51 protein-coding genes (2 of these 51 cut by a window edge) are annotated in these 57,671 nt (G+C 33.8%); 25 read left to right on the forward strand and 26 right to left on the reverse strand.

What is annotated here, in order from left to right:
- The 8 genes from C1S72_RS08680 to C1S72_RS08715 form a co-directional block, all read left to right on the forward strand.
- Positions 1-490: the 3' portion of a tetratricopeptide repeat protein gene (locus tag C1S72_RS08680; RefSeq protein WP_104735217.1), read on the forward strand. It extends 356 nt beyond the left edge of the window; 490 of the gene's 846 nt are visible here — the last part of the coding sequence; its start codon lies beyond the left edge, outside the window; its stop codon occupies positions 488-490.
- Positions 491-536: 46 nt separating this feature from the next.
- Entirely contained in the window at positions 537-2,306 is a 1,770-nt protein-coding gene (locus C1S72_RS08685; protein WP_104735218.1) for a BatD family protein, read from the forward strand.
- A gap of 5 nt (positions 2,307-2,311) precedes the next feature.
- Positions 2,312-3,070 carry a tetratricopeptide repeat protein gene (locus C1S72_RS08690; protein WP_104735219.1) on the forward strand — a complete coding sequence of 253 codons (759 nt, stop codon included), beginning with the start codon at positions 2,312-2,314 and terminating at the stop codon, positions 3,068-3,070.
- A gap of 59 nt (positions 3,071-3,129) precedes the next feature.
- The gene (locus tag C1S72_RS08695) at positions 3,130-3,417 is read left to right on the forward strand and encodes a hypothetical protein (protein ID WP_104735220.1); all 288 of its coding nucleotides are present in this window, start codon (positions 3,130-3,132) and stop codon (positions 3,415-3,417) included.
- An 84-nt stretch (positions 3,418-3,501) separates the two neighbouring features.
- Positions 3,502-5,088, forward strand: coding sequence for a SulP family inorganic anion transporter (locus C1S72_RS08700; protein WP_104735221.1), 1,587 nt, complete (start codon positions 3,502-3,504; stop codon positions 5,086-5,088).
- A gap of 4 nt (positions 5,089-5,092) precedes the next feature.
- Positions 5,093-5,899 (forward strand): universal stress protein, encoded by an 807-nt coding sequence (locus C1S72_RS08705; RefSeq protein ID WP_104735222.1) that lies wholly within the window; start codon positions 5,093-5,095, stop codon positions 5,897-5,899.
- A gap of 95 nt (positions 5,900-5,994) precedes the next feature.
- Entirely contained in the window at positions 5,995-7,866 is a 1,872-nt protein-coding gene (locus tag C1S72_RS08710) for a SulP family inorganic anion transporter (protein ID WP_104735223.1), read from the forward strand.
- An 11-nt stretch (positions 7,867-7,877) separates the two neighbouring features.
- Positions 7,878-8,513 carry a carbonic anhydrase family protein gene (locus C1S72_RS08715; RefSeq protein ID WP_104735224.1) on the forward strand — a complete coding sequence of 212 codons (636 nt, stop codon included), beginning with the start codon at positions 7,878-7,880 and terminating at the stop codon, positions 8,511-8,513.
- A gap of 49 nt (positions 8,514-8,562) precedes the next feature.
- Here C1S72_RS08715 and C1S72_RS08720 read toward each other — a convergent pair whose 3' ends face one another.
- On the reverse strand, positions 8,563-9,084 hold the full coding sequence (locus tag C1S72_RS08720) for a CvpA family protein (protein WP_104735225.1): 522 nt from the start codon (positions 9,082-9,084) through the stop codon (positions 8,563-8,565).
- Positions 9,085-9,157: 73 nt separating this feature from the next.
- Here C1S72_RS08720 and C1S72_RS08725 point away from each other — a divergent pair, with 73 nt between their 5' ends.
- The 3 genes from C1S72_RS08725 (at position 9,158) to C1S72_RS08735 (ending at position 11,008) form a co-directional block, all read left to right on the forward strand.
- On the forward strand, positions 9,158-9,514 hold the full coding sequence (locus tag C1S72_RS08725; protein WP_104735226.1) for a hypothetical protein: 357 nt from the start codon (positions 9,158-9,160) through the stop codon (positions 9,512-9,514).
- Between the two features lie 72 nt (positions 9,515-9,586).
- On the forward strand, positions 9,587-10,606 hold the full coding sequence (gene pheS, locus C1S72_RS08730; protein ID WP_104735227.1) for a phenylalanine--tRNA ligase subunit alpha: 1,020 nt from the start codon (positions 9,587-9,589) through the stop codon (positions 10,604-10,606).
- A gap of 6 nt (positions 10,607-10,612) precedes the next feature.
- Positions 10,613-11,008: a hypothetical protein gene (locus C1S72_RS08735; protein ID WP_104735228.1), complete on the forward strand. Its 396-nt coding sequence runs from the start codon at positions 10,613-10,615 to the stop codon at positions 11,006-11,008.
- A 41-nt stretch (positions 11,009-11,049) separates the two neighbouring features.
- Here C1S72_RS08735 and C1S72_RS08740 read toward each other — a convergent pair whose 3' ends face one another.
- Positions 11,050-11,715 carry a hypothetical protein gene (locus tag C1S72_RS08740; RefSeq protein ID WP_104735229.1) on the reverse strand — a complete coding sequence of 222 codons (666 nt, stop codon included), beginning with the start codon at positions 11,713-11,715 and terminating at the stop codon, positions 11,050-11,052.
- Between the two features lie 10 nt (positions 11,716-11,725).
- Positions 11,726-12,727: an NAD(P)H-dependent glycerol-3-phosphate dehydrogenase gene (locus C1S72_RS08745; protein WP_104735230.1), complete on the reverse strand. Its 1,002-nt coding sequence runs from the start codon at positions 12,725-12,727 to the stop codon at positions 11,726-11,728.
- A gap of 133 nt (positions 12,728-12,860) precedes the next feature.
- On the opposite strand from C1S72_RS08745, the gene C1S72_RS08750 reads away from it, so the two are divergent.
- The gene (locus C1S72_RS08750) at positions 12,861-13,802 is read left to right on the forward strand and encodes a nicotinic acid mononucleotide adenyltransferase (protein ID WP_104735231.1); all 942 of its coding nucleotides are present in this window, start codon (positions 12,861-12,863) and stop codon (positions 13,800-13,802) included.
- Between the two features lie 245 nt (positions 13,803-14,047).
- A complete protein-coding gene (gene lysM / locus C1S72_RS08755; RefSeq protein ID WP_104735232.1) occupies positions 14,048-14,548 on the forward strand; it encodes a peptidoglycan-binding protein LysM in 501 nt (166 codons plus the stop codon).
- Positions 14,549-14,594: 46 nt separating this feature from the next.
- Here lysM and nadD read toward each other — a convergent pair whose 3' ends face one another.
- Genes nadD through C1S72_RS08770 form a run of 3 tightly spaced genes read right to left on the reverse strand, consistent with a single transcriptional unit; the run spans position 14,595 to position 16,611 of the window.
- The gene (nadD, locus tag C1S72_RS08760; RefSeq protein WP_104735233.1) at positions 14,595-15,173 is read right to left on the reverse strand and encodes a nicotinate (nicotinamide) nucleotide adenylyltransferase; all 579 of its coding nucleotides are present in this window, start codon (positions 15,171-15,173) and stop codon (positions 14,595-14,597) included.
- A gap of 5 nt (positions 15,174-15,178) precedes the next feature.
- Entirely contained in the window at positions 15,179-15,751 is a 573-nt protein-coding gene (gene gmk / locus C1S72_RS08765) for a guanylate kinase (RefSeq protein ID WP_104735234.1), read from the reverse strand.
- A 2-nt stretch (positions 15,752-15,753) separates the two neighbouring features.
- Positions 15,754-16,611, reverse strand: coding sequence for a YicC/YloC family endoribonuclease (locus C1S72_RS08770; RefSeq protein ID WP_104735235.1), 858 nt, complete (start codon positions 16,609-16,611; stop codon positions 15,754-15,756).
- 114 nt (positions 16,612-16,725) lie between these two features.
- Here C1S72_RS08770 and C1S72_RS08775 point away from each other — a divergent pair, with 114 nt between their 5' ends.
- On the forward strand, positions 16,726-17,205 hold the full coding sequence (locus C1S72_RS08775; protein WP_104735236.1) for an acyl-CoA thioesterase: 480 nt from the start codon (positions 16,726-16,728) through the stop codon (positions 17,203-17,205).
- On the opposite strand, the gene C1S72_RS08780 is transcribed toward C1S72_RS08775, so the two are convergent.
- Both C1S72_RS08780 and C1S72_RS08785 read right to left on the reverse strand, forming a co-directional pair.
- Positions 17,194-18,090, reverse strand: a complete 897-nt coding sequence (locus C1S72_RS08780) for a DMT family transporter (RefSeq protein ID WP_104735237.1) — start codon at positions 18,088-18,090, stop codon at positions 17,194-17,196. The two genes, C1S72_RS08775 and C1S72_RS08780, sit on opposite strands and share 12 nt — an antisense overlap.
- Positions 18,080-18,436 carry an arsenate reductase family protein gene (locus C1S72_RS08785; protein ID WP_104735238.1) on the reverse strand — a complete coding sequence of 119 codons (357 nt, stop codon included), beginning with the start codon at positions 18,434-18,436 and terminating at the stop codon, positions 18,080-18,082. The genes C1S72_RS08780 and C1S72_RS08785 overlap by 11 nt, the downstream gene beginning before the upstream one ends.
- Before the next feature lie 71 nt (positions 18,437-18,507).
- Between C1S72_RS08785 and C1S72_RS08790 the strand changes: the two genes are divergently transcribed.
- Positions 18,508-18,963, forward strand: a complete 456-nt coding sequence (locus tag C1S72_RS08790) for a DinB family protein (RefSeq protein ID WP_104735239.1) — start codon at positions 18,508-18,510, stop codon at positions 18,961-18,963.
- Here the strand turns inward: C1S72_RS08790 and C1S72_RS08795 are convergent, their stop codons facing one another.
- Positions 18,964-19,647, reverse strand: a complete 684-nt coding sequence (locus C1S72_RS08795) for a DUF3298 and DUF4163 domain-containing protein (RefSeq protein WP_230401604.1) — start codon at positions 19,645-19,647, stop codon at positions 18,964-18,966.
- A 129-nt stretch (positions 19,648-19,776) separates the two neighbouring features.
- Here C1S72_RS08795 and C1S72_RS08800 point away from each other — a divergent pair, with 129 nt between their 5' ends.
- Positions 19,777-20,916 carry a cystathionine gamma-synthase gene (locus tag C1S72_RS08800; protein ID WP_104735241.1) on the forward strand — a complete coding sequence of 380 codons (1,140 nt, stop codon included), beginning with the start codon at positions 19,777-19,779 and terminating at the stop codon, positions 20,914-20,916.
- Between the two features lie 69 nt (positions 20,917-20,985).
- Here C1S72_RS08800 and C1S72_RS08805 read toward each other — a convergent pair whose 3' ends face one another.
- The gene (locus C1S72_RS08805) at positions 20,986-21,771 is read right to left on the reverse strand and encodes a THC0290_0291 family protein (protein WP_104735242.1); all 786 of its coding nucleotides are present in this window, start codon (positions 21,769-21,771) and stop codon (positions 20,986-20,988) included.
- A 227-nt stretch (positions 21,772-21,998) separates the two neighbouring features.
- Here C1S72_RS08805 and gdhA point away from each other — a divergent pair, with 227 nt between their 5' ends.
- From gdhA to C1S72_RS08825, 4 genes are all read left to right on the forward strand, one after another.
- The gene (gene gdhA, locus C1S72_RS08810) at positions 21,999-23,342 is read left to right on the forward strand and encodes an NADP-specific glutamate dehydrogenase (RefSeq protein WP_104735243.1); all 1,344 of its coding nucleotides are present in this window, start codon (positions 21,999-22,001) and stop codon (positions 23,340-23,342) included.
- A 116-nt stretch (positions 23,343-23,458) separates the two neighbouring features.
- A complete protein-coding gene (gene porZ / locus C1S72_RS08815) occupies positions 23,459-25,810 on the forward strand; it encodes a type IX secretion system anionic LPS delivery protein PorZ (RefSeq protein WP_104735244.1) in 2,352 nt (783 codons plus the stop codon).
- Positions 25,810-26,526 carry a DNA repair protein RecO gene (gene recO / locus C1S72_RS08820; RefSeq protein ID WP_104735245.1) on the forward strand — a complete coding sequence of 239 codons (717 nt, stop codon included), beginning with the start codon at positions 25,810-25,812 and terminating at the stop codon, positions 26,524-26,526. The genes porZ and recO overlap by 1 nt, the downstream gene beginning before the upstream one ends.
- A gap of 22 nt (positions 26,527-26,548) precedes the next feature.
- Entirely contained in the window at positions 26,549-28,957 is a 2,409-nt protein-coding gene (locus tag C1S72_RS08825) for a TonB-dependent receptor plug domain-containing protein (protein ID WP_104735839.1), read from the forward strand.
- Positions 28,958-29,007: 50 nt separating this feature from the next.
- Here the strand turns inward: C1S72_RS08825 and C1S72_RS08830 are convergent, their stop codons facing one another.
- Positions 29,008-34,098: an InlB B-repeat-containing protein gene (locus tag C1S72_RS08830; RefSeq protein ID WP_104735246.1), complete on the reverse strand. Its 5,091-nt coding sequence runs from the start codon at positions 34,096-34,098 to the stop codon at positions 29,008-29,010.
- Positions 34,099-34,214: 116 nt separating this feature from the next.
- Between C1S72_RS08830 and C1S72_RS08835 the strand changes: the two genes are divergently transcribed.
- Complete coding sequence (locus tag C1S72_RS08835) at positions 34,215-34,688, forward strand: regulatory protein RecX (RefSeq protein ID WP_104735247.1); 474 nt, start codon at positions 34,215-34,217, stop codon at positions 34,686-34,688.
- Between the two features lie 120 nt (positions 34,689-34,808).
- Here C1S72_RS08835 and C1S72_RS08840 read toward each other — a convergent pair whose 3' ends face one another.
- The 6 genes from C1S72_RS08840 to C1S72_RS08865 form a co-directional block, all read right to left on the reverse strand.
- Positions 34,809-35,339: a DUF6646 family protein gene (locus C1S72_RS08840; RefSeq protein WP_104735248.1), complete on the reverse strand. Its 531-nt coding sequence runs from the start codon at positions 35,337-35,339 to the stop codon at positions 34,809-34,811.
- A gap of 28 nt (positions 35,340-35,367) precedes the next feature.
- Positions 35,368-36,231 (reverse strand): cupin-like domain-containing protein, encoded by an 864-nt coding sequence (locus C1S72_RS08845; RefSeq protein WP_104735249.1) that lies wholly within the window; start codon positions 36,229-36,231, stop codon positions 35,368-35,370.
- A gap of 75 nt (positions 36,232-36,306) precedes the next feature.
- The gene (bioB, locus tag C1S72_RS08850) at positions 36,307-37,401 is read right to left on the reverse strand and encodes a biotin synthase BioB (protein ID WP_104735250.1); all 1,095 of its coding nucleotides are present in this window, start codon (positions 37,399-37,401) and stop codon (positions 36,307-36,309) included.
- 59 nt (positions 37,402-37,460) lie between these two features.
- Positions 37,461-38,882 carry a flotillin family protein gene (locus tag C1S72_RS08855; protein ID WP_230401605.1) on the reverse strand — a complete coding sequence of 474 codons (1,422 nt, stop codon included), beginning with the start codon at positions 38,880-38,882 and terminating at the stop codon, positions 37,461-37,463.
- 5 nt (positions 38,883-38,887) lie between these two features.
- Positions 38,888-39,463, reverse strand: coding sequence for a hypothetical protein (locus C1S72_RS08860; RefSeq protein WP_104735251.1), 576 nt, complete (start codon positions 39,461-39,463; stop codon positions 38,888-38,890).
- A gap of 58 nt (positions 39,464-39,521) precedes the next feature.
- On the reverse strand, positions 39,522-40,661 hold the full coding sequence (locus tag C1S72_RS08865; RefSeq protein WP_104735252.1) for a beta-ketoacyl synthase N-terminal-like domain-containing protein: 1,140 nt from the start codon (positions 40,659-40,661) through the stop codon (positions 39,522-39,524).
- Between the two features lie 87 nt (positions 40,662-40,748).
- On the opposite strand from C1S72_RS08865, the gene C1S72_RS08870 reads away from it, so the two are divergent.
- Positions 40,749-41,180 (forward strand): cytochrome c oxidase assembly factor Coa1 family protein, encoded by a 432-nt coding sequence (locus tag C1S72_RS08870; RefSeq protein WP_104735253.1) that lies wholly within the window; start codon positions 40,749-40,751, stop codon positions 41,178-41,180.
- Here the strand turns inward: C1S72_RS08870 and bioA are convergent.
- The 7 genes from bioA to C1S72_RS08905 are packed head-to-tail and all read right to left on the reverse strand — an operon-like array spanning position 41,166 to position 49,624.
- On the reverse strand, positions 41,166-42,431 hold the full coding sequence (gene bioA, locus C1S72_RS08875; protein WP_104735254.1) for an adenosylmethionine--8-amino-7-oxononanoate transaminase: 1,266 nt from the start codon (positions 42,429-42,431) through the stop codon (positions 41,166-41,168). The two genes, C1S72_RS08870 and bioA, sit on opposite strands and share 15 nt — an antisense overlap.
- Positions 42,428-43,045, reverse strand: a complete 618-nt coding sequence (gene bioD / locus C1S72_RS08880) for a dethiobiotin synthase (protein ID WP_104735255.1) — start codon at positions 43,043-43,045, stop codon at positions 42,428-42,430. The genes bioA and bioD overlap by 4 nt, the downstream gene beginning before the upstream one ends.
- Positions 43,042-43,455 (reverse strand): putative signal transducing protein, encoded by a 414-nt coding sequence (locus C1S72_RS08885; RefSeq protein ID WP_104735256.1) that lies wholly within the window; start codon positions 43,453-43,455, stop codon positions 43,042-43,044. The genes bioD and C1S72_RS08885 overlap by 4 nt, the downstream gene beginning before the upstream one ends.
- On the reverse strand, positions 43,452-44,609 hold the full coding sequence (locus tag C1S72_RS08890; RefSeq protein ID WP_104735257.1) for an aminotransferase class I/II-fold pyridoxal phosphate-dependent enzyme: 1,158 nt from the start codon (positions 44,607-44,609) through the stop codon (positions 43,452-43,454). Before C1S72_RS08890 ends, C1S72_RS08885 begins: the two co-directional genes overlap by 4 nt.
- Before the next feature lie 41 nt (positions 44,610-44,650).
- Entirely contained in the window at positions 44,651-45,382 is a 732-nt protein-coding gene (locus C1S72_RS08895; RefSeq protein ID WP_104735258.1) for an SOS response-associated peptidase, read from the reverse strand.
- Positions 45,383-45,402: 20 nt separating this feature from the next.
- A complete protein-coding gene (dinB, locus tag C1S72_RS08900) occupies positions 45,403-46,620 on the reverse strand; it encodes a DNA polymerase IV (RefSeq protein WP_104735259.1) in 1,218 nt (405 codons plus the stop codon).
- Positions 46,610-49,624 (reverse strand): DNA polymerase III subunit alpha, encoded by a 3,015-nt coding sequence (locus C1S72_RS08905; RefSeq protein WP_104735260.1) that lies wholly within the window; start codon positions 49,622-49,624, stop codon positions 46,610-46,612. The genes dinB and C1S72_RS08905 overlap by 11 nt, the downstream gene beginning before the upstream one ends.
- Positions 49,625-49,699: 75 nt before the next feature.
- On the opposite strand from C1S72_RS08905, the gene C1S72_RS08910 reads away from it, so the two are divergent.
- The 3 genes from C1S72_RS08910 to C1S72_RS08920 are packed head-to-tail and all read left to right on the forward strand — an operon-like array spanning position 49,700 to position 52,667.
- Positions 49,700-50,467, forward strand: a complete 768-nt coding sequence (locus C1S72_RS08910) for an XRE family transcriptional regulator (RefSeq protein ID WP_104735261.1) — start codon at positions 49,700-49,702, stop codon at positions 50,465-50,467.
- A gap of 48 nt (positions 50,468-50,515) precedes the next feature.
- Positions 50,516-50,959, forward strand: a complete 444-nt coding sequence (locus C1S72_RS08915; protein ID WP_104735262.1) for a LexA family protein — start codon at positions 50,516-50,518, stop codon at positions 50,957-50,959.
- Positions 50,960-51,008: 49 nt separating this feature from the next.
- A complete protein-coding gene (locus C1S72_RS08920; RefSeq protein WP_104735263.1) occupies positions 51,009-52,667 on the forward strand; it encodes an MFS transporter in 1,659 nt (552 codons plus the stop codon).
- Between the two features lie 38 nt (positions 52,668-52,705).
- Here the strand turns inward: C1S72_RS08920 and C1S72_RS08925 are convergent, their stop codons facing one another.
- Together C1S72_RS08925 and C1S72_RS08930 are read right to left on the reverse strand one after the other, a co-directional pair.
- Positions 52,706-57,499 (reverse strand): VPS10 domain-containing protein, encoded by a 4,794-nt coding sequence (locus C1S72_RS08925; protein WP_162919949.1) that lies wholly within the window; start codon positions 57,497-57,499, stop codon positions 52,706-52,708.
- Between the two features lie 111 nt (positions 57,500-57,610).
- On the reverse strand, positions 57,611-57,671 hold the final stretch of the coding sequence (locus C1S72_RS08930) for a F0F1 ATP synthase subunit epsilon (protein ID WP_104735841.1). It continues 218 nt past the right edge of the window; only the last 61 of its 279 coding nucleotides appear in the window; its start codon lies beyond the right edge, outside the window; it ends in the stop codon at positions 57,611-57,613.

Consider the following 57,671-nt stretch of genomic DNA (forward strand, 5'->3'; position numbering starts at 1 on the left):
TAAAGAAGCCGTTGAAGCTTTTAAAAATGCATTAAGAAATAATCCTACTGACGAAGAAACACGTTATAATTTTGCCCTTGCAAAACAATGTGCTGAAGATCAGCAAGACCAACAAGATCAAGAGGACGAAAAGAAAGATCAGAACGATCAAAACGACGAGAATAAGGATCAAGACGATAAAAACGAAGACCAAAAGGAAAACGAAGACGAAAACAAAGAAGATCAGAAGGATAAAGGCGATCAAGACAAGAAAGAAGGTGATGATGAAAAAGATGATGAAGGCGATCCTAAAGACGAGAAAGATAAAGACGGAAATCAAGAAAATAAAGACCAAGACCAGAAAAAGCCTCAACCAAAACCAGGACAATTGTCGCCTCAACAAATTAAGAACTTATTGGAGGCTATGAATAACCAAGAAGAGAAGGTTCAAGAAAAGATAAATGCTGAAAAAACAAAAGGTGCTAAAGTAAGATCTGAAAAAGATTGGTAAACCCATTCATTTTAGGTAATGTTTAAGTTCATTTTGATTTAGAATTATGAAACTATTAAAACAATTTCAAATACTTATGTTATTACTTGCCGCAACTGTGGTAAGTGCACAAGTAACGTTTGAAGCCAAGGTTAGCAAAAAGAAACTAGGTATAAACGAACGCTTACGTGTTGATTTCGAAATGAATCAGGATGGTGATAATTTTAATCCTCCAGATTTTGCCAATTTTATGGTAGTTGGTGGACCAAATCAAGCAGTAAGTAATTCATGGATAAACGGAAAACGTTCGTATTCCAAAACATACAGTTATTTTTTGGCACCCAAACGTCAAGGAACCTTTACCATTAATCAAGCCACTATTGAAATTGATGGTGAAATATACAAAACGACACCTGTTCAAATAATGGTTACATCGGCTGTTGAAACACCAAAAGATGGTAATAATGCCGACTATATCGCTTCTGAAAATATTCATTTGGTTGCCGAAGTCTCTAAAACCAACCCGTATTTAAACGAAGCCATAACAGTGGTTTATAAGCTATACGTTTCGCCAAATACAGGTGTTAGTAATTGGCGTGAAATTGACAATCCCAAATACAGTGATTTTTGGAGTCAAAATATAGATATCAAAGGACTAAAAGTTCTAAACGGAACCTATAAAGGCGAAGATTACCGATATGTTGTTTTAAGAAAAACAGTTCTATACCCACAAAAAACGGGAGAATTGGAAATAGAACCTTTAAGTTTAGATATAACTGTTGATGTTCCAACCAATAGACGAGATATTTTTGGAACACGACTTATGAATCAGGTTCATAAAACGGTTTCAGCTGGAAAACGAACTATAAACGTCAAGCCATTACCTGAACGTGGAAAACCTTCTGATTTTACAGGTGCTGTTGGCGATTTTAATTTTAAGGTCACAACATCAAAATATGAGCTTAACGCTTCAGAATCGTTACAAGCAAAAGTTGAGGTTTCAGGAACTGGAAACTTAAAACTTTTTGAATTGCCAAAATTAAATTTACCTAGTTCTTTAGAGGTTTACGAACCTGAGCATGCTGAAAATGTGAGAACAAATTTAGATGGTATGTCTGGATCTATATCTGATAGTTACACGGTTGTACCGCAGTACAGAGGTAAATATCCAATACCGAGTATCTCGTTTTCTTATTTTGATTTAAGGTCTCAATCATATAAAACCATCAATTCTAATGAAATGGTTATTGATGTTTTAGAAGGACCAACAACCAATAGCGCTCAAGATATTACTTCGGTAAATGGTAATAAGCAACGTGTAGTTTTAAACGACAATCAGTTCGCTTTTGTAAAAACTAATACCAAATTTACTTCTATTAAACCAACACATTTCTTTAAATCAATAGCTTTTTGGTCGGCTATGATATTACCGTTTTTAGCCATTCCACTGGTACTTGTATTTAAACAGCAAAAGGAAAAAAGACAAGCAGATGTCTTTGGAAATAAAATAAGAAAAGCTGATAAACTAGCTAAAAAGTATTTAGGTGAAGCCAAGAAAGTATTGGGCAATAAAGAAGCCTTTTACATCGCTTTGGAAAAGGCCTTACACAACTATCTCAAAGCGAAATTACATATTGAGACTAGCGAATTTACAAAAGAAAAAATATCGAATTTATTAAATGATAGAGGTGTAGATGACCATACAATAAAAGACTTTATCGCCATTTTAGAACATTGTGAATTAGCTAGGTACACACCAATTGATCAAGTAGAAATGCAAAAGGATTATGATTTAGCGGCCAAAACAATAACAGTTATAGATAAAGAAATCAGATAGTGGTTATGAAACAAGTTTTATATATAGCAGTTTTTCTTTTAAGTGGTTTAGGCTTTTCTCAAAACATGACGTTATTTGAGCAAGGTAATGCATTATATAACGATGGGAAGTATGAGGATGCCATTAACAAATACCAAGCTATTTTAGAGACGGAAGTACATTCTGCTGAATTATATTTTAATTTAGGTAATGCGCATTATAAGCTAAACAATATTGCTCCTAGCATTTATTATTATGAAAAGGCATTACAATTAAAACCAAATGATACTGAAATAATAAACAACCTGAACTTTGCAAAAAACATGACTTTAGATGCCATAGATGTTATTCCTGAAGTAGGTATGTCTAAAGTTTTGAATAACGTTTCAAGTGCCTTAAGTTTTGATATGTGGGCTATTCTTTCAGTATGTTTTGTGATCTTGGCTGTTGCTATGTTTATGAATTATATCATGTCGGAAGGCACAAAAACAAAGCGCTTTTCATTTAGTTTAGCGTTTGCTTCCTTATTTCTTATGGCGGGCTCTTTAGTTTCAGCTTTTCATAAGTATAATCTAGACAAATTAGACAATCCAGCCATAGTTTTTGCACAAGAAACTAAAGTGAAAAGTGAGCCTAACTTGCGCAGTGAAGAAGCGTTTAGACTTCATGAAGGGACAAAAGTACAAGTGTTAGATACAGTTGAGAACTGGAAAAAAATTAAACTAACAGATGGTAAAATGGGTTGGATATTGGCTGAAGACATCAAATTGTTAAATAGGTTTTAAAGATTATTTAACAAAATAACCAAGTTGAAGTATTATATTTGTTATTTCAGATTTACTTTATGGGTAAGAAAACTATTGCAATTTTATTCTCTGTTTTGTTTTTGGCGTTTATCACAGCGCCAACTATTATTATAGCAGTTGACAATTCAGTTGATGTATCTATTTTCTATAGTGTTACCGAAGAAGAAAACGAAAATTTAAAATTACCTTTTCCTGATAATAGTTTTAAAGGAATAGAAAACTTATCATTTAAAGACTCAAAAGAAAATTTAGGATATTATTTTAAAAATTATCCTAAACCTCACCTTAATTTAATTTCTCCCCCTCCTGAACGAATCATTTTATAATTCAGGATTTCATGGGCTTTGCCCAAAACTAAATTTTAATTTAAATCAATCTTTATTGAAGGTTGATCAAAACTTTGTTATAAAATGTTTAAATATATTAAGAATGACTTACCAGCGAGTATAGTCGTATTTTTTGTTGCCCTACCGTTGTGTTTAGGGATTGCTCTTGCTAGTGGAGCACCATTGTTTTCAGGATTAATAGCTGGTATTGTAGGTGGTATTGTAGTGGGAAGTTTAAGTGGATCTAAAATTGGTGTTAGTGGTCCAGCAGCAGGATTGGCTGCAATTGTTTTGACAGCCATTGGTACGTTAGGTGGTTATGAAAACTTTTTAGTAGCGGTTGTTTTAGGAGGTATTATCCAACTAATTTTTGGGATACTAAAAGCAGGTATTATTGGTTACTATTTTCCATCGTCAGTAATAAAAGGTATGCTAACAGGTATCGGAATAATAATTATTCTAAAACAAATACCTCACTTTTTTGGCTATGATGCCGACCCAGAAGGTGATTTTGCTTTTTTTCAGGTTGATGGTGAAACAACATTCTCTGAAATTATTAATGCCATAAATCATATTACACCTGGTTCAGCACTTATAGGAATAATTGGTTTAGCAATACTTTTACTTTGGGACAAAGTCCTTTCCAAAAAAGGGAAATTTTTTAAATTAGTACAGGGTCCTTTGGTAGCCGTTATTGTCGGAATAATTTTCTTTGTAATCACACAATCCAATGAATTTTTAAGAATAGAACAATCCCATTTAGTTAGTGTACCAGTTCCAGAAGGTATAGATTCATTTATTGGGCAATTTAGTTTCCCAAACTTTGCAGTTATTGCTAATCCAGAAGTATGGATAGTAGCCTTTACAATTGCTCTGGTAGCCAGTTTAGAAACGCTATTATGTGTTGAAGCAACTGATAAACTTGATCCTCATAAAAATGTAACACCAACTAACAGAGAGTTGCTGGCTCAAGGAACTGGGAATATTATTTCAGGACTTATTGGTGGTTTGCCTATTACTCAAGTAATTGTTAGAAGTTCTGCTAATATTCAATCTGGTGGGCGTACAAAAGCATCTGCTATTATTCACGGTTTCTTTTTACTAATTTCAATAATACTAATTCCAAGATTGCTAAACATGATTCCATTATCAGTGTTGGCAGCAGTTTTATTTATTGTCGGATTTAAGTTAGCCAAACCGGCTTTGTTTAAACAAATGTATGATTTAGGATGGAAGCAGTTTATTCCTTTTACAGTGACTGTTGTGGGTATTGTTTTTACAGATTTATTGGTTGGAATTGGACTTGGTTTAGCCGTAGGAATAGTAGTTATTTTGATTAAAAGTTATCAAAACTCACACTTCTTACATATTGAAGATAAAAGTAACGGGAAACATAAGATAAAAATGACACTTGCTGAAGAAGTGACATTCTTTAATAAAGGAGCTATTTTAAAGGAGTTAGATAGTTTGCCTATGGATACGTATTTAGAACTTGATGTGAGAAAGACGAGGTATTTAGATAATGACATTATTGAAATACTTGATGACTTTGCATTTAAGACTAAAGAAAGAAATATTGATATTCAATTAGTTTCTGAAAGGGGAGTTGTGGAAAACCCTGAAAGCTTTATTGAGTTTTTTAGTTTAAGGCCTAAAACTTCTAAAAACTAAAGTCATGAAACAAAATAAATATAAAATTTTAGTGCTATCCGATTTAAAAGAAACGACCGATCAGGTATTAAAAAGTACAGCCGGTTTAGCCGAGATAGTAGGTGGTGATATAACACTATTTCATGTCAAGAAACCTATTGATGTTATTGAACGAGAGAGTCAGTTGTCGGCTTTTAGAACAATTAACGAAAAAAACCTAAAAATTAAAAAAAGAATAGAACGTCATGCTAATCATTTACTGAAAGAGCATAACAAACAAATAGGTTATAAATACACATTTGGTAATGTTAAGAATGAAATAGAAGAATTCATTAAAGCAAATAAACCAGATATCATTGTTTTAGGTAAAAGAAACGCAAAATCGATTAGTTTAATAGGTGATAACATTACCGATTTTGTGTTAAAAACACATAAAGGAATCGTTATGATAGTTGGTAATGAGAATACAATTGAACCAAATCAAGAATTATCAATAGCAGCGCTTGATGGCAAAATACCTGTTAACATAAGATTTGCGAAAGAGCTACTGGATTGCACAACAAGTCCATTAAAATCATTCAAGTTTGTAAATAAAGGGAATGACTTGACAGAAACCGTTTTATCGCCAAATTTAAAAACTGAAGAGTATGTTTTTGAACGCAACGAAAATACCGTTCAGAATTTTTCAAACTATTTGTTGAAAAAGAAAATAAACTTACTGTTAATTGATGGTGATTATAAAAACGAAAAACAAAAAGAAGGTTTAAATCAATCTGACATTAAGAGTTTTATTAAAAAAACTAATGTATCTCTTTTGATATCTAATAATTAAGAACAAAAAGTATGCGAATTTATTTTAGTCTAATATGCTTGGCTTTTTAGATTTATGACAATAAAAAACTGTAAATTAGGGCAAGACGAAAAACTATGAAAAATTTATTTTCAAATTTAAGAGGTGATGCATTTGGAGGAATTACCGCTGGTATTGTTGCCTTGCCTCTTGCTCTAGCTTTCGGAGTATCTTCCGGTTTAGGACCAGATGCTGGGCTTTATGGCGCTATATTTATTAGTTTTTTCGCAGCACTTTTTGGAGGAACAAATACGCAAATATCTGGCCCAACGGCACCAATGACAGCTGTTAGTATGGTTGTTATTGCTGGAATTATTGCTACAAATGATGGTGATGTAGAAAAAGCGCTTCCTGCAATCTTAACGGTTTTCCTCTTGGCTGGACTTATGCAAATAGGACTTGGTGCCATTGGACTTGGTAAGTATATAAGATACATTCCATACCCAGTGGTTTCTGGGTTTATGACAGCCATAGGTGTTATTATACTTTTAACTCAAGTACTACCATCATTAGGATATTATCCAAAGGAAGATATGGAGTTTGTGCAGCAATTCAAACCTCAAGCCGAAGAGTTAATTTTAGAAAATATTTTGCGTGAAGAAGCAGGTGAAGGTATTTTGGTGCTTGAAGATTTTGAAGAAACAATAGACCGTGCACAACTCATTTCTGAAGAAGATATTTTAAGAGAATCACAAACTTTAGCAGCAAAGGAAGCGTCTGGAGCATTAGGTGCTCTAAAGGTTGTTCCTAGAGCATTACAAAACATTAGCTGGTTAGAACTATTATTGGCTTTAGGAACTATTATTATAATTTATGGTTTTAAACGAATAACAAAAGCAGTTCCAAGTACTTTAGTAGCGCTAGTTGTTATGTCGGGTATTGCTATGGGATTTTCATTAGATTATAGACCTATTGAACAAATTCCAGATGGTTTGCCCATTCCGAATTTGGATATTATTACCAGTTTTAAACTAAAATCTATCACACCTTATATATTTACAGCTCTTACTTTAGCTCTTTTAGGCGCCATAGATTCGCTTTTAACTAGTGTTGTGGCAGATAATATGACTAAAACCAAACATAAACCTAATAAGGAATTAGTAGGACAGGGTATTGGGAATTCTGTAGCCGCACTTTTTGGTGGTATCCCTGGAGCTGGAGCAACCATAAGAACAGTTGTGAATATTAATTCTGGAGGAAAAACAAAATTATCAGGAATGATAGCTGGTATATTGTTGTTAGGTATTCTATTAATTCCTGGATTACCAAATCTTGCCTCAAATATACCAGCTGCAGTTCTAGCAGGTATTTTAATTACCGTTGGTATTGGTGTAATGGATTATAGAGGGTTAAAGGCTATTCCAAGTTTGCCAAAAGACATCAAATTTGGACCTATCAAATTTAGTTCAGAAGTAGTGATTATGCTTGTTGTTTTAGTATTGTCAACATTCTGGAATTTGGTTTATGCAGTTGGAATTGGTTTGGTATTTGCCTCACTTATGTTTATGAAAAAAATAGGTGATTTAACGGCAGAACGCTCTGATGTAAAATCATTAAAAGAAGAAGCATGGGCAGACGAATCAGAATTTCCAGAGAATCTCAAAGAAGAAGTATTTATAAAACACTTAAAAGGACCACTGTTTTTTGGCTCTACTAGTGATTTTCAAGCTTTGGCAGCTCAAATTCCAGATACGGCCAAAACGGTTATTTTAAGATTAGATCGCATGCAATATATGGATCAATCCGGATTATATGCTATGGAGGATATGCTTCAGGATTTAAACAAAAAACAAATACAAGTTTTATTTGTAGGCTTATTAAAACAGCCGCGTTATATGATGGAGCGTATTGATATAATTCCAGATTTAATTCCACAAGAACACATATTCAAAAAGTTTAAAAACTGCTTGAATTGGATAAAAGAAAATGTAAAAGACACAATTAATTAAAAACAAAAAATATGGCACATATTTCAAATGCAATTGACAAAAAAGCACAAGATGTACTAACACCTAGTGGTGTTTTAAAAGATTTATTAGACGGTAATAACCGATTTGTTTCAAACAATTTAAATTCAGCAGATAATCAAGCTTTAGTATCTCAAACTACTAGTGGGCAATTTCCAAAAGCCGTTATATTATCGTGTATAGATTCCAGAGTTCCTGTAGAGATCGTTTTTGATCAAGTAATTGGAGATGTTTTTGTAGCACGAGTAGCTGGAAATTTTGAAAACATTGATATTTTAGGAAGTATGGAATATTCCTGTAAAGTAGCAGGAAGTAAACTAGTGTTAGTTTTAGGACATGAGAGTTGCGGAGCTGTAAAAGCTGCTTGCGATGGTGTAGAATTGGGCAACATTACTGCTATGTTAGATAATATTATGCCTGCTGTTCATAAATCATCAGAAGAAGTGGAAGGTGAAGCGAATTCTTCAAATAAAGATTTTGTTGCAGCAACGGTTGCAAATAATGTACGTTTAACTATGGATCGCATACGTGAAAAATCACCAATTTTAAAAGAAATGGAAGAACAGGGTGATATTAAAATAGTCGGTGGTGTTTATATGCTTTCAACAGGAAAAGTAGAAATGCTTTAAATAATTTCAATTTCAAATATGAAAGAAGTCACTTTTTTAGTGGCTTTTTTTATTCTGTATGAGTTTCAGAATCTTCTTTTTCAGTCATTTCAGCTTTAATAATAGTTGGGAATAACATAGGAGCCAGAGATTTTACAGATTCATAAAGGACAGAATCTTGGGTATGTTCTTCATCAACAAAGGTGATGGTATTGTTCATTTTATCAAAAATGATAAGTAATATACTTAAAATCAAACCTATTTTTAATAAACCAAAAACACCACCTAGTAATTTATTTAGAAAACCCAATGCAGCAAAATCGGCTAATTTTGTTAGAGCTTTTCCAGCTAGAGCAATAACCAATACTATAATTATAAAAGTAATAGCAAAAGCGGTAATATTTATGGTTTTCTCACTCCAATCTACATGTTCTATCAATAAATCGGCTACGTAGTAACTAAAATGAATAGCACCGTAAATTCCTGCGATAAGTGCAACTAACGAAGCCACTTCAACAAAAAACCCTTTGAAAAAGCCTCGAATAAGTCCGAATCCTAATAAAGCAACTAAAACGATATCTATAATAGCCATATGTTGAAGATTTTCAGCAAATATAAAGTATTGCTATCTATCTACTTTGTAACTTTGTTTTTTTAAAATTATTATGTCAAGAGACGAAGAATTAAAACAACGTTGGGAGTTGGTAGTTGAAAAATTATCCAAGCAATTTGCTGATGGAGACACGCTTGATCTTGATGCTATAATTTATTTAATAGGTGTTCAAGAACTCGGACAATTTGATAGAAAATTCAAAAAAGACCATAAGCTAGACCTCATGCATATTGCTATTTGCAGACTTCTAGAGCCTTATGGCTATTATGAATTTGATTATTTTGATGAGGATAAATGGCCACATTATAAAGTAAAGGAACAATTGCCAAATCTGAAGGCAGGTGAACAAAGTGTGCTTATGAAAGAGGCTATTGTAAACTATTTTCTTGAAGCCGAGTTTATTAATTAAGTTACTTGTATTGCTGAACTTGTTTCAGCTTCTCACAAAAAACACTAAATTTGCAGCCCTTATTAGGATATCATGATAGATAAATTAAAAGAATTAATTGCTGAAGCCGAAGCATTTAGTGCGCAATCTAAAGAAGAGGTTGAGGCATTTCGTATAAAATATTTAGGTAAAAAAGGATTACTTAATGATTATTTTAAGGAATTCAAAAATGTAGCTAATGATCAAAAAAAGGAATTTGGTCTAGTTATTAATACCCTAAAAAAAACAGCAGAAGATAAAGTAAATGCCTTAAAGGAAGAATTAGAAAGCAAGGAAGAAGTCAAAGGTATTTATGGTGACTTATCTAGACCTGGTGAGCCCATTGAAATTGGTGCTAGACATCCAATTTCGATAGTTAAAAATCAGATTATTGATATCTTTTCACGTATTGGATTTAATGTCAGTGAGGGTCCAGAAATTGAAGATGATTGGCATAATTTCACAGCATTGAACTTGCCAGAATATCATCCAGCACGTGATATGCAGGATACGTTTTTTATTCAAACAAACCCTGATATTCTGTTGCGTACACATACCAGTTCGGTACAAGTGCGTTATATGGAAAATAACAAACCACCTATTCGTACTATTTCTCCTGGCCGCGTGTATAGAAACGAAGCTATTTCAGCACGTTCGCACTGTTTTTTCCATCAAGTAGAAGGTTTGTACATAGATAAAGACGTAAGTTTTGCAGACCTAAAACAAACACTTCAATATTTTACTACCGAAATGTTTGGCAAGAGTAAAATTCGTTTGCGACCATCGTATTTCCCATTTACAGAGCCAAGTGCAGAAGTAGATGTGTATTGGGGATTAGAAACTGAAACCGATTACCGCATTACAAAGGGAACAGGTTGGTTAGAAATTATGGGTTGCGGAATGGTAGACCCTAATGTGTTAGAGAACTGTGGAATAGATTCTAAAACCTATTCTGGTTTTGCTTTTGGTATGGGTATTGACCGTATTGCCATGCTATTGCATCAAATAGGAGACATACGATTGTTAAGTGAGAATGATGTGCGTTTTTTAGAGCAGTTTAAGTCGGCACTTTAATACGTAATGAAAAAAGATATCCAAATTCCAGTTGTTAAAGACGTTTATGTGGCTGTAGTAAACGAGTTTAACAAAGAGCATCGTACGCAAGACTGGAATGCCTATATTATTAATAACAAAGATGTAGATTTAGATACCGTTTTAATAGTAACAAAAGGTTATAGCCAAGATAAAATTACGCCTGTTATGCGTCACACTATTAAAATGTTACCAGCACGCAGCTATGCTAAAATAGAATACTTACAAGAAGATGTTTTAAGACTTAACAACGAGTTTAAAGTCACTTTTTTTGACGGGAATACCATGTTTGATAAAACGTATCTTTTTAGAAAAAACACCATTAATAAAAAGGCTCTTCAAACCTTACCATTAATGCAGGAAAAAGGTGTTTTGGTGAAGTAGTTGTTTCGTTTATTTTTTTGAGAAAGTCAAATGGGTTAATGTTAATGATTACAACCATTTGATATTATAATCTTTTTGTCTATTTTATGGAAAGATTGTAATATTTCAGAGGCATGAGGTTGATCAAATAAATCAACTAGGAGCAGTTGATTATAAATACCATTAGGCATTTTTTTATGTTGAGTCCATCTATTAAAGTCATGAAAATCTTCGTATACAGGTAAGTGAAAAACAGAATTCTTGTTTGTAATAAAATATTTAGTTACTAATCCTATTCTCTTTTTAGGGTTAGTAGGTTTATTTTTTAGTTCCATTTTAAAAATAAAGTAAGCTTCATTATTAATTAAAGTGTCTTTATGAGTTTCAATTACTATATCTTTAATTTTATATTTTTTAATGTTAGTAACAACACTTTCACAATCAATATTGATAAATTCAGCTTTGTAAAAGTCAGATTTTAGGAGTTTAACATTAGCATAAGCTTTATCATGATGTTTAAATATAAGGTCAAAATGTAGGCTATCAGACTCTTTTATAATTGCCAAATAGCTGTTGTCTTTAGAATTAGTCAGGTAATATTTTGCTCTTGCAACATTTTCTTTGTGAAACGTAAATTCATATTCTAGTAAGTAGTCAAAACTATATTCACGTTTCTGCGAATATGAAAATAGACTTATAAAAACAATAAGGATGGAAAAACATTTCATGAAGTATATTTTAATCTAATTTATCCGTCAGCTTTTTGAATACCTTTTTAGCATCTTTCCCTTCATATAAAATGCTGTAAACCGCATTAATAATAGGAAGTCGTGTTTTCTTTTTGTTTTTCTCATTAAGCAAATGTGCACTTTTTGTAGCGTAGTAACCTTCGGCAACCATGTTCATTTCCATCATGGCACTTTTTACGGTATAGCCTTTACCAATCATGTTTCCAAACATACGGTTTCTGGAAAACACCGAGTAACCCGTTACCAATAAATCTCCCAGGTAAGCCGAATTGTTAATGTTACGTTTCATTTTATGCATTTTCTTTATAAAACGCTTCATTTCACGAATGGCATTACTCATTAGCACACTCTGAAAGTTGTCGCCATAGCCTAAACCATGAGCAATTCCTGCCGCAATAGCATAGATGTTTTTTAGCATGACGGCATATTCAGTACCAATAATGTCATCGCTTATTTTGGTTTTTATGTAGTCACTAGATAAGGCATCAGCAATGGCTTGTGCTTTTTCGGCATCAGCACAAGAAATGGTTAAATACGATAAACGTTCTAAAGCCACCTCTTCAGCATGACAAGGTCCAGCTATTACTGCAATATTTTCGAAAGGAATATTATAAATATCATGAAAGTGCTCACCCACTAATAAACCAGATTCAGGAATAATGCCTTTTACAGCCGAAACTATAATTTTATCGCTAATATCTGCTGTAAGCTTTTCTAGCTCTCCATGCATAAAAGCTGACGGAATAACAAAAATCAGTACATCGGCATAGTTTGCCATTTCGTTGATATCGTTACTTAATTTAAGTTGATTAACTTTAAATTCAACCGAACTCAAATAACTTGGGTTATGGTACTCTTTTAAAATGTGCTCTTTGGTATAAACACTTCGCATATACCAACCCACTTCCTCTAAATTTTCCGATAACATTTTTACAATAGCTGTTGCCCAACTACCTGCTCCAAACACCGCGTACTTTAAAGGTTTGTCCATAAACTGTAATTTGTTTTTACAAATCAAAAGTACATAAAAAAAGCCGCTTTAAAAACTCTTGTTCAATAGAAGCGTTTTGATTTTGGCACGTGTTTTGAAACTCTTAAAACAATATCTTTAAAATGAAAGCCTTATGAAGACATTAAAACTATTTTTAGTATTTGCAGTATCGGCAACGCTATTTACGTCTTGTTATACTGAAGAGATAATTGTTGATGGATACAATCCAGAACCAGCACCTTCAATTTCATTGAATCAGTTATTAAACTCATATGAGTTGTGGTATGTAGATATAAATGAAACCATAGGTTATGGTGAAACGCCGTTTTTACAAATAGCGTTTACAGTGTCGTTTAGAAACGGAAACTTATTCGCCAATAACAATTTAGTTGGAATAGGAAGCCAAGGAAATGGATATGGTATTCAGGTAGGAAGCTATGATGCCTATAATATGATTCTAGATGTGTATCATGTTATTGATGGTTACCAAACCTTTGATGTGTATCAAATAAACAATAATACCATTGAATTGTATAACCCAAATAATGATACATCTTATTTTTTAAGAGGCTATCAACGTGCCAATTTTGATTACGATTTTGTGTTTTATGATAACATTCATTATTTCTTACAAGAATATGAAGCTTGGGAAAAAACATATACAAGCCCAACAGGTACTATAAACGAATTTGATAATGAAAACTACTTACAGTTTTTAGCTGGCGGGAATGATTCAGAATTTAGAAGTTCACAAGATGTGAACGTTGGAAACCCAAATAATATATATTGGGATTACACAGGAATTTATGGCGTGAGTAATATTCCAGGTAATATGTATTTGAAAACCTTGACTTTGGATTATGATTATTTTGGAAATGAACATTTTGAATTAAGTGTTCTTAATGATGCCAGAATAGAACTGTATCACATAGCCTCTGGTACCATTTATGAATTTACAGGACGCGGCTATATACAATATTTAAGAAATGCCGAGGGTAAGCAATCAAGTAAGGCTAAAAAACGAAAGTTTAAGTCAGAACGTAAAGAAAACCCTCGTGAAAGTAATCGTGTATAATTTTTTTAAAGTAGTATGTGACCTTTTGTAAAGAATGGTGTCAAAATACATACAAGATTAAATTCAAATAAAGGTTGAAAACAAACTATTGTTTAGATTAAGATTTTTGGTTGGTAGGAACTGTCTGCGAAATTAGTAACAGGCAGTTTCTTTTTTTTTGAGTTAAACTAATTAGTTTTTGCAATAGGATTTAAACAAGAATTTTTTGAACTTTACCAATATTAACATAAAACATATAAACAATCATGGGATTATTTTCATTTATTAAAGATGCAGGAGCCAAAATTTTTGGAATAGGAAAAACATCGGCTGAAGAAGCTGCCGAAGCAGCAGCAGATGCCGCTGAAGCAAAAAGGAAAAGAGAAGAAGCTGCAGCAGGCAGGCTTGAAGAAACCATAAGCGATTTACAATTACAAGTTGAAAATTTAGACATCCATATTTCTGGTGATTTAGCAACTGTAAAGGGTATGGCCTATGACCAAGCTACAAAAGAAAAGGTGGTTTTGGTTGTTGGTAATTCTAATGGCATAGCAACAGTTGATGACCAAATGACGGTTGAACATAAGGAGCCTGAAGCACAATTTCATACTGTAGTGAGTGGAGATACTTTGGGGAAAATTGCCAAAAATTATTATGGTAATGCTATGAAATACCCAGTAATTTTTGAGGCTAATAAACCTATGCTTAAAGATCCAGATTTAATTTATCCAGGTCAGGTTTTGCGAATTCCAGCACTTGATAAATAAAAGCGTTGAATACAAAAAAAAGCCAACTTTCTTAAGTTGGCTTTTTTTATTTGTAAAAATTCATCTCATCCACATATTCCCAAACATGCTCAGGTAGCATGGGTCTGATATTTTGACCTGCTTTTATAGCTTTTCTAATAAATGTAGATGATAATTGAATAATTGGTGCCTGTACGTGATGTATTCTTTCATGTTGATCAAATTGTGTTTCAATTTTTCCATCTGAAATTCTCGGATAGACATAAATATCATGATTATCAAGAATGAGTTGATAGTTTTTCCACTTATGAAAACTCTTTAAATTATCCTCTCCCATAATTAGTGAAAAAGTTTTATCAAGATATTTTTCTTGTAGATAGGCCAATGTATTTATAGTGTAATTTGGTTGCGGTAGATTAAATTCAATATCACTAGGATATAAATTGGTATAATCTTTTGTAGCACGATAAACCATTTCTAAACGCTGGTAATTATCCAAGAGGGATTGCTTCTTTTTAAAAGGACTTTGTGGCGTGACAACCAACCATATCTGGTCTAAATCACTATTTTCAGCCAGATGGTTTGCAATAATTAAATGACCAACATGAATAGGATTAAATGTTCCAAAGTATAAACCAACCTTCATAAACACTAACTATTTATAAATTCAGATACAAGCGTTTCGGCTTCTTTGAGTGCTTTTTCTAAATTATCATTTTCAATAACAACGTCAAATAAAGGAGCTGTTGCCAATTCAGCAGAGGCTTTGGCAATACGCATGTTTATTTTGTCCTCGCTTTCGGTTTTACGCTTTTTAAGCCTGATTTTTAATTCATCAATACTAGGAGGCTTTACAAAAACAGCCAAAGTTTGTTCCGGGAATTTGCGCTTTATACGTAATCCGCCAGACACGTCAATATCAAAAATCACGTGTTTACCAAGAGACCAAATGCGCTCAACTTCAGTTTTTAAAGTACCGTAAAAATTATCACGATACACTTCTTCCCACTCTAAAAACTCATCGTTTTTTATTTTATTTTTAAATTCTTTAGCTGATAAAAAATAGTAGTCTTTAGCATGAATTTCTTCACCACGTTTTTCACGGGATGTGGCTGAAATTGAAAATTCCAGATTTAAGGCATCAATTTCCAATAAATGCCTAACTATGGTTGTTTTTCCAGATCCTGAAGGTGCTGAGAATACGATGAGTTTTCCTTTATTCATACTTACAAAACATTCAATAACTGTTCCTTAATTTTTTCAAGCTCATCCTTCATTTGAACAACTAATTTTTGCATAGGTGCATAGTTGCTTTTAGATCCAATAGTATTTATTTCCCTACCAATTTCTTGGCCTATAAAACCTAGTTTTTTTCCATTAGAATCCGCAGAATCCAAGGATTTTATAAAGTACTCTAAATGATTTTTAAGGCGGACTTTTTCTTCAGTAATATCAAATTTTTCAATGTAAAACACTAATTCTTGTTCAAAGCGGTTTTCATCAACTTTTTCTTTAAGCTCTTCAACCCCTTTCCTTAAGCGCTCACGAACACCTTCAATACGTTCAGGATCCATAGCGATAACTTGCTCTAATAAATCATCAATATTTTGAATACGATTTCGGAAATCATTTTCAAGCACTTTACCTTCATCCAAGCGGTATTTTTCAATACGTTGTAATGCGGCTTCAATTTCATTCAAGATAGCTTTCCATTCATCATCATCAATATCATCACGCTCTGTATTAAGTGCATCGGGAAATCTAACAGCCATTTTTAGGAGCTCCATGTTATCACCATCAACAACCTCCTTCAATTGCTTTATGTATTGATTAACAACAGGTTTGTTAAGCTGTGTTGTGGTTTCTTCACCTGTCATTTCAACATAAATTGAGAAATCGATTTTTCCACGTTCTAATTGATTGCCAATTAATTTGCGCAGACTTAATTCCTTTTCTCTGTAAATTGAAGGCATTCTAGCATTCAAGTCAAGATTTTTGCTATTCAGTGATTTTATCTCAATAGTTATTTTTTTGGTTGGCAACTGTAAAACAGATTTGCCATATCCTGTCATTGAATGTATCATAAGCTTGTTTAAAGTGATACAAAGGTAACCAAAACTGTAGGTTTTGAAAACAGAAAACGGTTTAATACGTTCCTAGTTATAAATTGTATTTTTGTTCTTTTATAATTACTGGATATGTTTACTAAACAATTTGAAATACGCTGGAATGATTTAGATGCCAATATGCATTTGGCAAATGCGTCTTATATGAATTTTATGAGCCATACTCGAATGGCTTTTTTTGAAGAATTTGGATTTTCACTTCACGAAATAGCTAAACATGAACTAGCACCTATTGTGTTTTATGAACACATTTATTACTTTAAGGAGGCACATATTGGAGACCCAATAACTGTTGGATTGGAAGTTACTGGTTTGAGTGATGATGGTATGTTTTTTAGTATAGAACATAATTTTTATGACGAAAGAGGTAAGAATATAGCACATTGCGAAATGCTTGGCGCCTGGATGAATTTTAAAACCAGGAAGTTAACCCATTTAAATGATGAGTTGATGGCTTGCGCAAGCCGTTTCCCAAAATCTAAAGATTTTAAAATACTCACAAAAGCAGATACACGCAAGTACCAAAAACGGCCAATAGATTTAAACCTTTAATTTGGGTTTTTTAGTTACCAAATAAACTCCAGTAAAGATTAGAGATGCTGCTATCAATTTAATGGAATTAATGGTGTCACTTCCCATAATGATAGCAAAAACACCAGCAATTACAGGCTGAATATATAAGAACGTGCTTACGGTTGAGGCTTTTAGTTGCCTTAAAGCTAGTGGATTTAATAAGTATGTGGCAAAGGTTGCACCTAAAATCACAAACACAACTGAAAATATAATATAAGGTGAAAAATTAGTCCAGACTACTTCTGAAAGTTCGCCATATCCAAACGGAATAACCATAATTAAACCAAATAAAAACAACCAACGAATAAATGTAAACGGATGGTATTTATCAGTTATTTTTTTGATGAGAATCAAATAAATACTGTATGAAACGGCGTTTATAAAAACCAAGGTATTTCCCAATAAAATATTATCTCCTATTTGAGTAGATTTTCCGTAAATACTTAAAATAATAGCACCTGCAAATCCTAATAGAATTCCAGTAAATTTTAAATTAGTAATACGTTCTTTTAAAAATATAGCAGATAACACCAAAACAACAATTGGCACCACAGTCATAATAACTGATGCATGAATAGGTGTTGTAAACTCAAGGCCTTTAAAAAAAGTAAGCATGTTTAAGGCGATGCCAAAAATTGAAGCTATAAAGAATTTGAAATAATCCTTCCTGTCAACTTTTTCCATAGGTGTAAACAAGCTCAATAGCCAAAATAAAGCTGTTGCACCAATTATTCGTAGCAATATAAAACCATAAGGCTTAATATGTCCGTCATCAATAACATCATTGGCAAAAGTAAAAGTGAGTCCGTAAATAACCTGAACCATAAAGGCAGCAAAAAGTGCAAAAATTCGGTTATTTCCCACTTAAAGTATTTTTAACCTGTTCAACAGTTTTTCTAGAATTACCAATAAAAATATGATCATCAATAATGATAACCGGACGACTTAAAAAAGTATAATGCTCAAGAATATAATGTTTAAAGTCAGCTTCTGATAGTGCGGTATTTTTTAAATCCATTTCCTTATAAAGTTTGGCACGCTTACTAAAAAGGGATTCGTAGCTTCCTGAAAGTTTTTGCATTTGTTCCAATTGCTTTACAGTTATGGGTTCAGTTTTTATGTCCTGAAGCTCGAATTCAGAGGATAAGTCAAGTTCTTTTAAAATACGAATACAAGTATTACAAGTTTTGAGATAATATACTTTTTTCATGCTAAAGAAATATGATGCAAAGTAAATTCATTTTAGTAGAATTTGGTTAATTTTAGTCAAAAATTAAAATTATGGATTGGGCTTTTGATATTTCAATTAAGAACAGAAAACTTTTAGAATCATTTTTAGAAAACTATTCGCTTGAGCAATTAAATAAAATCCCTAAAGGTTTTAGCAATAATATTATTTGGAACATTGCACATACCATAGTTACACAACAACTATTAGTTTATAGATTATCTGGGTTACCTTGTATGATTTCTGACGATTTGATTGAACGATTTAAAAAAGGAACTAAACCAGAGTCTGACTTGTCGCAGGCTGAAGTTGATGCCATACATAACTTGTTGTTTTCAACCATTGAAAAAACAAAAGAAGACTATAAAAATAAGTCATTTCAACAATTTAATGAATACACAGTTACTACAAAAAGCAGGCTAACAAATGTTGAAGAGGCTATTGATTTTAATTGTTACCATGAAGGCATACATTTGGGTGTTATTTTAGCCATCAGGAAATTTATTTAATTATTTGTAATTTAAAAGGGCGTTTACTTCACTAAATGGAATATGTATTTCAGTAATACCTGAAGAATAAGGCGCAATTTCATAGGTGTTGTAGAGCAGTATTAAGCCTTCGTCATTTAAACCTATATTGGCAGGTAGTGTAAATTTATCTGGCTCAAAATAATCTTCTTTTTTACCAGAAATCTCTTTGAAAAAGTGGTCTTTTGCCAAATTTTCGAAAGCAGTAAAATCTGAAAATAAATCGTTGTTCGAAATTAAACTTCCAGTTTTGGCATCAAAATTCAAAAAAGTAACAGTAACATTACCATGTGCGCCACCCGTATTTTGGTAGTTAGTAAGTGCCAATGAAATAATGGCATCAGATTGATAGGTGACCTCACCATCTATTTGTGCTTCCCAAACCATAGGGCTTTCTGGAAAATCTGCTTTAAAGTTTTTATACTCTTTATTAAACCGACTAACACTTTCTTTCACTGATGATGAAGTTGCGGTTTCTGAATCCCCAATGGATAAAGATGTTATAAGTACTTCGTCTATTTTTGTGTTTATTTTTTCAGAAACATTATCATTTCCAATCGCTTTAGGAACATATATTTCTACAAGAATATTATCATCAGTGGTAATATTTACCTCTTTAAAAGTAATATTGGTTTTATCTTCAGTACAAGATAAACTCAGCAACATTGAGACTATTATAATCAGAATGTAATAATAATTTCGCATAATATATTTCTTGTTAATCTTATACTAAAGGTAATTATTGCATTTAAATACACCAATTAAAATATAACTTTGTGAAAACAATAGTTATTTATGAAATTCAATACGAAAACAATTCATGGTGGTCAAAAACATGATCCTGCTTATGGTTCTGTGATGCCACCAATTTATCAAACATCAACATACGCACAAAATACGCCAGGAGGACATAAGGGATTCGAGTATTCACGAACACACAACCCAACGAGACAGGCACTGGAAAATGCTTTTGCTAGTATTGAAAACGGTGAGTTTGGGTTGGCTTTTGGTTCTGGTCTAGCTGCTATTGATGCCGTAATTAAGTTATTAGAACCAGGAGATGAAGTAGTTTCAACTAATGATTTGTACGGTGGATCATACAGGTTATTTACTTCTATATTTAAGAAATTTGGTATAATATTTCATTTTGTAGGTATGGAAAATGCAACAAATATTGAAAACTATATAAATGAAAAAACCAAGTTGATTTGGGTTGAAACACCAACAAACCCTATGATGAATATCATAGATATTAAAGCCTGTTCAGATATTGCTAAAAAGCACAATTTATTATTGGCAGTAGATAATACGTTTGCTACTCCTTATTTACAACAACCACTAGATTTGGGAGCCGATATCGTGATGCATTCAGCTACAAAGTATTTAGGAGGACATAGTGATGTTATTATGGGAGCCTTAGTAGTTAAAGATAAAGAACTGGCAGAAAGACTGTATTTCATTCAAAATGCTAGTGGTGCGGTTTGTGGCCCACAGGATAGCTTTTTAGTATTAAGAGGTATTAAAACATTACATATTCGTATGCAGCGTCATTGCGAAAACGGACAGGCTGTAGCATTATACTTAAATTCCCATCCAAAAGTTGAAAAAGTATACTGGCCAGGATTTGAAAATCATCCAAACCATCAAGTCGCCAAAGAACAAATGAATGGGTTTGGAGGAATGGTTTCGTTTACAACTAATGGCAATAATTATGAAGCAGCCATAAAAATTGTTGAAAAATTAAAAGTATTTACTCTGGCTGAATCTTTAGGAGGAGTTGAATCTTTAGCGGGACATCCAGCGAGTATGACACATGCCAGTATTCCAAAAAAAGAACGTGAAAAAACAGGTGTCGTTGATTCACTCATTCGTTTGAGTGTAGGAATTGAGGATGAAGAAGATTTAATTGCCGATTTAAAACAAGCCATCGGATAAATAACCTAAACGTCTTAAAATAAAAAAGCCAAGTTTTAAACTTGGCTTTTCTTTCTTTTTTTATGGTGATTAATCTAGATAATATATATAACCAAAGTTTAACCAAACTAACCAATCATTATGCTTGTTTGAATCTAATTGATGATTTAAACCATCTATCCAGTCACTAAAATAATATTGCCATCTTAAATCCAGCATTAAATCAGATAGTTTTGTAAGCTTGTAACGTGCTCCAATACTGGTTACTACAGACCAAGTACTTCCTGAATCTGGATTGATCGACCCAGGTTCCCATTTACTCCAGAAATTAGTGTGATCAGCAATAGTCTGTGTACCATAGGTTGTATAAGCTTTTGGATTGTATGATGTATAATGAGCTCCTAAACTTACAAAAGGTGCTATACGATAACTAAATGCTTGAAAAGATCGAATACTTTTTGGGAAATATTCTAGTTGCATACCAATATCAAAATTGTTGGCCTCACCAGTGTGTCCTCTCAAACGGTCATCATCTTGGTAACCCGCTCTTGGTTCTTGCCATTGACCAAAATGCTCGAGTTTGGTTGAGTTGTACGATATTTCGCTACGCAATTTGAAATGGTCATTAAAATAAGTATCTGTTGAATAACAATTACAATCTGCTCTGTAAGCAAAATTAATATAGTGAATAAGACCAATACCATAACCTGAATTACCTAGGTTAGTTTCTTCGCTATTTCTTACTCCAAAATCTGATCTGAATTGAACAGGTCCAACAATGGCACCAATTTCATGAGAAAACCCTAGCTGCGAAAAGCCAAATTGTAACCCAGCGATAAAGGCCAAAGCTACGGTTAATTGTTTCAAATTGAACATAGTATAAATTTCAATAATTTAGAGCAAACTGTTAACAAATATATAAAAACGCCTTTATCTACCAAATTTATTGTTGAAATCCAGTTGCTTATGTAACAAATTAACGAATAATTTATTATTTCTAGATGTATTATGAAAAATAAAAAAATGATAATTCTTTTTTAAAGATAATGTATATTTGTGCCCATAAATTTTAATATTATATATATTTCTTAAAAACTAAAGAAATGAAGGACAAAATCAATGCTTTTTTAGATACTGTAAAAAAAATAAATGGTCACGAACCAGAATTTTTACAAGCTGTTCACGAAGTTGCTGAAACGGTAATTCCGTTTATTGAGGCAAACCCTAAATATCAAGATAAGATGTTGCTTGAGAGAATGATAGAGCCAGAACGTACTATAATTTTTAGAGTTCCTTGGGTTGATGATAACGGTAAAACTCAAGTTAATAGAGGGTATAGAGTAGAATTTAATTCGGCTATTGGTCCTTATAAAGGTGGTTTGCGTTTTCACCCATCAGTGAACTTAAGTATTTTAAAATTTTTAGGCTTTGAACAAGTATTTAAAAACTCATTAACAACCTTACCAATGGGAGGCGGAAAAGGAGGAAGTGACTTTGATCCAAAAGGTAAGAGTGATAATGAAGTCATGCGTTTTTGTCAATCATTCATGTCAGAATTGTTCAGACATATTGGAGCTAATACTGATGTTCCTGCTGGTGACATTGGTGTAGGAGCTAGAGAAATTGGTTACATGTTTGGTCAATATAAAAGACTCCGAAATGAATTTACTGGTGTTTTAACAGGTAAAGGAATGTCTTACGGTGGATCTTTAATAAGACCAGAAGCTACTGGTTATGGTTGTGTGTATTTTGCTAAAAATATGTTGGCTACAAAAGGTGATTCATTTGAAGGAAAAACAGTGGTTATTTCAGGTTCTGGTAACGTTGCACAATATGCATGTGAAAAAGCTACTCAATTAGGAGGTAAAGTTGTTACTATGTCTGATTCTTCAGGATACATTCATGACACTGACGGAATTGATGAAGATAAGTTAGCTTTTATTATGGAGCTTAAAAATGTAAAAAGAGGAAGAATTAGTGAATATGTTGATAAATATGCAACGGCTACATTCCATGCCAATGAGAGACCATGGTCTGTTAATTGTGATATTGCCTTACCATGTGCAACTCAAAATGAATTAAATGGAGATGAAGCAAAAATGTTAATCAATAATAATGTTGTAGCAGTTGCAGAAGGTGCTAATATGCCAACTACTCCAGATGCAATTGAAGCTTTCCAAAAGGCTAAAGTTTTATTTTCTCCTGGAAAGGCATCAAATGCTGGAGGCGTTGCTACATCAGGACTTGAAATGAGTCAAAATTCACTTCGTTTAAACTGGACACGCGAAGAGGTTGATGCTAAATTGAATCAAATCATGAATGATATACACGAATCTTGTGTAACTTATGGAAAACAAGATGACGGTTATGTTGACTATGTAAAAGGTGCAAATGTTGCTGGCTTTGTAAAAGTTGCTGATGCTATGTTGGCACAAGGAGTTGTTTAATTATTGATTTTGAATAATACTAGAAAGCTTTCTAAATTTTAGAAGGCTTTTTTGTTTTTAGATATGAAATCTTTACTAAACTCGTTAGTATTAGATATATTTGAAAGTAGATGTATATGAGTATGATTAAAAGGGTAGTAATTTTAATAATTTTGATAATTCCAATTACAGGATTTTCACAAGATTTTTCAAGTGAATGGCAAGGACATTTTTCGTATTTAAATATTAAAGATGTGTCAAGTGGAAACAATAAATTATATGCAGCAGCAGAAAATGCTGTTTTTGTGTATGATACTCAAACCCAGGAAACCACAACGCTATCAACAATTAATGGACTATCCGGAGAAACCATATCGCAAATACATTACAGTGAAGCCTATCAACTATTAATTATAGGTTATGAAAATGGTTTGATGGAAATTGTTTTTGACAATGATGATAACGTATTAACTATTGTTGATATATTAGACAAACCAACAATACCACCAAATGATAAAAACATTAATCATTTCAACGAGTATGAAGGTCTTATTTATATCGCTACAGATTATGGTATTTCGGTTTATGATTTAACTCGATTAGAATTTGGAGACACATACTTTATGGGTAATGGTGGTGCTCAAATAATTGTAAAACAAACAGCTGTTTTTGAAGGCTATATCTATGCCGCATGTCAAGATGGTAATGGTCTAAAAAAAGCTTTACAATCTAGTAATGATCTGGTTGATTTTCAAGAATGGGAAACAGTAAGAGGAGGTAATAATATAGCTATTGAAACTTTTGAAAACAGGCTATTCATACAAAGATTCAATAGATTTATTGCTGAAATTATTGACGATGTATTCTTTGACTTATTTCAATATGATTTGCGACCTATCGATGTTAGAGTAGCAAACAACTATCTAATTGTTACTACTCTAGATAAGGTTTATATGTATGATATCAATTTTACTAATATTGTAGAAATAGATGTTGATATTAATTTAGAAACTGAATTTTCTTCCGCCACTTCAATAGGAGAATTTGTTTATATAGGTACTCAAAACTTCGGGATATTAAAGTATCCAATATTGAACCCATTAGATTTTGAGGAAATTCATCCCCAAGGGCCCTTATTGAATAATGCATTTAGCGTAGATGCTACTATTGATAATTTGTGGGTAACTTTTGGAGAGTATAATATATCATATAATTGGTCTCCTCCAAGAAGCAGAGGTGTAAGCCACTTGAATCAAGGCTCTTGGATAAACATTCCGTTTGATAGCTTACTTGGTGCAAGAAACCTAAATAGAACGGCGATTAATCCCTTTAATAACTCGAAAGTTTTTATCAGTTCTTTCGCGGATGGTGTATTAGAAATTAATGATGACCAATCAACAGTGCTATTCAATAATTTCAATAGTGGATTAGAGCCAGAAAATGAACCAGGTAGTAATAATTACCCCTTGATAAGGCAATGTGCTTCAGCGTTTGACAGAAATGGTATCTTATGGACTATGACAGCTAGAGTTGGTAAGCCACTTAAGTCTTATGACCCCTCTACAGAACAATGGCAGCGATATGATTTTTTAAGTTTAATTCAAGATCCCAATGATGAATGGGGTTATAGCAATATTATTATAGATAATAACGGCACAAAATGGATTGGTGGTTATAATTTTGGGCTAATCGGATTTAACGAAAATAATTCAGGAGTAAAACTCAAGAGTTTAATGGGAGAAGATCAAAACATGCCTGCTAATTATGTTACTGGTATGGCTCTGGATAAACGAAATCAAATGTGGATGGGCACTACTAACGGATTGAGAGTGCTTTATAATACATCCAATTTTTTTACTGATGATAATATACAAGCTCAAGAAATAATTATTTTAGAGGATGGCGTGCCAAAAGAGTTGTTGTTCCAACAACCTATTTCTGATATTGAGGTAGATGGGTCAAATAATAAATGGATTGGCACAATTGGATCTGGATTATTTTATTTTTCATCTGATGGACAACAAACGTTGTATCATTTTACTAAAGACAATTCTCCTTTACCTTCAAACAATGTAATTGATACCTCAATTGATGGGTCAAATGGTATTATCTATATTGCAACTGATAGAGGTTTGGTTTCCTTTAAAGCTGGTGGATCTGAAACCCAAGAAAGTTTAGAAAACGCATTTGTTTATCCAAACCCAGTACGACCAACATTTGATATAACAGACAAAAAAGTAAAAATAAAAGGAATATCTGAAAACGTGAATATCAAGATAACAGATATTGAAGGAAATTTGGTGGCTGAAGCACAATCTAGAACTAATTTAAGATTTAAAGGTTATAATTTGGAAATTGATGGAGGTGTTGCTTTTTGGAATGGAAAAAACCTAATGAACAATGTGGTTTCTTCAGGGGTTTATTTAATCATGCTATCTGATTTAGACACGTTTGAAACGAAAGTATTAAAGGTAATGGTCGTTAGATAATGTTAACCAAAAGTAAAGTCATTGTATTATCTAAAATTAGGTATCGTGATAATGATTTAATCGTAAAATGTTACACCCAAGAACGAGGTGTTACAAGTTATTTGATTCGAAATGCGTTTAAGAGTAAAAAGAAACAAACAATTGCCTATTATCAACCATTGTCTCAATTATTTATAGAAGAGAATTACAAACAAAATCAATCACTGCAATATATTAATGAAGTGAAGTCAAGTTTTATATACAAAACACTTCATACTAATATTTTAAAGAGTGCTATGGCATTATTTATTGCCGAAGTCCTAAACGGAGTACTAAAAGAAGAAGAAAAGAATACCATTTTGTTTGATTACATAGAGTCAGCATTGCAATGGTTAGATGCGGAGGAAGTCTTTTCTAATTTTCATTTATTATTTTTATTGAAGCTTACTAAATACCTTGGTTTTTATCCAGAAATCACAACCAATCCCAAGGCAATTTTTAATTTACAAATAGGTGCTTTTGAAAAAGATGTTATTGATAAATATACTATTTCAGACCAAAACAATATTATTTTAAATAAGCTCTTGGGCATGAAATTTGATGCCTTAAATCAGTTACATTTAAATGGAGCACAAAGACGCGATTTTTTAAACATGTTGTTAGTGTATTTTGAGTTGCATTTAGGGTATTTTAAAAAACCAAAATCCTTGGACATTTTCAACCAAGTATTCAACTAAAAAACCAATGAGATTCTTAAATATGAAATTAAAGTTTCTGTTTCTATTTTTAAGTACCATTTATTCTTTTCAGGCTTTTTCCCAAACGGTTCAGGTCATTGAAAATGACACCAATATACCTTTAGCAGGAGTAATCATAGTTGGCGAACATGAGACAACTCAAACAAATATAGATGGTGAAGCGTCACTAGACATATTTGAAAATGATGAAATGCTTACGTTTAAAAACAGCTCCTACATTCAGGTTAAAATTTTGAAATCTGAAGTTGTTAGGGCGAATAATATAGTGTATCTAACAAGTCGAGTTGATTTGGATGAAATTGTTATTTCAGCATCAAAATTTGAGCAAAACTCTAGGGACATACCACAAAAAATCATAAACTTTACTTCAAAAGATATTCAATTTTCCAATCCACAGACAAGTGCAGATTTGTTAGAGAATACTGGGAATGTTTTTATACAAAAAAGTCAGCTTGGAGGTGGTAGTCCGATGATTCGTGGATTTTCAACCAATAGACTTTTGATTACTGTTGATGGTGTAAGGATGAACAATGCTATTTTTAGATCTGGTAACCTTCAAAATGTCATATCTATTGATCCATTTACAGTTCAAAATACTGAAATTACACTTGGTGCTGGATCAGTGGTTTACGGAAGTGATGCTATAGGAGGCGTTATGAGCTTCTATACTAAAAAACCTCAACTTTCATACAAGGATGATTTGTATTTTAAAGCAAATACATCAGTTAGGTATGCTTCAGCAAATTTTGAAAAAACAGGACATGTGGATTTAAATTTTGGTTTGAAAAAATGGGCTTTTTTAACTAGTATTAGTTACAGCGATTATGATGATTTAAGGATGGGAAGCAATGGGCCAGATGAATATTTAAGACCTGAATACGTTGAAATTATTGATGGGATTGATACAATTGTAGCTAATGAAAACCCTTTGGTTCAGGTGCCAACAGGATTTAATCAATATAATTTAATGCAAAAAGTAAGGTATGAACCCAAAGAAGATTTAAGCCTTGATTTGGGATTATACTTTTCTCATACATCAGATTATTCAAGATATGATAGGTTATTGCGTTATCAAGATGATAATTTACGTTCGGCTGAATGGTATTATGGACCGCAACAATGGTTAATGGCTAATTTTCAATACACCAAATTAAGAAGTCGTTCCAATTTATATGATAAGGTACAAACTACTGTTGCTTTTCAAAACTTTAAAGAAAGTAGACATGATCGTGATTTTCAATCTGAAATAGAAAATATCAGGGAAGAAGCGGTTAATGCCGTATCTTTTAATATGGATTTAGAAAAACAGATAAGCCCTAAAACGGAATTGTTTTATGGATTTGAATATGTTTATAATTTAGTTAATTCAAGCGGGCAAGAAAAGAACGTCAATAATAATTTAGTTAGTCCAACGGTTTCAAGATACCCAGATGGTTCTACATGGCAATCGGCAGCTGTTTACACAAGTCTAAAATACAAACCTACTTCAAAATTTATTTTTCAATCAGGCTTAAGGTATAATCAGGTCTTTGCAAAAGCAGATTTCACTGAAAACAATCAGTATCTAAACTTGCCATTTGATTCAACCAAAATTAATTCTGGTGCTTTAACTGGGACAGCAGGAATTAGTTGGTTACCAAATAAAACAATACAATGGAAGTTAAATGCTTCAACGGCGTTTAGGGCACCGAATATTGATGACATTGGAAAAGTATTTGATTCTGAACCAGGTTCCGTTGTAGTACCAAATGATAATTTAAAGCCCGAGTATGCCTACGGCGGAGAATTGGGATTAATGTTGAATTTTGAAAATGTTGTTATTATAGATTTAGGCACATATTACACATTTTTGGACAACGCTTTGGTTCGAAGAGATTATACAATTAATGGCGAATCAGAAATTATTTACGATGGAGAATTGAGTAATGTACAAGCTATTCAAAACGCTTCTAAAGCATGGATTTACGGCTTTGAATTTGGGCTTAAAATAAATGTCTCCAATAACTTAAAACTAACATCTCAATATAACGTTATTGGAGGTTCAGAGGAAGACCATGGTATTGAAGTGCCAGTAAGACATGTAGCCCCGAATTTCGGGAATACACATCTTATATTTAATAAAAACAGATTTATGATTGATGGATTTATTAATTACAATGGTGAATTGTCCTATAATCAGTTGGCACCTTCTGAAAAGGAAAAAGACTATTTGTATGCAAAAGATGACGATGGAAACCCTTATGCGCCATCTTGGTACACTTTAAACTTAAGAACCCAATATCAGTTTAATAGTGATTTGCGTGTTGTTTTAGGTTTAGAAAACATTACAGATCAACGATACAAAACCTATTCATCTGGTATCGCATCTCCAGGCAGAAATTTTATCTTGTCATTGAATTATACCTTATAAAAAAAGCCTTAATAAGGATTAAGGCTTTGAACTAATTAGTTTCTAACAGCTTATTTTTTTATGGCTTTTTTATGAATAACGTGATTATTTGAAAGAGTTATTTTAGCTATGTAAGTCGAACTTCCTAAATTTGATAGATTGAATGTTTCACTACTGTTTTGACCATTCAAGTTATAAACTAATCTACCTGTTAAATCAATAATTTTTATATTCTTAATTGATAAATTGTTGGAATGAACCTTAAACCTCACATAGTCGTTATCAAGTTCAATGATGCTAATGTTGTTTGAATCAAAATTTAAATCGTCTATAGATAAGGCACTAGCTCTAAATACGATTTCAAATCGATTATCAAAGACGCCTTCTTCAGTTACAAAACTATAAGGATTAGTTCTCAAATTGTGAGTAATTCCTAATAAATGATCTTTCAAATAAATTGTTTGATTGTTTTGGTCAAACATACCATCTAAATCAGCAATTGCAATTATATAATTCCCTTGTGAAATACTTTTAAAACCTAAAGGAATTATGTCAGATTCATTAAAAGGAAGACCTCGCCCTTGAATTACAAAAGCCTTGTTTTCAATCAAAGAATAAAAATTCAGGTTATCAGAAATAGCATCAAACATTCTATCTTGATCCTGTGTTGCTCCTTGTGCATAACCAACTAAAATACGATTTGCAGGTTGGTTTTCAGAAATAAGATCTAACCAAATTCTATGCTTTTCAGCATTTCTATAATTACTATTTTTTTGAGAATTATTTAATCTATAAAATTGAGAATTATCATGATTAACACCTCTCATGGTATTACTAAACACAATATTGCTTGGAGATGGGGCAGTTTCTAGCATGTTAACCATAAAACTTTGACCAGAAGCTATATATAAATCTCCAGGTCCACTAGACATTCCCATACCATTATAGGTTAAATAATCACTTTCATAATAATTAGACCCAAAATCATAATAAAAAGGATCAGTAGTTCCAGTAGGCGGATTGCCATGAGTCCAGAGATTAACAAATCCGTCGAGAACACTACTGTTTTGATCTAAAAATGTATAAGCGTCAATAGCCGAAGGATAAGGATTTCCTATTAAATTCCACTGGTCGTCGTTACCAGCAATAGCTCCTCTTGTGACTTGTAGAGTTGGGACAGGTCCATTATGAGGAATGCCATTATTAAAGTTAGCTGTGAAATTTAAATCACCAGGCATAGGTGGTGCTGTTTGTCCATTAGGTACTCTAATGATGTAGCCTACACCTTCTTGCATAGTTTCTCCAGCAGCCGAAACCCAATTACCAAAAGTACCATTGGTATTGGCAAAGGTAGGATTCCATTTATAAATTCGGTTTGTTGGCGAACTCGGTGAAACATTATTAACATTCATATTAGTGATTGGCGAGGACCAATATACGTAGTCTTGAGCATCAACTGAAGCTGATCTTTCCACGCTAATATTACCAGTATTAATACCAGTGTCACTTCCTTGAACCAGAGAACCGTTGTTGTTTATATTAAACACACCATTATTTGTAAAGTCATTATTTACATAAATGTAACGTCCATCAGTTACTGTAACATTATTAGTTGGATCTACAATTAAGCTTCCATTAGCATGAAGATTGTTTGATGTACTTGTATCGAAATTATTGTCTAGTGTAACATTGTAAAATTCTTCGGTATTGGTAGGTACATTATTATTAATTACTTGAGGTCCATCCAAAGGATCTCCGGTAAATACTACACGACCATTACCTTCATCAAAAGCGTTGACGCCTATATTATTAGTCCAATCTTCATATAGGTAAATAATACTTCCAGGAGTTCCAACACCATCATGATTCATATCCAATGAACCAGTTCCTTGAATAGTAACATTCCTCACATACAATATATCTAAATCTGAATCTATGTTCAGTTTTTCATCACTAATGGTTAAATCTTGACAATCGGCCACATAACCATATTTAGCAGCATTAGGCGAGGTATGATCAATATCACAATATGTTGTTGAGGCATTATCGATAATTACATTGGTATCTCGTTTAGGAACTGAAAAATTTTCCCAGTTTTTACAATCAAACCAATCAGTACTCACGCCACCTATCCAATGACCGGCTATATTTGCAGATCCAGTTATTGTATAAGAACTGTTACATAAGAATGAAATATCATCACCTTCTTGTCCAGAACTAGCGCTTTGTAATACCCAATTACCAGATACATTAGTAATATCAGCTAATAATGCATAATGTGTACCTGAAGTCATGTTGTTATGATATCCGTAAAATCTGTCATTTGATGTAGTACCAGTTTCTAAATACACACATTCAATATCTGGATGTATTCTCGATACTCTAGTCCCTCCAGCATTTCCAGCAACTGAAAACGGCTGAAAATTTCCTTTGGTTTGTAAACCACCTAAAACAACGCCATTAAATGTTCTAAAATTATCTGGATCTGAATCTGCTGTATCTGGGCCATCAGGTTCAGAATTTACATCAGTGAAAGTACCTTGCATTAACCAAATAGCATCTGGACTAGAGGTACTAATATTTCCAGCAAGGTTATCATTATCGTGTGATGGATTATCAAGTACAGTAAAATCACTTGTAGCATCAACACCGTTTACCGTGATTGAAGAAATATAGGCAGGAAAACTATTAGTTTCAAGGCAAATAATGGAACCTTTAGGAATATCGGAACAACCGTTATACTGCAAAGTAGCATAAGGAGGTTCTCCAGCTTCATCAAAATCATCATTACAGTCATACCATCTTCCAGTACTTATACCAGCAGGAGCGTTGTATTCGTATAATAAATTAGCCATTGTAAATTCAGTTCCAACACCAATGTCGACCATATTCAAAATGGAAAATCTATCTATTCCTCTGTTGGTAGATGGACCAGCGTAACTATCAAACCCTACAAAAACTAAATCACCAGGTATGAATGTTGTTGGACCAGAACCTCCTGAACTAACAGCAGTAGCTGAAGAGGTTATACCTGAACTCCAAGAAGTTCCAATCCGTGTAAAAATTTTAAAATGGTAGGTAACACCATTAGTAAGGCCAGTTATGGTTTCTGGAGGGGTTGTACCTTTAAAAACGACCTTTCCTGATAAAAGGTTAGAGCCAGTTCCGGCAAAATTAGGATCTGATGTATAGGAAGTCCCGTCTCCAGTTGGCGTTCCTGCTGCAACAGGATTATTGGCCCTAGCCACTACTAAAACCTCATCATAACATACAGGAAGAGACCATGTCAGGGCAATATCGCCACAACTGTTATAACTACTAAAAGAGGCTACATTATCAACATTCAGATTGGCAGTTTCAAAATCAGAAACACCAGTACTCCACATAGTGCCAACTCTTGAAAAAATAGTAAAATGATACGTGTTACCATTAGATAAGCCAGTAATAGTTGCAGAAATACCCGTACCTTTGTAAACAGCGAATTGACCAGCTAGAATGGCTGTACCATTACCAAATTGTGTGTCTGCGGTGTAGGCAGTTCCATCTCCAGTTGGTGAAGCTGTTACGGCATTTGTTTGCCTAGCAACAATTAAAACTTCATCGGCACAGGCAGGCAAATCCCAACTCAAATCTATTCCAGTACAGCCACTTGTTGCTGTAAATGATGTAGTATCACTAGGAGAACTACAAGAAAAACAGGTCCAACTTAAATTATTAATAAGTGTCCTGTTGCCGCTATTTCTTAATTCTACATCTATAAAACCAGAAACATTAACGGTTGTACTAAAGGTGGATGAACTGGTGTTGCTAACAGTAATATCGCCACCATATTGGATGCCATTTATCCACACTTGTAAAGTTGAATTACCTGTATAAATTCTAGCATAATCAAACGTTATAACACCACATCCGTTTGGGAAAGAAGTAACATTCGTAAGAGATCCATTTCTTAACATCACAGCTTCTTGTCCATTAAGGTCTTGATCAGTTCTTGAATCGGTCGCTGTCCAATCAATACCATCATCGCCAGTCCAAGTTTCAGTGCCATAAGAACTGCTATTACCTGAATTAACAAAAGATTCACTAGCACATGGTCCAACAAAAACATCCCATTGGGCATATAATGTAATGTCAGCAGAAAAATTATAAACAGAACCATCAGCATAGGTTGTACCACTGCCATCAGCTGCCGTATTCCAACTGTTAAAGGTAAAACCAGAGTAGGTAAACGAGTTAGTGTCTAAATTCGTAGGAGCACAATTAATTTGATTAGCCATTGTACCTGATCCTCCATTACTATTGAAAGTTACCGTATTTCCAGTTGGTGACCACTGCGCATATAATATTGTATTAGCGTTTATGGTAAAGGTGTTTCCAGCAACATAGTTGGTGCCAGAACCATCAGACGAAGTATTCCAACCATTAAAAGTGTTACATGTATTTATTAAAGAACCTGTGTTTCCTAGAACTGTAACTGTATCACCAGAATTATAGACATTACCGTCAGTAGGAACACTTCCTCCTGTATGACCATTGCCTTCGTAGGTTACCGAGAATGTTGAACTACAAGTATGAGAAACAGATCCAAATCCAGTCATAGTTGACCCACCTGAAATTTGATCAAACCTAGTGCTTGGATCGGTCCAACCGTCAATATCTCCATCACAAATCCCGTTATGTATTTGTAAATTATTATTTGCAGTCGAAACACCACTTCCACTCCATGAAGAACCTGGATCTGAACCACAAACACCAAATTGATCTTGGATAACTCCTCCTAAACGAACTTGAAGCGCATCATCTCCATTGAAAGAAAAACTGAATTCAGTTGTTCCACTTAAATTAGTGCCATTAATATTTGCATATGCCACAAGATCACTTGTTCCAATCACCCAAACTTCATTAGCTCTCAATATCCCGGAATCAGTGTCTGTACCACCGATTGCGCTACATGAAGCCCCATTTGTCCCTTGGTATATCTGCAAATTATTAGCGGCACTAAAAGTAATATCCGAACCAGAAACATTCATAATCTCGAGCCCTTTAGGTGTAGAACCAGAATTAGTTTCAATATATTGACTAATAATAATATCACTTTGCCCAAACCCAAACAGTATCGCGCTAAAAAAGGCTAAAAATACGAGGGAGTACTTCTTAATCATAGGGTTAAATTAATTTTTTAATGCATAAAAGCAGCTTACAAATATAAGGCTAATTGCTAATAAAACAATGATTTACAGTTTCTTACTTGTTAACAAATTGTTACTATATTGTATGCATGATTCAAGGCAAAACATATACGTTAGAAGAAGCCAAGCGAACGCTTGAAAACTATTGTGTTTATCAGGAGCGCTGCCACAAAGAGGTTCGTGAGAAGTTGGTGAAAATGCGCATGATTCCTGAAGCTATAGATATTGTGGTTGTACACCTATTGGAGCACGGTTTTTTAAACGAAACCCGATTTGCTAAAGCGTTTACTTCTGGAAAGTTTCGAGTAAAAAAATGGGGACGCAAGCGCATAGAAATGGAACTAAAAAAACGAGATATTAGCACTTACAATATCAGGGAAGCATTCAAGGATATTTCAGATTCAGACTATTTAAACACATTTCAAGAATTGGCTCAAAAAAAAGCGGACACAATCACCGAAACCAATGTTTGGAAAAAACGCAAAAAACTAGCCGATTATTTGCTATATAGAGGTTGGGAAAGCCATTTGGTTTATGAAGCGACCAACCAATTAATAAAATAATTGAAATGTAGCTCTTTAGGAGTTTTGTTCGAGATTCCTTTGAGAACCCTTCTGGGAAACGTCCTGAAACAACCATTTTCTCGAACAACTCTCGAAGGATTCTCGAAGAAAGGGTGACTATTAAAGGTTAAAAACAGCACCCACATTCACTGCAAATTGATTGTTTATCTTTTCAGCTGGTGTTAAGGAATCAGTATTGTATTTCGCAATTGGGAATAGTGCTTCAGTAAATATACCAAAGCCAGATGAAAAGAAATAACGTGCGCCTACATGACCACCAAAATTCTTAAGGCTAAAACTCAAACCGGGATACAAATCAAAATTATCATCAATGTTCAAAACGTTACCAATATTAGCGTTAAAACGTGCTTTTAAATCAAAGCGATCAGTAAAATCTGCTTTTTCTACAACTTTTTGACCTCCAACATAAACATCATCTTTTAAGTCACCTGAAATACCAAGTGCATAAGTTGATGAAACACCAATTGAAATATTATCGCCTAAACCATAGTCAAAACTCATGTTGAGTCCTGTTGCATTGTTTTGGAAATTGGCACCAATTTGTAATTTTTGATCACCTTTTCCTGAAAAAGCTTGAGCATTTGCAAAAGAAACGGTAAGCACTAAAACTATAAATAATAAATTTTTCATTTGTTTTATTTTTTAAGTGACAAAGATACTATAAAATGTATTTGTTAGTTCTTAAAATTGCTTGTTCATTTTTCCAGTCAATCCACTTTTGTCCTTTTATTCTGCGCATTAAATTGTCAAAATTTCTCATAAAAAAAACATTGTAAACTGCTCTACCAAGATTTTTTGGATTTTTTGGAATGGATCTTAAACTCATTGAAAAACCAGGAGTTTTATATTTCATATAATGCCAGTAGCCTTCTGGCATATAAAGCGTTTCGCCGTGTTTTAGAATAGTTTTGTAACCTCTTGCACGTTTTAGAGCTGGCCATTTTTTTAAATCTGGATCTGAAAAATTAATATCCTCTCTGGTAATAAGTGCGTGAGGTACTTTGTATAAAAAATCATTCTGATTTTGGTCAAACAAAATAATTTCTTTTTCACCTTGAAAATGAAAATGGAAGATATTTGCTAAATCAATATCGTAATGCATGAAGGTATGCGAGTCTTTTCCTCCAAAAAACAACATAGGAAGTCCTTTCATAAATTTTAATCCCAATTCAGGAAATCTATAGTCTTGCTGAAGTTCAGGAACTTCTTTTAGTATGTTCCAGAGGAAAATACGATATTTAGTTGGTTTAGATTTAAGTAAGTCAATATAATCACTCATCTTCATTTTGGCATGAGCTTCATTAAAACCTTCCTTGTAGTCTACAGGTCTGTCATCGTATAACGGAACAGTTTTATGACCTGCAACACCATTCATATAGTCTAAACTCCATTTTGAAAAGGCCGGCCAATTGAAGGTAAGTTCCTCAATAACTACAGGTTTTTGTGGCTTGTAATAATTCTTAATAAAATCCTCCTTGGAAATTGTTTTTACGCGAGGAATATCTTGAAGGTTTAATGCCAAGGTGGTTATAGTATTAATTGTCAAATTTAATTAAATAGAAAAGAAATACTTAATATCTTAAGCATTCAATAAAAACTATCGCAAAGTTTTGGCTTTTTCTTTTGCTTCTTCGTTTCTTTCAATTTTATGTTCTGGTCTTGACCACTTAGGTTTTTCGCCTAAAGCTTGAAATTTTGAATCTTCAGCTTCAACTGTATTTGGCTGCATTTTTTTGATGAATGGCTTCTGCGGATTCAGTCCAAGCATTTTAAACATCTCCATATCTTCATTCACGTCTGGATTTGGTGTGGTTAATAATTTATCACCAGCAAAAATAGAATTGGCTCCAGCAAAGAAACACATAGCCTGGCCTTCACGACTCATTTGTGTTCTACCAGCACTTAACCGTACTTGAGTTTCAGGCATCACAATGCGTGTGGTAGCAACCATACGAACCATATCCCAAATAGAAACTGGTTCTTGATCTTCAAGAGGTGTACCATCTACTGCGACCAAGGCGTTAATAGGCACAGACTCTGGTTGTGGATTTAAAGTTGCTAAAGCAACAAGCATACCTACTCTATCTTCTGTTTTTTCTCCCATTCCAATAATGCCACCAGAGCAAACGGTTACATTCGTTTTTCTCACATTATCAATGGTTTGGAGACGATCTTCAAAACCACGTGTTGAAATGACTTCTTTATAATATTCTTCTGAAGAATCTAAATTATGATTATAAGCATATAAGCCTGCTTCGGCTAATCTATGTGCCTGATTTTCTGTAAGCATACCTAATGTACAACAAACTTCCATGTCTAGTTTATTAATAGTACGCACCATTTCTAAAACATCATCAAATTCTTGACCGTCTTTCACATTTCGCCAAGCGGCACCCATACACACACGGGAGCTTCCTGAAGCTTTGGCGCGAAGCGCTTGTGCTTTCACCTGTTGAACAGACATCAAGTCGTTACCTTCAACATCTGTGTGGTAACGCGCTGCTTGAGGGCAATAGCCACAATCTTCAGGACAACCTCCTGTTTTTATTGATAGCAATGTGGACACTTGAACTGTATTTGGGTCATGGTATTTTCTATGTACAGTCGCTGCTTCATAAAGCAGTTCCATAAAGGGTTTGTTATAAATATCTAGAATTTCTTCTTTTGTCCAATTGTGTCTTGTATTACTCATAGTCATATTAAAGTTGTAAAAGTAGAAAATTCCGCAGCTACTGCGGAATTTTCGTTCTATTATTTATCCTCGGAATTATCAACATCTTCAGTTGATGACTTTTCTAAATCGTCAGGCTTTTTGCCTTTTAAATATTCAGGTAATTCCATACCAGCCATATTAAACATTTCTTGTAATGGTGGAACCGATTTGTACATGCCTGATAAGAAATTAGCAGTAGAAGATTTGCCATCTTTACCATTCCCGTTTTCCCAAACAGTCACTTTATCAATCTTAATGTTTTTAATAGCTTCAGATTGCATTTTGACCAGCTCTGGTAATTTATCCGCAATTAAAAGTAACACAGCATCTTTAGAATTATTACCAGCTGCCTTTACAATTTGATCAAGACCAGCTGCTTGCTTGGTTAGTACTTCATAAATACCTTGAGCTTCAGCTTGAGCTTTAAAGAGAATGGCATCTGCTTCACCTTTAGCGCGACGTCTAATTTGCTCGGCTTCAGCTTCGGCATCTATTTCAACTTTTTTCTTATCAATTTCAGCAGGTACGATAATATCAGCCATTTGAGATGAGCGTTCACGTTCTGCTCTTGCTGTTTCTGCTTCTTTTTCAGCGGCATAAGACTCTTCTAAAGCTTTTGCGCTTTGAACTTTTTCTGATGCTATTGCAACACGTTCCGCTTCTGCTTCACGTTGACGTCTTAAAGAATCTGAATTTGCAACTGCAATTTTTGCCGTGTTTTCACCCTCAACGGCTTGAGCATTAGCAGCGGCTACTTGCGTACGTTCATCTTGTACAGCATTCGCTTCACCAATAGATCCATCTCTATTTTTTTCAGCAACCGATTTACGAGCCGCATTAATAGCATGCGCAGCAGCTTCTTTTCCCAAAGCCTCAATATAACCGGATTCATCAACAATATCGGTAATATTTACGTTGATTAATTTTAAACCTACTTTTTTTAATTCGGTTTCAACACTTTGCGAGATATTGGTAAGGAACTTGTCACGATCATTATTAATTTCTTCTATATCCATTGATGCAACAACTAAACGTAGTTGACCAAAAATAATTTCTTTGGCAAGCTCTTGAATATCTGGTAAAGCAAGTCCCAACAAACGTTCGGCAGCATTTTGCATCACACCAGGCTCTGTAGAAACACCAATTGTAAATCGTGATGGTACATTTACACGAATATTTTGTTTACTTAAGGCATTGATCAAGTTAACCTCTATAGAAATAGGCGTTAAGTCTAAAAATTCATAATCTTGAATAACCGGTAAAATAAAAGCTGCACCACCATGAATACATTTAGCAGATTGACCACCACCTACTTTTCCATATACAACTAAAATACGGTCTGAAGGGCAACGCTTGTAACGCCTGATTAATACAATTAAAAAGATGAATATAAACAGCACACCAAAAATGAGTGCCATAGGCAAGCCCAAATCGAAGGCTTCTTGAGTTATTAGTAACATAAGTATTATTTATTTAACGGTTCTACGATTAATATTCCGTTATCGGTTACATCTTTAACCTTAATAACGGTTCCTGATTTTAAATCTATTTCAGAATCTGTTAATGCTTCAAGCTCACGTAAAGCACCTTGAATTCTTACATGGGCTTTGCCCATTTTACTTCGATTGGCTCCAATGGTTAAATACACTTCCCCAACGGCATTCTTGGCATTGTTAAAATCTAAAGTGCCACTATCATTAAGTTTTCGCATATAATAAAACATGGCAGTCATGATGGTCATCATGATGAGTCCACATATAATTGAAATAATAATTGTAATGGGTTTAGTTAAGCCTGCGTCTATACATGCAATACCACTCCATCCAAAGATTGTAAAAAACCCAACAAGATTTTTAAAGGTGATAAACTGAAAGCCAATTCCAATATCGCTTTCAATATCTGTGTCAACATCGCCTATGTCATCAACATCACCACCAATAAACGTTAAGATTAATGTAATAACTAAAATTAAAGAGCCTACTAAAGCAATGCTCCAATAAATTTTAGGAAAGAATTCTAAATTTGAAAACCATTCTAGCATCGTGTTGAAGTTTTAAAAGTTTATGAAATATATGACCTTTATCATTGTCATACAATATTTATTTTGAAAGTAAAATGCTTACTGCATTGCCTCCAAATCCAACAGCATTGACTAGTATTTTGTTAATGGATTGTGGTATAGTACTTTCAATAAAAGGAACAGAAAGGAATTGCTGTTTATTTAACATGTGAATTGCCATTTCTATGCTCAACATACCTGAAGCGCCTAGTGTATGTCCAACCTTCCACTTATTAGTAGTCAATGAAGGAATTTTGTTACAAAATATTTTTTGTATAGCATTAACTTCTGCTTTGTCGCCTTTAATTGTTCCTGGTGTATGAGTAATTATAATATCAATATCATTTGTATTAAAATCACCAATTGCCATTGACATAGAACGTTGAAAACAAAGAGCATCTGCAGATAATGAAGCGTTATGTTCTAAAACTTCGGTGGCATAACCAATACCAATTATTTTAGCTAAAGCATGTTGTGAATTTCCTGATTCTAAACAAGCCATTGATGCACCTTCCCCTAGAATCATGGTATTTCTTTTTTTGTGAGAATCTAATGCTAGACAGGGAAAGTCGGTAGGTTTTTTTGCATAAATTTTCAGGGCTTGCATTTGTGCAATAGTGAAAGGTGTAAGAGGTGCTTCGCTACCTCCTACTAAAAACTTGGAGCACATACCAGCGTTTATCCAAGCAATGCCATTAAGCATGGCATGCAAGGCAGTTGAACAGGTAATAGAGTGACTAATTTCAGGACCTTGTGTTTGTAAATCGTGGGCAACCCAAGATGAAATATTTCCCAATGTAGTTGTTGGCGAACTTAAAGGTTTTGCTTTTTCTTTTTCAAGGAAATCTTTATGATAGGATTCAAATAGCGTGGTAGCTCCTCGCGAAGAACCTATATTAATCCCGAAATTATCTGAAGCTTTCCAATGCGCTTGTTCAATTGCTTTTCGAGAACAATAAATGGCAAATAAAACACTATCATCCAATGATTTATATTTACTGTCAGATAATCGTAACTTTTTAATTTCTTCTTGAGAATCCTTTGCCAAGCGCGCAACTAAATTCCCTTTTTCTTCAGAAAAATAATGTTGATTATTTTGATAGGATTTCCAACTTTCCGCTAGAGATTTACCTAATGGAGAAAGTGATTGAATAGCGACAATGGATATGGGTTTTTGCAAGAATAAAAGCTTTTGGCAAAAGTAAGTTTTATTGAAATGTAACAAAAACTAATCACGAAATACTTATATTTAATAAAGACAAGAAATATGGAAACAGTAAAACAAAAGAGTTGGTTCGCAAGAAATTGGCCATGGGTCATTCCAGTAGGAGGCTGTTTAACTGTAATTTTACTATTTGTGTTTGGAGTTGGTGCAGCTATTTTTGGAGTTAGTAAAGCTTTAAAAAACAGTACGCCTTATGCTTATGCCATTGAATTGGCAAATAATAACACAGAAGTGGTTGCTGCTTTAGGTGAGAACATTGAATCTGATGGCATGTTTAAAGGCGATATTTCTTTGAAAAACAATGAAGGTCACGCCGATTTACAAATCCCTGTTGAAGGTGAGAAAGGAAAAGGCACTATTGTATTAAAAGGCGACAAATATGATGGCGACTGGAGTTATGAAGAACTTTATGTCATTATTAAAGATACACAAGAAGAAATCAATTTGTTGGATAAATCTTTAGAGGGAATCTAAAGCTTCTGTAATTGCAGAATAAACTTTTTCCAATTCAGTCTTTGAAATTACATAAGGCACATGAATGTAAATAGTATTTCCTAATGGTCTTAAAAAGACACCACGTTCCATAAAAAACTTTAATAGTTTATCACGTAAACTACCATATCGCTCCATTTTAGTGTCAAGGTCTAGCGCATAGACAACACCAAGTTGTCTAGTAGATTGTACTTTTGGATGCGATTTGATTGTGTTATTAAAAGCACGATGTGACTTAATTATTTCCTTAATATTATTTTGAATAGCTTCAGATTGTAACAGTTCTATTCCTGCAAGTGCAGTGGCACAAGCTATAGGATTTCCTGAATAGGTATGGCAATGAAAAAAACCTTTTGCCATGTCATCACCTAAAAAGGCATCGTAAATATCTTGCGTACATGATGTTATAGCCATTGGAATTAATCCAGCAGTCAAGGCTTTACTTAAACACATAATATCCGGTTTGGTCTCAATATAATCTGAAGCAAAATTCTTTCCAGTTTTACCAAATCCAGTCATGACTTCGTCGGCAATAGTCAGAATGTTTTGCTCTTTAAAGAATTTTAAAATGTCGTTTAAACCATTGGTATCATGAATGGTCATACCTGCCGCACCTTGCAGTATGGGTTCGTAAATAAATGCAGCTACTTGATGATTAGTAGTTATCTCTTTTAGGTTGTTTAAAATTATCTCGTGATTTTCTCCATTGGGTGTAGGAATACGTATGACATCAATTAAGAAATCTTCAAAAGGACCATTGTAAACCGATAAGCCAGAAACACTCATAGCACCAAACGTATCACCATGAAAACCATTTTCAAAAGCGATAAATGTTGACCGTTTTTCGCCCTTATTAAAGTAATATTGTAAAGCCATTTTTATACCAGCTTCAACTGCTGTAGAACCATTGTCGTTAAAGAAAATTTTATTTTGACCTTTGGGAAGAATTTTAATGAGTTCTTCCGATAGTTTAACAGCTGGCTCATGTGTAAAATCGCTAAACATAATTTGGTCTAGCTGTTGCATTTGAGCGTAAGTTTTTTCAATAATATAGTCGTTGCAATGCCCATACATACAGGTGTACCACGATGAAATGGCATCAATGTATTCATTACCATTTTCATCTGTTAATATGCAGCCTTTGGCTTTTACAATGGCAATGCTTTCAGGCTGTAACTGATGCTGCTTTAAGGGGTGCCAAAGGTGTTTTTTATCGCGATTGCTTAAACTCATGGGTTATTTAATTGAACTTTAAATTGATTGGCATATTCCTTAACTACATTTTTATCAAAATAAGGTTCTTCAGCTATACGTCCTATGACTTTTACTCCAGTCATTTTTTGAATGATATCTTCGGTTGTTTCATGTTTATCACCACTGTAGATTATTGAAACATCAAACCCTTTTTCTTTTAACAGATTAACCGTTAACAACGTATGATTAATACTACCTAGATAGTGTCTAGAAACTACAATCACTTTATAATCAGGCTGTATTAAATCAAGAATGGTTTGTTTCTCATTAAAAGGAACTAATAAACCACCAGCACCTTCAATAACCAAATGGTTTTTTGTTTTTGGTTCACTTATATCTGATAAATTTATTTTCAATCCATCAATTTTAGCCGCAGCATGCGGACTCATAGGTGTGTTTAAAGCAAAGCTATTATCAAAGAACTTTGATTTTGAATTAGAAACTAGCCTTTGTACTTTTTTAGTATCACAATTATCTAAATCACCAGCTTGAATGGGCTTCCAATAGTCGGCTTCTAAAGCTTCAGTAATTATTGCAGAAGCAATAGTTTTGCCAACATCAGTTGATATACCAGTTATAAATAGTTTTTTCATTTAATAGGAAACTCGGTCTTACAATTTTCACATTTATAATTATGTCGTGTATGAAATGGTAATGTTCCAAATACAAATCCGAAAATAAAGGCGAAAAAAGCCTTTGCATCTTTAATGGTTGAAAATAGTTCGATTTTATCACTTTTACATTCTGGACAAACAATCGGATTGCCATCATCATCCAATGAATATTGGTTAATGGAACTTAAAATGTGTTTAGCTTTCAATACATCTTGAGTTAAAACTTTTAGTTTCACACCTCCAATAGCATTACTAACCAACGGATCAGTATCGATTGTTAAATGATCTTGTAGAAACACCTCAATACCTTCGGCTTCTAAACGACCTTTTATAATTTGCGCTTCTGAAGAATATTGAAATCTTGCTAAGGTTTTAAACATGTCACTCATACACGTGCAAAAGTAGCGAACACCTTTAAGACTTCCGAGATTTCTTGTTTAGAATTATAACTATGAATGCAGAATCGTAAGCGCTCTTGGCCATTAGGAACCGTAGGCGATAGTATGGGTTTTATGTTAAATCCTTTATCACGAATTTCATGAGCGATTTGTTTAATTGTTTCGTTACCAGGAATTATAGCGCAATGAATAGCAGAATTACTAGGAATAAAATAAGTCTCTAAATCGTGATTTTTGACTTCAGTTATAAAATGATTAATATTTTCATGTAGTCTTTTTGTTGCATCTGCTTTAATCAATTCAAGGTATGACGCGTTAATTGTTGCTAAAGCATGCGGAGGCAGAGCGGTTGTGTAAATAAGACTACGCGAAAAATTTATTAAATAAGATTTTAATTGACTGCCTCCTAAAATAGCTGCGCCATGAGCACCTAAAGCTTTACCAAAGGTTATAATTCTAGCAAATACTTGACGTTCAAGCTCGAGTTTTTGAACAAGCCCTTTCCCTTGATCACCAAATACACCTACCGCATGAGCTTCATCAATAATTAAATGCGCATGATAATTTGTACAAAGTTGTGCGAGAGTCTCCAAATGAGGCGAGTCGCCATCCATTGAAAACACAGATTCTGTAACTACATAGATAGATATACTGGAATCGATTACGGAATCTGAATACTTTTTTAATAAAGTATCCAATTCACTTAAATCGTTATGCCTAAATTTGAAGGCACTGGCATGACTCATGCTTATACCATCTCGAATAGAGGCATGAACAAATTCGTCGTAAAGTATGATATCGTGTCGCTGTGGAACACAAGAAAAGAACCCAATATTAGCATCGTAACCAGAATTAAATACTAATGCGGCTTCTGATTGATGAAATTCACATAAAACCGTTTCTACAAGATGGTATAAATTGTGATTGCCAGATAATAATCTCGATCCTGTTGCACCATTTTGTTTGATGTTATGACCAACTAAATACTCATGAGTCTCATTAAAAATAGTTTCATTTTTTGAAAACCCTAAATAGTCATTCGAAGAAAAATCTACTAATTGATCTTGATTATTAAGTTGTCGCAAAGCGTGTTCTTCTTCACGTTTTTTAAGTTTTTCAGTAAGTCGTTTTGGGAAGGTTTTCATGCTTACAAATATATGAAAAGACTTATGGCAAGAATTGTTTTTTAAAATAAAGTGTCTTTTTCAACAGCTTCAATAATATAGGGTTTGTTAGTATCAATACCTTTCTTGTATAAATCACGACTTACTGGATGCGCCTGGAAAGGCTGGTTTGTAAAACCAGTTGCCATTATTTCATTAATATATTGATTAGTAGTTCCAGGATCGAGCCAATCTTCAAAGTAAGTTGAGTCTAAAATTAGTGGCATGCGTTTTCCTTTGTTGTGGACTTGCATAAAAAATGGGTTCGCCTCTGTTGTTAGAATCGTAGTTGTTAATGTATTATCGTCTAATTCATTATATAAGCCTGCAAATAAAAACAAATCGCCTTCAGGGAATTCTTTAGATGGTTGATAGCAGAAGTAAGGAATAGCTTGACCATTTTCATGATGTGGTTCGAAAAATCCATCTGCTAGAATGAGGCAGCGTTTGTTTTCGGCGCTTTCACTGAATGATACTTTTTCAAAAATGTTTTCGCTTCTCGCATTTAAAGTGTTGCTTTTTTTTCTAAAACCTTCTGGATTATGAGTGGACCAACTAGGGATTAAGCCCCATTCAGCATCTACTATAAGTTCTGGATTATCCATTGTTATGATTTGTAAATTACCATGAGTAAAGCCGTTAAGATGGAAGTAAGGCTCAAAAGTAGTTTCTTCCGAAAATTTTGCTGGAATTTGGCTTAAAATTCGTTGCTCAATTTTTTCTCGTTGCTTCCGTAATGCAGTTGAATAACACATAGCCCTAAATTAATAAAAATTTACTGTCTTCTATTAGCTAATAATGGAGGTGGTTCTCCTGTAAAGGGATTCCACCTACTAATGGTTTTTGCTTCCATACCAGCTGCATTTATTACAGCTCTATCACCATAACGCTCACGCATTTTATCAATGGCGATACTCAAATTTAAATATTTATCGTCGTCTTCAAACAAATTAACTTGATGACCGCCTTCCACCAAATGGCTAAATTTTACACCAACCAATCGAACTAGTAGTCTGCGATTGTATAACTTCTTGTATAAATCTAAAACTACAGGAATGATATTATGATCCATAGAACTATAAGGAATACGTTGTTGTTGTGTGTAAGTCTGAAAATCTGAATAACGTATTTTAAATGTAATGCAAGCGGTTAATTTATTTCCGCGACGTAATTGATAGGCTAAATTCTCTGCCATAGCAATGATGATTCCCTTTAATTTGGAGACATCGGTTGTGTCTGTATTGAAAGTGCGTTCTGTTGAAATTGACTTGCGTTCATGATATTGTACCACAGGACTATTATCAATACCATTAGCTTTTTTCCAAATAGACAATCCGTTTTTACCAAGTACTTTGTGCATGAGTTCCATAGGCATATCTTGGACTGTTTTAATACGCTTCACGCCCAAATCGCATAGCGTTTTATAAGTTACATTGCCAACCATAGGAATTTTCTTTACAGATAATGGTGCTAAAAATGGTTTTTCGGTTCCTGAAATAATACGTATCTCATTATTTGGTTTCGCTTCACCTGTTGCAATTTTGGAAACCGTTTTGTTAAGTGATAGCCCAAATGAAATGGGTAACCCCGTTTCTTTTATAATACGTTGACGCAATTCTGAAGCTAGTTTGTGACAACCAAAAAACTTGTCCATTCCTGTAAGATCAATATAAAATTCATCAACAGATGTTTTTTCGTAAAGTGGTACACTTTCTTTAATGACATCAGTAACGCTTTGAGAAAATTTAGTATACACTCCAGAATTCCCTCTTAATACGATAGCTTCTGGACATAATTGTTTTGCCATACGCATGGGCATGGCGGAATGGATTCCAAATTTTCTAGCCTCATAGCTACAAGAAGCAACAACACCTCGATCGCTAGTGCCACCTATAAGAACGGGTTTTCCGTTAAGCCGACTGTCTAGTAAGCGTTCGCAAGACACAAAAAATGTGTCTAAATCCATATGCACAATAGAGCGATTATAAGCCATGTATCTTAAGGTCTTTAAAGCTTTTTTTATTTTGAAATGTTGGATTTAAAGATTTTACTGCGTAGCGCGGATCTTCAATTACAGCTTTGCGTTCCATAAATGATACTTCTATGTTTACACAATCAAAATCTTCTAAAACTTTTCCTGTAATGGTATAAACGCCTTTGCCTCTAAAAGGGAATTTCGCAGCTACAGGAGGAAAATGAACCGTATCAATAAAATAACCATCTCGATCTAAAAAGGTTCCAAAAAACATACGCTTTCCATTAGAAGTACCTGTATTTTTTGTTGTAACCAAATAGCCCTCTATGGTAATGGTTTTGTTTTTATAAGATAGAAGCTGATTTGCACGAAGTGGACTTGAAGATGGATGTTCTAATAAGTCAAACGGATTACATAAAGGGAAACCCAATAGCTCTATTTCATCAAAGGCATTTTCTAAATCACTACTTGTAAGCTGTGGTGTTTTATAATTTATTTTTTCAGTTTTAAATAAGGTTACAATATGTTCCTGAATATGGGTTTTGCTAATTTTTAAGTGTGCTTCCCATAGTAATTCACGCTTGTTAACTCCTGTAAAACGGAAGGCATTAATTTTAATAAGAATGGCTATTTGCTCAATTGAAATGGGTACGCGATCTATAAAGTCGTCTAAACTTTGAAACAAACCATGTTGTTCTCTTTCTTTAATGAGTCGTTTAATGGTTTTCTTTTCAAGGGCATGTAAAAACATGAAGCCTAAATAAATAGTTTCTCCTTCTATTATGGTTTGGCTATAGCTTTTATTAATGCAAGGCGCTTCAATAATACCACCATGCATTCTGGCTTCATGCACATATAATTCGGTTCTGTAAAACCCACCAAAATTATTGATAGTTGCCACCATATATTCTAATGGGAAATAGGCTTTTAAGAATAAGCTTTGATAACTTTCAACAGCATAAGATGCGGAATGTCCTTTTGCAAACGCGTAGCCTGCAAAACTTTCAATTTGTCGCCAGACATCTGTAGTGAGGTCTTCTGGTTTACCATCGCCTTTACAGTTATCAAAAAATTGTTTTTTTACTTTTAGAAATTCTTCTCTAGACCGAAATTTACCAGACATACCACGACGCAACATATCAGCTTCACCTAAAGTTAAACCACCAAAGTAGTGAGCTACTTTAATAACATCTTCTTGATAAACCATAACACCATAGGTCTCTGGCATGATATCTAATAACACTGGATGGGCATCTTTACGACGTTCAGGATGTCTGTAACGCATAATGTACTCACGCATCATTCCAGATTTTGCAACACCAGGACGAATAACAGAGCTTGCAGCAACCAATCCCAAATAATTATCAACTTGTAGTTTTTTGAGAAGCATGCGCATGGCAGGAGATTCTACATAAAAGCATCCTATAGCTTTAGCATTGCGTAACAAATTTTTGATTTTTTCATCTTGTTTGAAACGCTTGATATCATGAATATCTATAGGTGTTTTTTTAGGATGATTATAGGCTGCAATATTTACAGCATCCTTTATTTTGCCTAAACCACGCTGACTTAAAATATCAAACTTGTAAAGACCAATGTCTTCTGCAACAACCATGTCAAACTGTGTAGTAGCAAAGCCTTTAGGTGGCATAAACGTCGCGCCATAAAAGTGAATTGGTTTTTCTGAAATAATAATACCTCCTGCATGAATCCCTAAATAATTTGGGAAACCATTAATGTAGGTGCTGTATTTTAGGACTAATTGCGATAGCCTATCTAGTTGGTCAAAATTATATTTCCCACTTGAAAGTATGTCGATTTCAGATTTTGGTAAGCCAAAAACTTTTCCAAGCTCACGAACAGAGGCTTTATACTTGAAGGTATTGTAAACCGTAATAAGAGCAGTATTCTTAAAACGTTTAAAAATGAATTCGGTAACATCATCTCTATCTGTCCAAGAAAAATCAATATCAAAATCTGGAGGGTTTTTTCTGTAGAGATTAATAAAGCGTTCAAAATATAAATCAAGCTCTACAGGATCTACATCAGTGATGCGTAATAAATAAGCGATGATACTATTAGCACCACTACCACGACCAACATAAAAATAACCTTTACTGCGTGCATATTTTAAAATTTTCCAATTGATAAGAAAATAGGATACAAATCCTTTTTCTTTAATGATGTGGAGTTCTTTTTCTATGCGTTTAAAAATGCGTTCTCCAGGTTTTTTATAACGATAGTGTAAGCCTTGATAAGTGAGCTTTTCTAAAAGCTTGTAGTCGAGTAATTCATTATTAGTATATGATTTTTGATTGTTTGGCGTGTTTTGCGAAAAATCAAATTCAATGGTACAATTGTCTAAAAGAGATGATGTGTTTTTTATGAGTTCAGGGAATTCATGATAGTAATTTTTTAGCTCTTCAAAAGGTAGCATGATATCAGTTTCTTTGCCTTGCTCATTTTTAGGAAGCTTGCTTAAAAGTGTGTTATTGTCAATAGCACGCAATAAGCGATGTGTGTTAAACCCTTTTTTGTTTTGAAATGAAACAGTTTGAAGAATAACTAATTTACTTCTAAACGTATTCCATTCAGAAAATTTAAGATGGTTGAGGTCTTGTGGCTTTATACCAAGAAATTCATTAGCTTTTAGATTATATTTTTTATTGTGTTGGTAAGGATATACTACAAATGTATCGTCTAGTTGAGGTGCTTGTTCAGGAATTTTTAACGCTGTATTGTGTAGAAATTTTGACAAATAGGTATTGATATTATAAAACCCATTGTTGTTTTTGGCAATTAAAATAAACTGCTGCTGTGTTCTATTTCTAAAGTCAACACCAAGCACAGGTTTAATCTTATACTTTTTTGAAAGCCTTACAAAATCTAAACATGCAGATGTATTATTAATATCTGTTAATGCTAGTGTTTGCAAACTATTTTCTGAAGCCATTGCAAGTAATTGCTCTGGCTTTATTGTGCCATAGCGTAGGCTATAATATGTGTGACAATTGATATACATAATGGATTAACAAAAATAAACTACAAAATGTAGTTATAGTTGCTTATATTTGTAGTAAATAGTGTTAAAAATAGAATGAAACATATTCAAGCCAATATTAAGCACTTACGAATGCTTAAAAAGTTATCACAGGAACGTTTTGCAGACGATTTAGGATGGTCACGTTCTATGGTTGGTTCTTATGAAGAAGGCCGATCTGAACCTCCAATAGATAGATTGATAGATTTGTCTAACTACTTTAATATTCCGATAGATATATTAGTTAGAAATGATTTGCGATTAGCGAAAGACACTTCATTTATTGAAGTAGGTGGTAAGCGTGTTTTATTTCCTGTAACTGTAAATGAAAATAACGAAGATCTTATTGAAATTATTCCCGCAAAAGCTTCTGCAGGATATTTGAGTGGGTATGACGATCCAGAATATATTGAACAACTTCAAAAAATAAAATTACCTTTTTTACCAACTGGAACACATCGTGCTTTTCCTATTAAGGGAGATTCTATGTTGCCAGTGAAAGATGGTGCTTTTGTTGTCGCAAAATTTGTTGAAGATATTACAGATGTACGAGACGGGAGAACATATATTGTGTTAACTAAAAACGATGGGTTAGTTTATAAACGCTTATATAACAAAATTGGTGATAATAACACCTTGCTATTATCAAGCGACAATAAAGCATATCAACCTTACGAAGTGAAAACTGAAAATATACTAGAACTTTGGGAGTTTACATGCTGTATAAACACACAGGAGTATGATGAAAAGGAACTTAAATTGAGTAGTATAACAAGAATGTTTCATGATTTAAAGGTTGAATTAGAAGCCATAAAACAATTGTAAAAAATCTACAGATAATTATTATATATTTAAAAAGAAAAAACCACCTCTATGATAGCTCCAAAACCAAACAATGGCTTAACCCTTTTCCTTCCTGAATCAAATTCAGAGGGTATACAGTTTTTTGATACTGGCATTTCAGCTGGTTACCCAGAACCCAATGAGAACTATGCTTCTCAAAAGCTATCACTAGATGATACTTTAGTAAGAAATAAAGAATCGACTTTTTACGCAAAAGTAAGTGGGCAGTCTATGATTGGAGCTGGACTTGATGATAATGATTTGCTAGTTATAGACAGAAGTTTAGAGCCAGAAAACAATAAAATTGCCGTTTGTTTTTTAGATGGCGAGTTTACAGTTAAACGCTTACGTGTTAGTCAAAATGAAATCTGGTTACAACCAGAAAATCCAGAATATCCTATCATAAATATTACAGAAGAAAACGATTTTGTAATTTGGGGTATTGTGACTAATGTGATAAAAAAAGTATATTAGAGAGTAATCAAAAAATACTATCTTACAGTCAAAATTAACTAACTAAAAAATGACTGAACAGAAAAATTATAAACAAGCACTGTACACTTTGGTTACAGTGTTTTTCTTTTGGGGCTTTATTGCTGCATCAAACGGTGTTTTTATTCCATTTTGTAAAACCTATTTTGAGATTGATCAGTTTCAATCACAATTAGTCGATTTTGCCTTTTATGGCGCCTATTACTTTGGGGCACTCTTTCTATTTGTAATATCTAACACAAAGGGGAAAGACATTATGAATAGTTGGGGTTATAAAAACGGTATTATTTATGGACTATTATTAAGTGCTTTAGGCGCAGTAGTTATGTTTCCAGCCATAGAAGGTGCACAACCAGGCGATTCTAATGTATTTTATTATGTACTAGGAGCGTTGTTTATAGTTGGTTTAGGTTTTTCGTTACAACAAACAGCTGCTAATCCTTTTGCCATTGCATTAGGTGATCCAGAAAAAGGAGCACATCGATTAAATTTGGCAGGAGGCGTAAACTCCTTTGGAACGACTATAGGACCTATTGTAATTGCTTTAATCTTATTCGGTTCTACACCAAAGTCCGGTTCAGAATTACAAGAAATGATAGCCAATAAAACCATTACCTTATCTACTGTTCAATATTTATATTTGGCTGTAGGCGGCTTGTTTTTAGCAGCAGCAGCATTGTTTTATTTTTCGAAAAAACTACCACAAGCTAAGGCCAATCCAGAAATTATTAAAGCACCAAAAGCGGTTGGTGCCTTGAGTATAATGACAATTCTTTTAGCGGTTTGCTTTTATTTAATTTTTGATCAATACAAAGGAACACCAGATAATGATTTTATATTAAAATTATCAATAGTTGGGTTAATTGTTGTTGTTGGTGTGTTACTATTATCAAATATGCTAGCCAAAAAGAACCAAGAGGGTTGGGGTGCTATGCGTTATCCGCAATTGGTTTTAGGCATGCTGGCTATATTCACTTATGTAGGTGTGGAAGTGACTATACAAAGTAATTTAGGAGAATTATTAAAGTATGTAACCGAAACAATTAATGGTATAGACTATAATGCTTTGGGTATGCCTGCTATGAGTGATTCGCAAATAGCACCACTAATCTCATTGTATTGGGGCGGACTAATGATAGGGCGTTGGGCAGGTGCTATTGCTGTATTCAATCCTGCAGATAAATGGAAAACGTGGCTGTACATTATAGTTCCTTATGTAGCATTTGGTGTGGTATTATTTGTAAACTATATATCTGGATTTGATGTTAGTAGTTTATTTTTGTTTGCTTTTTGTATTGCTATACAAATAGGCGGCTTTTTTTTAGGGAAAGAAAAACCTGCATTAACGTTAAAAATATTTGGACTGCTTGGAACGATTGCTGTTTTAATTGGTCTATTTACAACCGGACAGTTAGCGTTATTTGCTTTTATTAGCGGTGGCTTATTTTGCTCAATAATGTGGCCTTGCATTTTCGCTTTGAGTATTCAAGGATTAGGAAAATATACCTCACAAGGGTCGTCCTTTTTAATTATGATGATTTTGGGAGGTGCTATTATTCCACCAATACAAGGGAAACTTGCAGATATTATTGGAATTCACCCTTCGTATTGGGTAGCAGCATTATGTTTCTTGTATTTAGTGTTTTTTGCCCAACGCGTGCAAGGAATATTAAAGGCGCAAACAGTTTAACAAAAACCCTTCAAGTTTCATTCTTGAAGAGTTTTTATTTAGAATATAATCTTTCTATAAATCGTTTTTTCATTACTCAAGGTAATTTTGAGTAATAAAATAGCATTAGATTTATTGATGGAATCTATTTCAAATGATTGATTGTTTATATTATTAGTATCGGTTATCTGTCTTCCTAACACATCGTAAACAACAACTTGATTCAGATTTTCTTTAACAGATTGGATATGAATTTTATCTTTTCCGCTTATGGTAATACCGTTTGAAAAAACTTCGAAATCTTCAGTTGAAAGAGCAGCATCGTTAAATCTCAATACGAAGCGATTATTAATTTCACCAGATTCAGAATAGAAAATGTAGGGCGCTTCAGAAATATTATTAAATGTATTTAGTAAAAGGTCTTGTAAATAAACATCGTGTTCCGTAAAGAGACCCTCTACATCATGGATTGAAATGTAATAATTCCCATTAACAGGAATATTAATGCCAATTGGAATGATATCATCAACAGAGAATGGTAATCCAAAAGCTTGAATAGCCATTTTATCAGCTTCAATGAATGAATAAATTTTTTGAGAACCATCATCTACTCTGGTTACTGCATCATAAAGTCTGTCTTTGAAATCAGTAGCTTCATTTAGATAAGCAATAAGTGTTCTTTCTGAAACGCCTTCTTCATTGGATAAATTTAACCACAATCTGTCAAGTTCTTCATTTTGTGAAGACCTATAAAATTCATTATTAGCATAGGATTTATCACGAAGCGAATTATTGAATGTGAGATTATCTGTTAAGGTAGAACCATCGTTCATAAGTACCATAAACCCTTGTCCTCCAGCAATAAGACCATTAAATCCATTTGGCCCACTTACCGTCCCAGTACCATTATGTACTATGTAATCAGATGGAGAATAACTAGTAGCAAAATTACCATAAAAGGAGTCTGCGTTTGAAGAGCTTGGTAATGTACCATGTGTCCATATTCTTATTGCTCCTTCAATTATTGAGCTATTTAAGTTTAAAAAATCAAGCGTATTTATTGCTGAAGGATATGGATTACCAACTAAATTCCAATTATCATCAAATCTTGTAATAGTTACAGCGTTATTTCCTGAATAATCTGTACCCGTATAACTCCCACGAGAAATAGGGACAGTTATTAAACCATTATTTGGTTTTCCATTTTGAAATTCTGCAGTAAAATCTTGAGGGGTACTGTTGTAATTGCTTGGTCCACGTACAATATACCCTTTGCCAGATACCATTAGTTCAGAGGGTGTATTGATCCAATTACCTTGACCTCCATTAGCGTTGGCAACAATAGGATCCCATTTATAAATTAATCCAGTTGGTGTGTTTGTTGATATATTGGCTACATCAAATCCTTGAATAGGCGAGGACCAATAGACATAGTCTAATTGTCTTATTGATGCTGTTCGTTTAAAATTTATTGTGCCAACATTCACGGCATTATTATCTACCTGAATAAGTGAACCGTTATTTTCAATAGTTAGAGTCCCATTGTTTGTGAGGTTATTATCAATGGAGATATAATCTGAATCATTAATTATAACTTCTCTACCCGCATTAACTAATAAAGTACAACATTCAAAGCTACCATGCATGCTAGTATCATAATTTCCGTTAATAGTAACACTTTTGCTTAACGAAGGCGCTCCATTACTCCAAGAACTACCATCCCAAACTGTGACTGAACATCCTAATGCTGTAAACTTAATGTCATCTATAGCAATATCACTACTCCACCCATTTCCTGTAATACCTCGTACTCTTATTTTAATAGTTTTTCCAACATAAGCTGAAAGGTCAACTAGTAAATCACTCCAAGAATTACCTTTATTACCAGAAATTGCAGTTACAATATCCTCTTGCCAAGAACCATCATTGAATAAATCAATGTGTAAGCTACCAACGTCAGTCCCATACATATGATAACCGACAGTGAAATTATACGTTTGATCAATAATTATACAATCACTTTCCAATATTGCAGTATTATTTGTACAACCACCTGAAGCTTCTAAATAAGCATAATTTCCACTACTGGAACCAGGATTGTAATCTACTGATGGACCAGTATCGGCTGATGGTGTGCCTCCTTCATCTATACGCCAATCAATATCATCATCAGAACCATTGGCTAAATTTGTCCAAAGCCCTGTAAGTCCGCAAACGGTTGACCCACAGTTATTAGTGGTAGCACAAAGAGATTCGCTTTCAAAATCTTCATCAAAACTAGACGCCAACGTTCCATTGGAAATAGTAATATAGGCAGTTTTAGTTTCAGTATCCGAACCATATGTGTTTGTTACGGTCAATGCTATTGTATATGCTCCTGCATTATTAAACGTAACTTCAGGGTTTTGTGACGTGGCAGACGTACTGTTTATATATGAAAATGTGTTAGGAGTTATTGTCCAGGACCATGAGGTTGGACTATAATCTGAATTATCTGTTAATGTAAACTCATTGCCAACACAGCCATCAGTAGTACTAGCTTCAAAACAGGCTATTGGAGCCACGTTACCTGGATCTTTTAAATCACTAATCCATAATCCTTGACCATAGGTTGCTGCATAGATTTTACCTTTACAATCAGTTCCATAATGAATTTCTAATTCAGTAACCTCTAAATTAGGAAAACCATTTGAATAGGATACCCAATCAGATAAACTACTGTCCTTATAATAAATTCCTACATCCATGCCAATATACATAGCGTCAACAGGGCTTGTTTCATCTATAATGATGCTGTTTAGCGATATGTTTGGAAGAGTTCCTGAAATATCAGACCAACTATCTCCACTATCATTAGATTCGTAAATATTATTGTTTAATGCAATAAACAAATGAGTTGGGTCATTAGGGTCTATTTCAATATCAATAGGTTCGTTGGCAACGGGTAAATTACCTGTTAAATTTGTCCAAGTTGGAGAGCCACTGGTTGCATTATTTGTTCTGCGAAAGCTATTATCGTAACGAGAAACATACATAACATCGCTATTCGAGGGAGCAATTGCCAAATCACGAATATTGCTTGTGCCTCCAAAACTTGAAATTTGCGTCCAAGTTGTTCCAGTTTTTACAGCGTCATTTCTCCAAATATTGTCATACCCTGCAAACATCCTATTCGCATTATTTGGATCTAACTTGTAAGGAGTAACCCAGCCACCAGTTTCTGTAATACCTGTCGTTATTGCCGAAAAACTGCTACCATTATTAGTAGATCTTCTAATATCACCATAATATAGTGCACCATACATGTAATTCTCATCAGTGGGATCAATAATACACTCCATGCCATCTCCACCAATTTCGGTGATAAAAGTATTGCTACGGCTTATTGCTGTACCGTTATCTTGATAACCATTTATTACTAATTCAGCTGCTGTTTGAGACACACCGATTTTATAAATTTGGGCAATTGCTAAACCACTACTAATATCGGTCCAATTTGTGCCATTATTAGCAGAATAATAAACGCCTCCATCATTACCATTAAAAAGATTATTATTATGTGGGGAAAATTCCAATGCGTGTTGGTCGGCGTGCACTCCATCAATTGATCCACTTACTCCAACCCAATAGGATACACAACTCATATTTGCACCTCCATCAGTCGATCTCCATAAGTTAACTCCTCCAGTATAAATAGTATTGGCATCCGTAGGATCTGCAGCGATAACCAAATCATACCATGCTTGACTCCCAGTACCTGACCCATCTGTATTCCATCCTAAAATATTAGGCGTTGTTGATCTCGTTGAAAATGAAGTTCCACTATCAGTTGAACGGTAAACTCCCACTAATCCGTTACCATCACCTGCTAAAAGATAAACCCAATCAGGTTCATCTACAGAGACTGCTAATGCAATTCGTTGAACTGAACTAGGGACACCACTGGTTATTTGTGTAAATGAACTACCTCCATCAGTTGATTTATGAAATAATGTGCCAGAAGCATATACTATATTTGAGTTTGTTGGATGATAAGCAATGTCTTTGGCATTTTGACCAATTGATGTTACACTCCAACTAGCACCTCCATTAGTTGTTTTATAAATACGATTGCCGGAAGTAGAAGCTACCATAATATTTGAGTCTGAAGGATCCATAATAATCTCATAAACCGTACGATTACCCATTCCTGAATTTCTAGAAGCCCAAGTAACTCCACCATCGGTACTACGCCAAACACCATAACCTGGTGCATCACCACCATCTCGATCACCTGTTCCAATATAAATAATATCAGGGTTGGATGGATTAATTACGATGCTCGATATGCCAAGACGAACTAGCCCATTTAAATTGTCTGTCCAAGTGTTCCCGCCATCAGTTGTTTTCCAAAAACCACCTGATGGAGCCCCAACATAAATGGTATTCGCATCTGTTGGGTGAAAAGCAATACAATTTATTCGACCATTACCATTTAGTTGTCCAGTACCATTATTAGGCAGACTTACTGGCCCAACAATTTCCCAGTTACCTGAACCAGTGGTATATCTTTGATTATTTGAATGATAATCTCTGTAACGGTTGATTTCTTCAAGTAAATACCCATTATTAGGAAAGTTTCCATTCTCATCAACGCGACTTTCCCAATAATATTCCCAGCGTTTAAACTGCTTGATACCTTTACCTTTTGGAAGTTCTCTTGAATTGGATACTATATTGCTGTAGTAGCGCTCAAAATCGGCTTTAATGTCGTAAAAATTTGCGTCTTTATCGAACATCATTTGTTGCCATTTGTCTTGGGAGTAAGACATAGCAGCCAACATAAGAAATAGAGATAGTAGTGTTTTTTTCATTGAAATCAAGATTTGGGATATTGATAACGCAGTAAATATAAGTAAAAAAAATAAGCCTCTCATATTTGAGAGGCTTATAATTATTTCATTTATAGTATTTTAACCTAAATTTTAATCAGCTAAAACAATAACTTTATTGTCTTTCATCTCTAAAGTACCTGAATTTATAGCT

Source organism: Hanstruepera ponticola (genome assembly GCF_002940745.1).
GTDB lineage: Bacteria > Bacteroidota > Bacteroidia > Flavobacteriales > Flavobacteriaceae > Hanstruepera > Hanstruepera ponticola.

Bases quoted from the DNA above. Each gene is read 5' to 3' on its own strand.
- C1S72_RS08685 (WP_104735218.1), top strand. From the start codon at position 537: ATGAAACTATTAAAACAATTTCAAATACTTATGTTATTACTTGCCGCA.
- C1S72_RS08920 (WP_104735263.1), top strand. From the start codon at position 51,009: ATGACTGAACAGAAAAATTATAAACAAGCACTGTACACTTTGGTTACA.
- C1S72_RS08740 (WP_104735229.1), bottom strand. From the start codon at position 11,715: ATGAAATGTTTTTCCATCCTTATTGTTTTTATAAGTCTATTTTCATAT.
- C1S72_RS08745 (WP_104735230.1), bottom strand. From the start codon at position 12,727: ATGGACAAACCTTTAAAGTACGCGGTGTTTGGAGCAGGTAGTTGGGCA.
- C1S72_RS08710 (WP_104735223.1), top strand. From the start codon at position 5,995: ATGAAAAATTTATTTTCAAATTTAAGAGGTGATGCATTTGGAGGAATT.
- C1S72_RS08795 (WP_230401604.1), bottom strand. From the start codon at position 19,647: ATGTTGCTGAGTTTATCTTGTACTGAAGATAAAACCAATATTACTTTT.
- C1S72_RS08715 (WP_104735224.1), top strand. From the start codon at position 7,878: ATGGCACATATTTCAAATGCAATTGACAAAAAAGCACAAGATGTACTA.
- C1S72_RS08775 (WP_104735236.1), top strand. From the start codon at position 16,726: ATGTTTACTAAACAATTTGAAATACGCTGGAATGATTTAGATGCCAAT.
- bioB (WP_104735250.1), bottom strand. From the start codon at position 37,401: ATGAGTAATACAAGACACAATTGGACAAAAGAAGAAATTCTAGATATT.
- pheS (WP_104735227.1), top strand. From the start codon at position 9,587: ATGATAGATAAATTAAAAGAATTAATTGCTGAAGCCGAAGCATTTAGT.
- C1S72_RS08895 (WP_104735258.1), bottom strand. From the start codon at position 45,382: ATGTGTTATTCAACTGCATTACGGAAGCAACGAGAAAAAATTGAGCAA.
- nadD (WP_104735233.1), bottom strand. From the start codon at position 15,173: ATGAAGGTTGGTTTATACTTTGGAACATTTAATCCTATTCATGTTGGT.
- C1S72_RS08830 (WP_104735246.1), bottom strand. From the start codon at position 34,098: ATGATTAAGAAGTACTCCCTCGTATTTTTAGCCTTTTTTAGCGCGATA.
- C1S72_RS08805 (WP_104735242.1), bottom strand. From the start codon at position 21,771: ATGTTCAATTTGAAACAATTAACCGTAGCTTTGGCCTTTATCGCTGGG.
- C1S72_RS08890 (WP_104735257.1), bottom strand. From the start codon at position 44,609: ATGAAAACCTTCCCAAAACGACTTACTGAAAAACTTAAAAAACGTGAA.
- C1S72_RS08785 (WP_104735238.1), bottom strand. From the start codon at position 18,436: ATGAAAAAAGTATATTATCTCAAAACTTGTAATACTTGTATTCGTATT.
- C1S72_RS08720 (WP_104735225.1), bottom strand. From the start codon at position 9,084: ATGGCTATTATAGATATCGTTTTAGTTGCTTTATTAGGATTCGGACTT.
- C1S72_RS08695 (WP_104735220.1), top strand. From the start codon at position 3,130: ATGGGTAAGAAAACTATTGCAATTTTATTCTCTGTTTTGTTTTTGGCG.
- C1S72_RS08770 (WP_104735235.1), bottom strand. From the start codon at position 16,611: ATGATACATTCAATGACAGGATATGGCAAATCTGTTTTACAGTTGCCA.
- gdhA (WP_104735243.1), top strand. From the start codon at position 21,999: ATGAAGGACAAAATCAATGCTTTTTTAGATACTGTAAAAAAAATAAAT.
- C1S72_RS08905 (WP_104735260.1), bottom strand. From the start codon at position 49,624: ATGTATATCAATTGTCACACATATTATAGCCTACGCTATGGCACAATA.
- C1S72_RS08825 (WP_104735839.1), top strand. From the start codon at position 26,549: ATGAAATTAAAGTTTCTGTTTCTATTTTTAAGTACCATTTATTCTTTT.
- C1S72_RS08910 (WP_104735261.1), top strand. From the start codon at position 49,700: ATGAAACATATTCAAGCCAATATTAAGCACTTACGAATGCTTAAAAAG.
- C1S72_RS08750 (WP_104735231.1), top strand. From the start codon at position 12,861: ATGAAGACATTAAAACTATTTTTAGTATTTGCAGTATCGGCAACGCTA.
- C1S72_RS08855 (WP_230401605.1), bottom strand. From the start codon at position 38,882: ATGTTACTAATAACTCAAGAAGCCTTCGATTTGGGCTTGCCTATGGCA.
- C1S72_RS08735 (WP_104735228.1), top strand. From the start codon at position 10,613: ATGAAAAAAGATATCCAAATTCCAGTTGTTAAAGACGTTTATGTGGCT.
- dinB (WP_104735259.1), bottom strand. From the start codon at position 46,620: ATGGCTTATAATCGCTCTATTGTGCATATGGATTTAGACACATTTTTT.
- C1S72_RS08705 (WP_104735222.1), top strand. From the start codon at position 5,093: ATGAAACAAAATAAATATAAAATTTTAGTGCTATCCGATTTAAAAGAA.
- C1S72_RS08885 (WP_104735256.1), bottom strand. From the start codon at position 43,455: ATGAGTGACATGTTTAAAACCTTAGCAAGATTTCAATATTCTTCAGAA.
- C1S72_RS08790 (WP_104735239.1), top strand. From the start codon at position 18,508: ATGGATTGGGCTTTTGATATTTCAATTAAGAACAGAAAACTTTTAGAA.
- C1S72_RS08925 (WP_162919949.1), bottom strand. From the start codon at position 57,499: ATGAAAAAAACACTACTATCTCTATTTCTTATGTTGGCTGCTATGTCT.
- C1S72_RS08860 (WP_104735251.1), bottom strand. From the start codon at position 39,463: ATGCTAGAATGGTTTTCAAATTTAGAATTCTTTCCTAAAATTTATTGG.
- C1S72_RS08915 (WP_104735262.1), top strand. From the start codon at position 50,516: ATGATAGCTCCAAAACCAAACAATGGCTTAACCCTTTTCCTTCCTGAA.
- recO (WP_104735245.1), top strand. From the start codon at position 25,810: ATGTTAACCAAAAGTAAAGTCATTGTATTATCTAAAATTAGGTATCGT.
- C1S72_RS08700 (WP_104735221.1), top strand. From the start codon at position 3,502: ATGTTTAAATATATTAAGAATGACTTACCAGCGAGTATAGTCGTATTT.
- gmk (WP_104735234.1), bottom strand. From the start codon at position 15,751: ATGAATAAAGGAAAACTCATCGTATTCTCAGCACCTTCAGGATCTGGA.
- porZ (WP_104735244.1), top strand. From the start codon at position 23,459: ATGAGTATGATTAAAAGGGTAGTAATTTTAATAATTTTGATAATTCCA.
- lysM (WP_104735232.1), top strand. From the start codon at position 14,048: ATGGGATTATTTTCATTTATTAAAGATGCAGGAGCCAAAATTTTTGGA.
- C1S72_RS08840 (WP_104735248.1), bottom strand. From the start codon at position 35,339: ATGAAAAATTTATTATTTATAGTTTTAGTGCTTACCGTTTCTTTTGCA.
- C1S72_RS08800 (WP_104735241.1), top strand. From the start codon at position 19,777: ATGAAATTCAATACGAAAACAATTCATGGTGGTCAAAAACATGATCCT.
- C1S72_RS08870 (WP_104735253.1), top strand. From the start codon at position 40,749: ATGGAAACAGTAAAACAAAAGAGTTGGTTCGCAAGAAATTGGCCATGG.
- C1S72_RS08725 (WP_104735226.1), top strand. From the start codon at position 9,158: ATGTCAAGAGACGAAGAATTAAAACAACGTTGGGAGTTGGTAGTTGAA.
- C1S72_RS08835 (WP_104735247.1), top strand. From the start codon at position 34,215: ATGATTCAAGGCAAAACATATACGTTAGAAGAAGCCAAGCGAACGCTT.
- C1S72_RS08690 (WP_104735219.1), top strand. From the start codon at position 2,312: ATGAAACAAGTTTTATATATAGCAGTTTTTCTTTTAAGTGGTTTAGGC.
- bioD (WP_104735255.1), bottom strand. From the start codon at position 43,045: ATGAAAAAACTATTTATAACTGGTATATCAACTGATGTTGGCAAAACT.
- bioA (WP_104735254.1), bottom strand. From the start codon at position 42,431: ATGAGTTTAAGCAATCGCGATAAAAAACACCTTTGGCACCCCTTAAAG.